Source organism: Meiothermus sp. QL-1 (genome assembly GCF_003351145.1).
Classification (GTDB): Bacteria; Deinococcota; Deinococci; order Deinococcales; family Thermaceae; genus Meiothermus.
The window spans coordinates 1-52568 of the sequence record NZ_QQSV01000002.1; the positions used below are offsets into that span (position 1 = coordinate 1).

The window sequence follows — 52568 nt, forward strand, 5'->3', positions numbered from 1 at the left end:
GGGGGACAACGTCACCTTCACCGTCGAGCTCATCAAGCCCATCGCCCTGGAAGAAGGCCTCCGCTTCGCCATCCGCGAAGGAGGACGTACCGTCGGCGCCGGTGTGGTGTCCAAAATCATCGAGTGAGGGAGGCCCAGCGTGCCAAAGATCCGCATCAAACTTCGGGGCTTTGACCACAAGAGCCTGGATGCCTCGGCGGCCAAAATCGTGGAGACGGCTCGCCGCAGCGGGGCCAAGGTCTCGGGTCCGGTGCCCCTGCCCACCCGGGTACGCCGCTTTACCGTGCTGCGCAGTCCTTTCAAGCACAAGGACAGCCGGGAGCACTTCGAGCTGCGCACCCACAATCGGTTGGTAGACATCACCGATCCCACCCCCAAGACCATAGAGGGGCTGCGGAACCTGGATCTGCCCACCGGCGTGGAGATTGAACTCAAGATGATAGGAGGCCGCTGATGAAGGGCATCCTTGGAACCAAGGTGGGCATGACCCAGATCTGGAGGGGGGACCGGGTGGTGCCCGTGACCGTTATCCTGGCTGGTCCTTGCCCGGTCGTACAGCGCAAGACGGTGGAAAAGGACGGCTACGAGGCGGTTCAGCTCGGTTTCCTTCCCCAAAAACCCCAGCGGGTGAACAAGCCCCTGAAGGGCCACTTTGCCCGGGCTGGGGTGGAGCCGGTGCGGTATTTGCGGGAGATACGGGGCTTCAGCCCCGAGGGGGATACCGTGACGGTGGAGATTTTCAAACCGGGCGAGGTGGTGGACGTGACCGGTACCTCCAAGGGCCGCGGGTTTACCGGCGTGATGAAGCGCTGGAACTTTGCTGGGGGCTATGACTCCCACGGTGCCCACAAGGTCCACCGTCATCCGGGCTCCATCGGCAACCGCAAGACCCCGGGCCGGGTCTTCAAGGGAAAGAAGATGGCCGGGCGCTGGGGCAACGAGCGGGTGACCATCCAGGGCCTCGAGGTGGTGGATGTGCTCGCCGAGGAGAACCTGCTTTTGGTCAAGGGGTCGGTGCCGGGGGCCAACGGCAGCCTGGTGATCGTGCGGGAGACCAGCAAGGTACCGGAGAAAGCGGGCAAGGGAGGTAAGTGATGTACAGCATTCCGGTGCTCGGCAGCAGCAGGACCGTGGAGGCCCACCTTCCTGCGGAGGTAAGCCCCCACGTGCTCTACGAGGTTGTGCGCTGGCAGATGGCCTCCCGCCGTCGGGGCACGGCGGCCACCAAGACCCGCGGGATGGTCAGCTTCACCAGCAAGAAGATGTACCCCCAGAAGCACACCGGGCGGGCCCGTCACGGCGATTTTGGGGCGCCCATCTTCGTGGGCGGGGGTACGGTGTTTGGGCCCCAGCCGCGCGACTACAGCTACACCCTGCCCAAAAAGGTGCGCAGGCTGGGCCTGGGTATGGCCCTGGCCGATCGGGCGCGGGAGGGGAAGCTGTTTTTGGTGGAGCAGTTTGAAGGGGTGAACGGCAAAACCAAGGAGTTCGTAGCCTGGCTCAAGAGCCACAATCTGGAAGGCCCCTCCATCCTGTTGGTGACCCGCGACGAGAAGGTGGCCCGCTCGGCCCGCAACCTGCCGCAGGTATGGGTGCTGGCCCCGGAGGGGCTGAATGTATACGACATACTGCGGCGGGAGGTGTTGGTGGTGGAGGCGGCGCTTTGGGCGGATGTGCAGGCCCGGTTGGGGGGTGAGGCCCAGTGAAGACGCCCTACGATGTGATTCTGAAGCCGGTTCTTTCTGAGAAGGCCTATGCCCGCTTTGCCAGCGGCGAGTACACCTTTTGGGTGCACCCCGAGGCCACCAAGACCGAGATTGCCAACGCGGTGGAGGCGGCCTTCAAGGTCAAGGTGGTGCGGGTTAACACCCAGAACGTGCGCGGCAAGGAGAAGCGTCTGGGCCGCTTTGTGGGCAAGCGCCCCGATCGCAAGAAGGCCATTGTGAAGGTAGCGGAGGGGCAAAAGATCGAGGCCCTGGAAGGGTTGATCTGAAGGCCGAGGATACAACGTCACTTGGCAGCAGCATGACCCGGCCCATGCGTATCAGGTGAGAGGAAGCAAAGATGGCAGTCAAGAAGTTCAAACCCTACACCCCCTCGCGCCGCTTCATGACCGTGGCGGACTTCTCCCTTCTGACCAAGAAGCGCCCGGAGAAGAGCCTCACGGTTCCTCTGAAGAAGACTGGTGGGCGCAACAACCAGGGGCGCATCACCGCGCGTTTTCGTGGGGGCGGCCACAAGCGGCTTTACCGCATCATTGACTTTCACCGCCGCGACAAGGCAGGCATCCCGGCTAAAGTAGCAGCTTTGGAGTACGACCCCAACCGCACCGCCCGTATCGCCCTCCTGCACTACCGAGATGGCGAGAAGCGCTATATTCTAGCGCCCGATGCTTTGGCGGTGGGGGCCACGGTGTTGAGCGGCCCGGAGGCCCCTATCTCGGTGGGGAATGCCCTCCCCCTGCGCTTCATCCCGGTGGGTACGGTTATCCACGCGGTGGAGCTGGAGCCGGGCAAGGGCGCCAAGATGGCCCGCAGTGCAGGCACCAGCGTTCAGGTGCAGGGCCGCGAGGGCGACTATGTGGTGCTGCGCCTGCCCTCGGGGGAACTCAGGAGGGTGCACGGGGAGTGCTACGCCACCGTGGGCGTGGTTTCCAACGCCGACCACAAGAACATCGTGCTGGGCAAGGCTGGCCGCACCCGCTACCTGGGTCGTAAGGGCCACGTGCGCGGTTCGGTGATGAACCCGGTGGACCACCCCCACGGCGGTGGGGAGGGGCGCGCTCCTCGCGGCCGTCCCCCGGTCTCGCCCTGGGGCCAGCAGGCCAAGGGCCTCAAGACTCGCAAGCGGAAGAAGCCCTCGAGCGCCTTCATCGTCGCGCGCCGCAAGTGAGGGAGGTGAACCATGCCGCGTAGCTTGAAAAAAGGAGTCTTCGTGGACAGCCACCTGCTTGAGAAAATCGAGGCGCTAAACGCCAAGGGCGAGAAGCGGGTGATCAAGACCTGGAGCCGCCGCAGCACCATTGTGCCCGAGATGGTGGGGCACACCCTGGCGGTCTACAACGGCAAGCAGCACGTGCCGGTTTACATCACCGAGCAGATGGTGGGGCACAAGCTGGGAGAGTTCTCGCCCACCCGTACCTACCGGGGCCACGGTAAAGAGGCCAAGACCGCTAAGAAGTGAGGTCCAAGGTGGAGAGGAAGCGACTGAAGAAAGGGGAGCGCAGCGACATACGCAAGGACCTGCGCGATGTGCACTACCCCGGTTCGGCGGGGCTCATGCGCTACGCCCGGATGCCCCTGCGGGAGCGGGGCGAGGCCTTGAAGAACGAGACCCCGCACACCTATGCCTTGGCTCGAGCCCGCTATGTGCGCATGTCGCCCCGCAAGGTGCGGCGGGTGGTGGACCTCATCCGGGGTAAGAGCCTGGAGGAGGCCCGGGCCATCCTCAGGTACACCCCGCACCGGGCCGCTCGGGTGGTGGCCAAGGTGCTCGAGTCGGCGGCCGCCAACGGTATCAACGACGACCGCAAGAACATGCTAGAGGACCGGATGTACGTCAAGGCGGCCTTCGTGGACGAGGGGCCGGCCCTCAAGCGGGCGCTGCCCAGGGCTCGTGGGAGCGCCCACATGATCAAGAAGCGTACCAGCCACATCACCATCGTCGTGGGGGAGAAGAATGGGTAACAAGATTCATCCCATAGGTCTGCGCCTGGGCATTACCCGCGACTTCGAGTCGCGCTGGTACGCGGGCAAGAAAACCTACGCCAAGGTCCTGGCGGAAGACCGCATGATCCGCGAGCTCATCGAAAAGGAGCTGCAGCCAGCGGGCCTGGCCCGAATCGACATCGAGCGCGCCGCTGACAACGTGGCGATCACGGTGCACGCCGCCCGACCCGGGGTGGTCATTGGGCGAGGGGGCGAGACCATCAAGCGCTTGCGGGAGCTTTTGCAAAGCAAGTTTCCCGGGCGCACCGTGGCCCTCAACGTGCAGGAGGTGCCCAACCCCAACCTCTCCGCACCCCTGGTGGCCCAGCGGGTGGCCGAGCAGATTGAACGTCGCTTCGCTGTGCGCCGCAGCATCAAGCAGGCGGTGCAGCGCGTCATGGAGGCCGGGGCTAAGGGGGCTAAGGTGATCGTCTCTGGCCGCATTGGAGGAGCTGAGCAGGCCCGGGTGGAGTGGGCGGCGGAGGGCCGCGTGCCCTTGCACACCCTGCGGGCCAACATCGACTACGGTACGGCTCGAGCCGAGACCACCTACGGCTCCTTGGGGGTCAAGGCCTACATCTTCCTGGGCGAGATTATCGGCAGCAAAAAGACAGGTACGGTGGCCGTGGCCCGCCCGGCTGCGTCCAAGCGGGAGGAGGGCAAGCCCCGTCGCCGCTCGGCGGTGCGCAAGGCCGGTGCCGCTAAGGAAGGGGGGGAGTAGCGCATGTTGATGCCCAAGCGCATGAAGTACCGCAAGGCCCACCGGGGCCGGTTGAAGGGCACCACCAAGGGGGGCGACTACGTGGCCTTCGGGGAGTGGGGCCTGGTGGCTATGGAGCCGAGCTGGATCACCAGCCAGCAGATTGAGGCGGCCCGTGTGGCCATGGTGCGTCACTTCCGCCGCGGGGGCAAGATTTTCATCCGCATCTTCCCCGATAAGCCCTACACCAAGAAGCCCCTCGAGGTGCGGATGGGTAAGGGTAAGGGCAACGTGGAGGGGTACGTGGCTGTGGTGAGGCCGGGCCGGGTGATGTTTGAGGTCTCCGGGGTGAGCGAGGAGCAAGCCCGGGAGGCGCTGCGGCTGGCCGGACACAAGCTGCCCATCAAGACCAAGGTGGTGAGACGCGATGCCTACGACGAAGCCCAGTGAGCTGCGCAAGCTCTCTGAAGCTGAGCTGCAGAAGCGGATTCAGGAAAGGAAAAAGGAACTTATGGAGCTGCGCTTTCAGGCCAGTATCGGGCAGCTTGAGAAAAACCACCGGATCCGCGAGGTCCGGCGGGAGATCGCCCGGATGCTCACCATCCTAGGCGAGAAGGCGCGGCAGAAGGGAGCCAGCCATGCCTAAGAAGGTGCTGACCGGCGTGGTGGTGAGCGATAAGGCTCAGAAGACCGTTACGGTCCTGGTGGAGCGCCAGATGCGCCACCCGCTCTATGGCAAGGTGATCAAGCGCTCGAAGAAGTACCTGGCCCACGACGAGAACGAGCAGTACAAGCTGGGCGATGTGGTGCAGATTCGCGAGTCCCGCCCCATTTCCCGCCGCAAAAGGTTTGTGGTGGTGGGGCGGCTCGAGGAGGGCCGGATGGACCTGGTAGAGCGCTACCTTTTGCGTAAGGAGCGTGGTAACGCATGATTCAGCAGGAAACCGTGCTGGAGGTGGCCGACAACACTGGGGCGCGTAAAATCGCCTGCATCCGGGTTTTGGGCGGCCACCATCGCAAGTACGCCAGTGTGGGGGATGTGATTGTGGCCTCGGTCAAGGAGGCCATCCCTCGAGCCATGGTCAAGGAGGGGGACGTGGTCAAGGCGGTGGTGGTGCGCACGGCCAAAGAGGTGCGCCGGCCGGATGGCTCCTCCATTCGCTTCGACACCAATGCCGCGGTCATCATCAACGCCCAGAACGAGCCCCGCGGCACCCGTGTGTTTGGGCCGGTGGCCCGCGAGCTGCGAGAGCGCGGCTTTATGAAGATTGTTTCGCTGGCCCCGGAGGTGCTTTAAAGGGATTGCGGGTGCTTGCCGTAGGCGAGTGCCGATGTGCTGCAGGCCCCGGGTCTGCAGCCCCGCAATCACCCCCAGGACACGCCCTGGGGGCAGGCCAGGGATGCTTTTTGGGGGCGTTTCTGCTAAACTTTTCCTTTGGCGCCTAGAGACCCCCCAGGGGGCAGAATCGGAGGAGAGATGAAGGTGCATGTCAAAAAAGGGGATACCGTGCTGGTTCTCTCCGGTAAGGAGGGGCTGCGCGGCAAGACCGGGAAGATTAAGGCGGTGATGCCCAAGGAGGGGCTGGTGGTGGTGGAGGGGTTGAACCTGGTCAAGAAGGCGGTTCGCCCCAACCCCCGCAACCCCCAGGGGGGCTTCATCGAGGTAGAGGCGCCCATCCACGCCTCTAAGGTGATGCCCATCTGCCCAAGTTGTGAGAAGCCCACCCGGGTGCGCAAGAAGTTCCTGCCCGACGGCACCAAGGTCCGGGCCTGCGCTAAGTGCGACGGCGTGTTGGATACCAAGTAAGGGGGTTGCCGATGCCGCTGGATGTTGCCCTCAAGAAGCGATACCTAGAGGAAGTGCGCCCAGCGCTGATGAAGCGCTTTGGCTACACCAACGTTATGGCGGTGCCGCGCCTGGTTAAGATTGTGATCAACCAGGCCCTGGGCGAGGCCAAGGACGACAGCCGGATTCTGGAGCGGGCGGGCAAGGAACTGGCCTTCATCACCGGCCAGCAGCCGGCCATTACCCGGGCTAAGAAGTCCATCTCCAACTTCAAGCTGCGCCAGGGCATGCCCATCGGTCTGCGGGTTACCCTGCGGGGGGACCGGATGTGGATATTTGCCGAGAAGCTGGTGCACATTGCCCTGCCCCGCATCCGCGATTTTCGCGGGCTCAACCCCAATGCCTTCGATGGGCGGGGGAACTACAACCTGGGCCTGAAGGAACAGTCCATCTTCCCTGAGATTACCTACGATATGGTGGATGCGGTGCGTGGAATGGATATCGCCATCGTTACCACCGCCAGGACCGATGAGGAAGCCCGGGCACTTCTAGAGTACCTTGGCTTTCCCTTCCGCAAGTCGTGAGAAAGGAGGTGAGGATATGGCCAAGAAGTCGCAGGTGGAGAGGATGAAGCGCAAGCTCAAAACCATGGCCAAGTATGCGGCCAAACGGGCGGCCCTGAAGGCGGCCGGGGACTACGCTGCGCTGGCCGAGCTGCCCCGGGATGCCAGCCCTACCCGCCACAAGAACCGCTGTGCGGTGACGGGTCGGGCCCGCGCGTACATCCGGTACTTTGGGCTTTCCCGCTTGCAGTTCCGCGAAATGGCCCACAAGGGCCTGCTGCCTGGGGTTAAGAAGGCGAGCTGGTAGGTTTCAAGCCCTGTGTGGGGAAGTTCTGAGCTGGCAGGTTGGCCTGTTTGGCCAATACCGGGTTCCGCAAACCTCCCCCTTCCAGCACGGTGGCTTGAAAAAGAAGGAGACTCTGCAATGCTCAGCGATCCTATTGCCGATATGCTGACCCGGATCCGCAACGGGGTCATGGTGTACAAGGAGAGTGTGGACGTTCCCGCCTCCAAGTTCAAGGAAGCGATTGCCCGCATCCTGGTGGAGGAGGGTTTCCTCAGGCGCGTGGAGCGCATTGAGGTGGACGGTAAGCCGGTGCTGCGCCTTTTCCTGAAGTACGGCCCTCGCCGGGAAAAGGTTATCCAGCACATCCGGCGCATCAGCCGCCCGGGGCGGCGGGTTTATGTGACGGCGGAAAACCTGCCCCGGGTGCGCCGGGGCCTGGGGCTGGCCATCATCTCCACCTCCAAGGGGCTCATGCCCGACCGCGAGGCGCGCAAGCTCGGGGTAGGGGGAGAGGTCATCTGCGAGGTCTGGTAGGAGGGGGCAAGATGTCGCGAATTGGTAAGCAACCCATTCCCCTGCCCAAAGGGGTGACCGTGGAGGTGGGCGCGGGGGTGGTCAGGGTCAAAGGGGTCAAAGGGGAGCTCGCGGTGCCTGTGCACCCCGACCTAATCGTGAAGAACGAAAACGGGGTGCTAACCGTAAGCCGCCCTTCGGACAGCCGCACCCACAAAAGCCTTCACGGTCTCACCCGTACCCTGCTCGCCAATGCGGTGCAGGGGGTTTCGGTAGGGTATGTGAAGGAGCTGGTCATCAGCGGTACCGGTTACCGGGCTGCCTTGCAGGGCAAGAACCTCGAGCTCACCGTGGGCCACAGCCACAAGGACATTGTGGCCCCACCTCCAGGGATTGCCTTCGAGGTGCCCGAGCCCACCCGGATTCGGGTGGTGGGGATTGACAAGCAGCTTGTGGGCCAGGTGGCGGCCAACGTGCGGGCTGTGCGTCCGCCCGATGCCTACCATGCCAAAGGCATTCGTTACGCCAACGAGGTGGTCAGGACCAAGCCCGGCAAGGCTGCTGGTAAGTGATGAGGAGGAGTTGTGGCACGTCTTTCCACCGAAGAGCGTCGGAAATTCCGGGTGCGCAACGCTGTCAAGGCCTCGGGACGCCTGCGCCTTTCCGTCTACCGCAGCCTGCAGCACATTTACGCCCAGATCATCGATGACAGCCAGGGGCGCACCCTGGCGGCAGCCTCGAGCCTGGCCCTCAAACTCACCGGCAACAAGACCGAGGTAGCCCGGAAGGTGGGGCTGGCCATCGCCGAGGCCGCCAAGGCCAAGGGCATCACCAAGGTGGTCTTCGACCGGGGGGCCTACAAGTACCACGGGCGGGTCAAGGCCCTGGCCGAGGGGGCCCGCGAAGGAGGACTGGAGTTCTGAGCCGAGGGGCTCTGGTTGGATTCCCTCGGCCTTGCGAGGTTGGATATGCCGGAAACCGACTTTGAAGAGAAGATGATCTTCGTGCGCCGCACCTCCAAAACCTACCAAGGAGGCCGCCGCTTTCGTTTTGGCGCTTTGGTGGCGGTGGGGGACCGCCAGGGCCGGGTGGGTCTGGGCCTGGGTAAGGCCAAGGAGGTGCCTTTGGCGGTGCAGAAGGCCAACCACTACGCTAAACGGGATATGATCGAGGTGCCCATCCAAAACGGCACCATTCCCCACGAGGTGAGCGTGACCTGGGGTTCCTCCACCATCCTGCTGCGCCCAGCGGCCCCGGGCACAGGGGTCATTGCCGGCCAGGTGCCCCGGGCCATTTTAGAGCTGGCGGGCATCACCGATATCCTGACCAAGGAACTGGGCTCGCGCAACCCCATCAACATCGCCTACGCCACCATGGAAGCCTTGCGCCAGCTCCAGACCTGGGAGGATGTCAAGCGCTTGCGCAAGACGCCGGAGCCCGAGGAGGTGTCCTGATGGGAACCCTCAAGGTCCGGCTGGTCAAGAGCCCGATCGGCTACCCCAAGGACCAGAAATCGGCCCTGAAGGTTTTGGGGCTTACCAAGATGCACCGTGTGCGGGAGCTACCGGATACCCCGGCGGTGCGGGGGCAGATTCGCAAGGTGGCCCACCTGGTGGAGGTGCTGGAATGAAGCTGACCGATATTCGCCCCAACGAGGGCGCCAACAAGCGGCGCAAACGGGTTGGCCGGGGGCCAGGCTCCGGCCACGGAAAGACGGCAGGGCGGGGTCACAAAGGGCAGAAGTCGCGCTCGGGGGGGGTGAAGAACCCGGCCCGTTTTGAGGGGGGGCGCTCCACCCTGATCATGCGTCTGCCTAAGCGGGGCATGAAGAACTACTCCACCGGGGAGCTCAAGCGGGTGGAGTACCAGGTGGTGAACCTGGGGGCCATCGCCAAGCGCTTCACCTCGGGAGAGGTCAACCCTGAGGCCCTGGTCCAGGCCGGTCTGGTGCGCCCTGGCTACCCGGTCAAGGTGCTGGCCCACGGGGAGGCCAGCGCGGTGCGGGTGCACGCCCATAAGTTTTCCCAGGCAGCCATCGAGAAGCTGAAAGCAGCGGGCGGCGAGGCGGTTGTGCTCGAGGGGGCCTAGGATGCTCGCGGCCTTCCGCTCCGCCATTGTTATTCCCGAGCTGCGTAAACGCATCCTGTTTACGCTGCTGGTGCTGGCGCTGTACCGGTTGGGCACCTTCATTCCTACCCCCGGGGTGGACATCAGCAAGATCCGCGAGTTCCTCGGGACCCAGGCGGGCAGCGCCCTGGGCTTGATAAACCTATTCTCAGGCGGAAACTTCGAGCAGTTCTCCATCTTCGCCCTGGGCATTATGCCCTACATCACCGCGGCCATCATCATGCAACTCCTGGTCACGGTGGTCCCGGCGCTGGAGAAGCTGCAGAAGGAGGGGGAGGAGGGCCGCCGCATCATCACCCAGTACACCCGTATTGGGGGGATTGCCCTAGGAGCGGTGCAAGGCCTTTTTCTGGCCACGGCCTTCTTGGGGGCCAACAACGGGGCCTTCCTTCTGCCTGGATGGGAGCCGGGCTTCTTCTTCTACTTCGTGGTGGTGGTTACCCAGGTGGCGGGCATAGCCCTGTTGCTTTGGATGGCCGAGCGCATCACCGAATACGGCATCGGCAACGGCACCAGCATGGTGATCTTTGCTGGGATTGTGGCTTCCTGGGGACCGCAGCTGGTCCGCACCTTTGGCCTGGTGCGCACCGGGGAGGTCAACCTGATTGCCCTCCTCTTCTTCCTGGCCTTCGTCGTGCTGGCCTTTGCGGCCATGGCTGCGGTGCAGCAAGCCGAGCGGCGCATTCCGGTCCAGTACGCCCGCAAGCAGGTGGGGCGCAGGATGTTTGGGGGGCAGGCCACTTATATCCCCATCAAACTCAATGCCGCCGGGGTGATCCCCATCATCTTTGCAGCGGCCCTGCTGCAGCTTCCGCTTTTTCTTACCGGGGTCTTCCCGGACTCCTCGGTGGCCCAGGCGGTGGCCAACTTTTTCACCCCCAACCGCTTCCCAGGGCTCCTGATCGAGGTGCTCCTCATCATCGGCTTCACCTATGTCTACACCGCGGTGCAGTTTGACCCCCGGCGTATCTCGGAGAACCTGCGGGAGTACGGCGGCTTTATCCCGGGTATTCGACCGGGCGAGCCTACGGTGAAGTTTTTGGAGCACATCGTCTCTCGTCTTACCCTCTGGGGGGCCATCTTTTTGGGGTTGGTGGCGGCCCTGCCCACCATCATGCAGAACCTGACCGGGGTGACCACCCTGGCCTTCCACTTTTCCGGTATCAGCCTCCTGATCGTGGTGGGGGTAGCCCTTGACACCCTGCGCCAGATCGAGGCCCAGCTCCAGATGCGCAACTACGAGGGCTTCCTTTCGCGTGGTCGTCTGCGGGGGCGCACCCGCTAGAAGAGGAGAGCGTTGCGATGGCAGAGGCGGTGATTTTTCTAGGCCCCCCCGGAGCGGGCAAGGGCACCCAGGCCAAACGGTTGGCGGCTGACCTGGGCTTCAGGCAGCTCTCCACCGGGGAGATTCTCCGCAGCCATGTGGCCCGCGGCACCGAGCTGGGCAGGCTGGCCAAGCCCCTCATGGACGCGGGCAAGCTGGTTCCAGACGAAATTATTCTGGGTATCATCGGCGAGGAACTGGCCGCGATGCCCAACCCCCGGGTCATCTTCGACGGTTTTCCCCGGACCCTGGCCCAGGCCGAGGCTTTGGACAGGTTGCTGGCTGAGCGGCAGATTCGTCTGCTGGGGGTTTTGCTGGTAACGGCCCCTGAGGAGGAGCTGATCCGACGCCTTTTAGGCCGGGCCCAGCAGGAGGGGCGCTCGGACGACAACGAGGAGACCATCCGGGCCCGTATGGTGGAGTACCGCCAGAAGACCCAGCCTTTGGTGGACTACTACGCCCGCACCGGGAGCCTGAAGGAAATCAACGGTCTGGGTCAGGTGGAAGAGGTCTATCAGGCTATCCAGGCAGCGCTGGGGCTTCGGGCTTAGCCATGGCCATCTACATCAAGTCACCCTGGGAGATTGAGAAGATGACCAAAACCGGTCAGCTCCACACCGCCATTTTTGCCGAGGTGGAGCCCCATATCCGTCCCGGGGTGAGCACCTACGAGCTGGACCAGCTCATCCTGCAGGCCATTGAGCGGGTGGGGGGCAAGGCCCCGCAGATCGGCTACCGGGCAGGGGGCACGGTACCCTATCCCAGCGCGACCTGCATGTCGGTGGACGATGTGGTGGTGCATGGCCTTCCCTCCAAGCGGCCCTTGCGGGAGGGGGAGCTTCTTAAAATCGACTTCCTCTTCACCTACGATGGCTATACCACCGACATGGCCCGGACCTATGCCATTGGCAGGGTTTCTCCGGAGGCTGAGCGGCTCATGCGGGTCACCGAGGAGGCCTTCTGGGTAGGATTTGAGCTTCTGCGTCCGGGAAAACGAATTGGGGATGTGGGTGCAGCGGTACAGGACTTTGTGGAGCGTCAGCACGGTCTGTGGTGCATTCGCGAGATGGTGGGGCACGGGGTGGGCCGTGAACTTCACGAAGATCCCCAGGTGCCCAACTACGGTGAGCCGGGCAAGGGGCCCAAGCTGCGCCCGGGCATGACCCTGGCCTTTGAGCCTATGGTTGCTTTATACCCGGCCAAGATGGTAATATTGCAGGATGGTTGGACGGCCACGGTTGGAAAAGGCAACCTGGCGGCCCACTACGAAAACACGGTCCTCATAACCGAGTCTGGCCCTCGCCTCCTGACGGGGAGCCAGAAGTCTATGCCGGTAGGCCGGTAGTGCGAGGAGGAGCGCTTGCCCAAGGAGAAGGACACCATTCGTGCAGAGGGTGTGGTCAGTGAGGCCCTGCCCAACACCACCTTCCGGGTGCAGCTTGACAACGGTCCGGAGATACTTTGCTACATCTCCGGCAAGATGCGGATGAACTACATCCGAATTCTGCCGGGCGACCGGGTGGTGGTGGAGATCACCCCCTACGACCCCACCCGCGGGCGGATTGTGTACCGGCGATAGCGAGGGAGCCAAGATGAAAGTGCGTACTTCGGTCAAGAGAATGTGCGACAAGTGCAAGGTAATTCGCCGTCGTGGGCGTGTCTACGTGATCTGCGAAGACCCCACCCACAAGCAGCGGCAGGGCTAGGAGGTAAGGGATGGCGCGTATCGCAGGTGTGGAGATCCCCCGCAACAAGCGCGTGGATGTGGCCCTGACCTACATCTACGGAATCGGCCCGGCCCGGGCCAAGGAGGCCCTGGAAGCGACCCAAGTGAACCCTGCCACCCGGGTAAAGGACCTGACCGAGGCCGAGGTGGCCCGCTTGCGCGAGTTTGTGGAGGGTAAGTACAAGCTCGAGGGCGAGCTGCGGGCTGAGGTGGCCGCCAACATCAAGCGGCTGATGGATATCGGTTGCTACCGGGGTCTGCGTCACCGCCGGGGGATGCCGGTGCGGGGACAGCGCACCCGCACCAATGCCCGTACCCGCAAAGGGCCCCGCAAAACGGTGGCAGGGAAGAAGAAAGCGCCCCGCAAGTAACAAAGCGCCAGCGGAGACTCCAGGTGCCCTGCGCCTTTGCGCGGGCTAGAACGAGGAGAGTATGGCCGAGAAGAAAACTACAGGTCGGAAGAAAAAGGTCAAGCGTCAGGTGCCCTCTGGGAAGGCCTTTATCCACGCTTCGTACAACAACACCATCGTCACCATAACCGACCCCGAGGGTAACCCGGTCACCTGGTCCTCGGGTGGGGTGATTGGCTACAAGGGCAGCCGCAAGGGCACCCCATACGCCGCCCAGCTTGCCGCTATGGATGCGGCCAAGAAGGCCCAGGGCTTTGGCATGACCAGCGTGGAGGTGGTGGTGCGGGGTACCGGGGCGGGCCGTGAGCAGGCCATACGGGCCTTGCAGGCCAGCGGGTTGCAGGTGCGCTCAATTGTGGATGACACGCCGGTGCCCCACAACGGCTGCCGCCCGCGCAAGAAGTTTCGCAAAGCGGTCTAGAGGCTTTTTCGCAGGGGTGAAACTTTGGTTCCCTGTTTCACCCCGTCTTCCTGGGAACCCGGAAGCTTTAGCTGCCGCATGAGGAGAGAGAATGGGTCGCTATAGAGGACCAATCGTAAAAGTGGCGCGTCACCTTGGGGTGAACATCGCCGAGACCGAGAAGGTACAGAAGTATCTTGACCGCCGCCCGTACGCTCCTGGCCAGCATGGGCAGAAGCGCAAGGGACGCCCTTCCGACTACGCGGTGCGCCTGCGTGAAAAGCAGAAGCTGCGCTTCATCTACAACCTGTCGGAGACCCAGTTCCGCAACCTCTTTGAGGAGGCCAGCCGCAAGAAGGGGGTGACGGGCACCGTCTTCCTGCAGCTCCTGGAGAGCCGGCTGGACAACGTGGTCTTCCGCATGGGGATTGCCTCCACCCGGCGCCAAGCCCGGCAGTTTGTGCGCCACGGGCACATCCTGGTCAACGGGCGCCGGGTAACCCTCCCGGGCTACCGGCTTAGGCCGGGGGATGAGGTGAGGGTTTCGGAGCGGGCCAAGAAGATGGAGTTCATCATTCAAAACGTCGAGCGCTTCAAGAACCGCAAGGCCTTCCCCTGGCTCGAGTTCAACCCCGAGACCATGACCGGCAAATTCCTGCGCCTACCTGAGCGGGAGATGCTCTCGTTGCCGGTCAACGAGCAGCTCGTGATCGAGTTCTACTCCCGATAGTCCGCGCCATCGGAGCCGACCGCGCCTCCGGAGGAGGTCAATTTGGAAACCACCAAGACCAAAGCCCCTGTCTTCAATGCCCGTATTGACGGCAACTACGGCGAATTCGTGCTCGAGCCCCTCGAGCGGGGCTTCGGCGTGACTTTGGGGAACCCTCTGCGTCGCATTCTCCTCTCCTCAATTCCGGGCACCGCTGTCACCAGCGTGTACATCGAGGATGTGCTGCATGAATTCTCCCCAATCCCTGGGGTCAAGGAGGACGCCATGCAGCTCATCCTGAACCTCAAGGAGCTGGTGGTGCGCTTCGCACAGCCGGGCAGCGGGCCCAAGATCCTGACCCTGCGGGCCACCGGGCCCAGGGTGATTTACGCCCGCGACCTCGAGTGCCCCCCCGATGCCGAGGTTGTCAACCCCGACCTCTACCTCGCTACGCTAGAAGAGAAGGGCAAGCTGGTGATGGAGATTCGGGTAGACGAGGGGGTGGGGTATGTGCCGGCCGAGAAGCATGGGATCAAGGACCGCATCTCCTCGATTCCTGTGGACGCTCTTTACTCCCCGGTGCGCCGGGTGGCCTACCAGGTGGAGGATACCCGGCTGGGCCAGCGCACCGACCTGGACAAGCTGACCCTGCGGGTCTGGACCAACGGGGCCATCTCGCCCATGGACGCTCTTCAGCGGGCGGTGACCATTTTGCGTGAGCAGCTCAGCTTCTTCGACCAGTCGCCGGTCATGCGCCTGGAGTCCAAGCCCGCCGCTGCGGCCCCTGCCCAACCCTCCCAACCGGCTCCGCCGCCCCCCTCCAGGGCGGTGGGGTTGACCCTGGAGGACCTGGGTCTGACCACGCGGGTGCTCCATAACCTCAAGGAAGAGGGGATTGAGAGCGTGGAGAGCCTATTGGCGCTCTCCGAAAAGGAGCTCAAAAAGGTACCGGGGATTGGCGATCGCAGCCTGCAGGAGATCAAGGACTGCCTGGCCCAGCACGGGCTGAGCATAAGGGAGTAGGTATCTATGCGTCACCGCAAAGCTGGTAGAAAACTGAACCGCCACTCGGCGCACCGGGTGGCCCTGTTCCGCAACCTGGCCAAGAGCCTGTTGCTCTCGCCGGAGGGGCGGATTGTCACCACCATTCCCAAGGCCAAGGAGCTGGTGGGCTTTGTGGACCACCTGATTACCACCGCGAAGAAAGCCCCCACCCTCAAGGTGCCGGAGGGGGTTCGCTTTACCAAGCGCCGCGATAAGGATGGGCGCGAGCTGCCCCTGAAGGAGGGCGAGCGCCTGGCCACTCCGGAGGAGCTGGCTGCCTATGCCCGACGCAACCACCTGCGCCGCCAGCTCCTGCGCGACCTGCACGACCCCAAGCTGGTCAAACGTCTTTTGGAAGAGATCGCCCCCCGCTACGCCGACCGCCCAGGGGGCTACACCCGGGTGTTGAAGCTGGCCCTGCGCCGCCGGGGCGATGGCACCCAGCTCGCCCTGGTGGAGCTGGTGAGCTGAGCGTTTACCTTTCTCTTCCCGCCCGATGGGCGGGTTTTTTAGCGATTGCCCGCCCGAATTCCCAGCGCCTCCAGGGCCTTCTCGAAGGGAAGGTCGCGCCCGGTGTTGGCCAGCTGCTCTATGGAGCTCTGTACCACGATGTCGGGAAGAGCCCGCTCGGGATATGGGGTGCCGTCGGCAAAGTAGGCCCGGTTGTAGGAAATGCTTAGGGCCCCGCCGTTGATCAGGTTGAAGGGGCGGGTGGTGGTGTTGCCAATACCCAGGGTGGGCACCCCGATCAGGGGGGCGACCCGGGCTTTTTGGATGGCTGCGGCCAGGTACTCCCCGCCCGAGGCGGTGTTCTCGTCGATAAGCACGGCCAGGGGTCCCCGCCAGCGGGCTAGGAAAGGTAGGTTGGCGCTTTCGGTCTGGCCGTTGCGGGTGATGGTCAGGCGCCCATCGCGGATACGGAACTCGGTGCGCTCGGTCTGATAGCGGTCGGAGAGGGCCACGTAGGCCTCGTCCAGGAAGGCCGCGGCGGCTAGAATCATCTCGTTGAGAAGACCGCCGGAGTTGCCCCGCAGCTCCAGAATCATGGCCCGGGCTCCCTTCTGCTGGGCCTCGCGCACCAGCTCGTGCACCCTTCGGCCCACCTGGCCCTGGGCGTCGAAGTCGGGGATACGGAGAACGGCCACCCCGTCGGGCCGGAGCTTGAGCGAGGGGAAGCGGGCCAGGTTGATCTCCCGCCCGGTGAGGGTGATCTCCAGCCGCTGCCGTTCGGGGCCCCGAAGGATGGTGAGGACCACAGGTCGTCCGCTCTGCACGGCCTGCACCAGGAACTGGGCGGCCTGGTTTTCGTCGGGAAGCTCATTTAGGGGGCGACCGTTGACGGCGATGATGCGGTCGCCGTACTGGAGGCCGGCCTCATCGGCAGGGCCTCCCTCCACCACGTCCACGATCAGCCGGTCGCGGGAGCCTGGGATGGGCACGTGGGTGATGCCGATGCGCAGGGTGCGGGAGGGGGCGTTGCCCTGGCGGCTTTCGCGCGCGCTGCGCAGGGCCTCGGGGCTCAGGTAGTAGGTGTGGTTGTCCCTGAGCTCCTCGATCATGCGCTGGATAACCGGCACAGCCTGGTCATAGGGGCAGCTCTCCCTCCTTGGGGCGCAGACCCGCTCCAGCTCCCCTTGGTAGCGGGCGGTGAGCTCCTTGAGGCTGAGGGTGGAGGGTCCGTTGTAGTAGAACTCCAGGTAGAAGCTGGCCTGGTCAAAGAGGTCCTGGGCGGGCGAGGCCAGAACCGGGGCCAGCAGAAGCGCCAGGGTGGCCAGAACTTTCCGCATAGCTTCACCTGCCGAGAAGTTGCAGGGCGCGCTCCAAAATCACGTCGCGTCCAGCGATAAGGGCTTCTAGGTCGTCTTCCATTGCGACGTCTGGGGTAACCCGCAGGGGGAAAAGGGAGCCGTCCAGGTGGCGCATGCGCAGCGAGGAGACCGCGATGAACTCCCCGTTGATGAGGGGGCCTTCAGCGCTGCCCGACATGCCCAGGGCCCCGGCGGTGGGCTCGCCCACCACCCGGGCCCGCCCGGCTTTTTGCAGGAAGTAGGCCAGCATCTCGGTGGAGTTGAAGGTGTGGCGGTTGACCAGCACCACCACCGGCAGGTGGGCCAGGTAAGGCGCTTTGAGGGCGCTGAGCTCCTCCTCGTCGCCGTTTTCGTACTTGACCTTTAAGCGGCCGTTTTCCACGGTATGGGTCTCGTCCTGGCCCTGGAAGCGGCGGTCGTAGATGAAGCCCCCACCCCCAGTGAAGGCCGCGGCGGCCAGCAGGGCCTCGGAGTCGTAGCCGGTCAGGGCGTCGCGCAGGTCGATGACCATGCCCCGGGCCCCGGCCTGCTCGGCCTGGCGGGCCGCGTCGTGGATGCGCTGGGCGGGGGAGAACTCATCGGAGCTGTAGAGGTGGTAGACCCGGAGGTAGGCGATGTTGCCGCGCAGCTCGAGCCTGGGTTGCATGCTGGCCTGGGCGACCCTGGGGGTCAGGGTGAGGCTGCGGGGGCTGCCCTGGCGGCTGTAGCTGAGGCTGATGGGGCGTTGGGCGCTCTCGGCGGCCTTGAGCCGGGCCAGGGTGGCGGGCTGGCCGGCAATCTGCACGATGAGGTCGCCCCGCCGGAGGCCCGCTTCGTGGGCAGGCTCGCCGGGGAAGGCCTCGGTCACCACCAAGCCCCTCGGGGTCTCGCGTACCCAGACCCCAATGCGGGGGGCTGCGGGCCCTAGGCCGGCGCCGTAGCGCTGGTCGTCGATCAGTTCCTCGCGGGTGATAAGGGTGGTGAAGGGGTCGCCGATATCCTTCACGATGCGCTCGATGACCTGCCGGGCCTTATCGTAGCCGCAGCGCTCGCGCTCAGCGGCGCAGAGCCGGTCCAGCTCGGGCTGGTACTGCCGCCTTAGTTCGCGGAAGGGAGGGACCTTGGCCGGGCCGTTGTAGTAGAAGCCGATGAGGAAGGTGGCCTGGTCGAAGAGACTCTGGGCGGGCGAGGCCAGCGCCGGTGCAAGGCCAAGCAGCAAGCCTAGGAGGGCCGTTCGCAGGGTCATGCTTCAATATAAGCAGGAAAATGTGAGGGCGATGGTAAACGGGCGCAAATTGTCTAAAAGCCAGGAGGGGCGGGCTCAAGGGCGAGCCACCCGGTCCGCACCCCTTCCACCACCTCGAAGCTGCTCAGGAAGGTTCCTGGGTAGTAGTAGCCCAGGATCTGGCGAAAGTCCCAGCCCAGAAGGGCCAGCCCCCGGGCCCCCCACTGGCTCAGGCCTACCCCATGGCCGCTGCCCTGGCCGTAGACCCAGAACCCTTCGAAGCGCACCCGGGTGGAGGGCAGCCCCAGCCCGCGCAGCAGCCGGGTGGCCTGCACTGCGTCCAGCTCGAGCGCCCCCTGGCTTCCAACCACCCTAAGCCGCAAAGGCCGGCCGCTTTCGCTGTAGAGGATTGGGGCAACAGTCTGCACGCTGCCCACTGAAAGGCCGAGCCCTGCCAGCCCCCGGGCCACCGCCTCGGGGGTAAGGGAGCGGCTCCAGGTGCTGTGGGGGCTTTGGGCGTAGGGGTCGGGGCGGGCTTGCAGGTAGGGGAGGCTATTTCCCCAAACCTCGCTTGCCGAGGCGGTGTAGCCCCCTGAGTCGGCGTGGTAGACCGCGGTGATGGGCCTTTGGTTGTGGCTTACGATGAGCCCGCGGGTGGCCAGCACGGCCTGGGTGTGCCTGGGGCTCTCGGCGGCACGGCCCAGATAGACCTGGCAGCGCTCGGAGGCGCAGAGGTCGTAGAGCCCCTGGGGGTTGAGGCGATAGAGGGCGAAGGTGCGGGCCAGGATGGCCTGGGCCTGGAGGACAGCCTCGGGGAAGGAGGCCGGCACCTCGGCAGGCACCACGCCCAGCAGGTAGTCCTCGAGCCAGACCCGGTTGATGAAGAGCAGCCGGCCCTCCTGGGCCACCACCAGCAGGTGGCCGCGGTAGCTGCGACCGTTCAGGCTGAAGCCCTCTGGGGCAGCGAACTCCACCCAGGGCCCCACCTCCTGGCCCTCCACCACCACCCCGCCGCTGCCAGCCCAGACCCGGAAAGCCCCGCCCCCCTGGGCCAGGCTGCCCCCAGCCCCCACCCGTTGGTGCGGGCCTATCAGCACCTGGGCTGAGGCCGCCTCCAGCAGCAGCGCCCGCAAAAGCAGGTCCTGTTGGCCCAGGGCTACCCCCAGCAGCGCAAAGCAGAGGGCAAGAGGACGCACCATGGGCCCAGTATAGCCCTGGGGCCCCGTCGGGGCGGTTCATCTCAGCCCAGCGGAATGAGGTGCCGGCCGGTGGGGGGAAGGGCCTGCAGCCGGTGCAGAACCTCCTCCCCCTGTTTGAGCAGGTACATGGGGAAGGGGTAGGTCCTCTCCTGCGGACCGGCGGGGGCCAGGTGGCGTTGCAGGCGGGCAAACTGGGCACCGGTGGTGTTTTCCTGGCGCAGGGCCCCCTCCAGCACCTTGCGCTCCAGGCGCTCGATTTCGTGGGCAATGCGCACCTGGGCCCGGTGGAGGGGACGGGCCAGGGTGGGGTCGGGCAGCAGGGTCCGGACTTTCTCCAGTTCAGCGCGCACGCGCTCTAGGTGGGTTCGTAGGGCCTGTACACGTTCGTCCTGCTGGGCCAGCACGGCCTTGAAGCTCCCCTCGGGGTCTTCCTGGAAGGCCCAGGGGTCGAGCCTGTACTTCTGCAGGATGCGGATTATGGGGGGCTCGAGCACCGTTGCCTGTAGACGGGGGATGATTGCAGGCATGCGCAGGCCGTGCAGGGCGTAGACCCCCCCCAGCTCGGCCACGTAGCGGATCTCGCCCGGCCCCACCACCAGCCCGGCGGTGGGCAGCACGCTGTCCTGCAGCACCGGCCGCAGGCCCGCGGCAGGGGTGAGGCGGGCGGGGTCCTGGGCCAGGATGTCCTCGAGCTGGGCTGGCGTGTAGCTCCTGGTTCCGTCCTCAAAGCGGCCGCTGCGGTAGCGCAGCAGGCGGCGCCGGCCATCCTCCCCCTCCAAAAACAGGTTGGTGGCGGCCTCGCCGCGGCCCAGGGTGGGCTCGAGGCCTGCTTGCCGCATGGCCCGGGCGGTCTGGTTGATGGCCTCGGCGGAGGCCAGAGGGTCTTCGAGCTCGCGCTTCAGCCCCGGGATGAAGAGGGGGGCCAGCTCGGGGGCCATGGGGTCGAAGACCACCAGGCCCAAAGGCCCCAGGAACTCCAGCAGCATTCGGGCGAAGACCTCGCCGAACCGCCACTCCCCCAGCATGGCTTGGCACAGCCGGGCCCGCACCGAGGCATCCCCCCCAAACTCGCTCAGGAGCTGGCAGACCGCGCCGGTATGGGGGCCAAAGGGAATTCGCCCTGCGGGGTGAGCAGAGGGCAGGTCAAGCGCCAGGCGGTAGATGCGCTCCTCGAAGCCCAGCAGCTCTACCTGCCGGATTTCGTCGGTGTCGTGGTCCTGCGAGGCCACCCAGAAGACCGCCACCACCGGCCGGTGGGGCTGGGTGTGCTGGGCAGCCAGCTTCAAGGCGGTGTGGGCCTTGTAGAAGGTGTAGGCCGGGCCGGTGAGCAGCCCAGCTTGCTGCCCTGCGACGATGGCCCGGCTCTCGGGGTGGGCGAGTTGCTGGGCGGCCCGAAGGCTCTCCTCCGGCGCCCCAAGCCGCCTCAAGTAGGCCAGAAGCCCCCGGCCCAGAGCCTCGCGCGGGGCCTCCCGGGGAGTGGAGAGCACCTTCGGCAGGTCTTCTGGGCCGAAGGGCAGAAAGAGGCGCAGGGCGTCCGGCATAACCAGGGGATTCTAACGCCTTTCCTGGAACAAGATGCTGCGGCTTGTCACAGCGCCACCTGCCGCAGGGCCTCGGGGTCCAGAATCAGGATGCGCCGATAGCCCAGCTCGATGGCATCGCTCATGGCCAGCTCGCCCAGCACCTTGGTGATGGTCTCGCGCGTGGAACCTGCCAGGTGGGCCAGGTCTTGGTGGGAAAGGGTCACCTCCAGTCCGCCCTCGCCCTTGCGCATGGCCGTGAGCAGGGCCTTGGCCAGCCGGGGCAGCACCTCTTTGAAGCGGAGGTCGCGCAGGCGCTCCTCGGCCTTGCGCAGCCGGTGGGAGAGCAGCTTTACGAAGGCCATCTGGACCTCGGGAAAGCGGCTGGTGAGGCGCTGCAGGTCCTCACGGCTGGCCGAGAGCAGCTCTGAGTCCACCAGGGCCTCGGCGAAAACCCCGTAGCGCCCCTCGGGCAGAAGGGCCCCCTCGCCGAAGATCTCCCCCGCCCCCACCACGGTGAGGGTCACCTCTTCCTCGCGCTTCCCTAGCTGGAAAAGCCGCACCCAGCCGTCCACCACGTAGTAGAGGGTTTTGGCCTCGTCCTGGGGATAGCAGATGTAGCTGCCCCGCCGGGCGGTGAAGCTGTGGAAGACCCGCTCGGCCTCGGCGCGGGCCTCCAGGGACAGGGCGGCGATGGCCTCCGGTATCATGCTTACCAAAATTTATTGCTTGGGCTGTGGCCGCATCTCAAGCGCAGCATACAAATTGTGTGCAGCCTACATTAGGGAAAGAGGGGCTGGCTCGAGGGGGGCAGCAGCCCGGCCGCCTGGCCCCGGCGGAAGAGCTCGGCCACCGCCGCCTCGCCCTCGGGGCCCACATCGAGCGAGAACTCGTTGACGTAGGTCCGGATGTGGGCCCATACCACCTCGTCCTCCAGCTCCTGGGCGTGGGCCTTGATGTAGGCCACGGTTTCCTCGGGGTGGGCCTGGGCGTACTCGAGGCTGGCGCGCACCGCGGCGTCCAGGGTCCGGATGGTCGCCTCGCCCAGGTCGCGCCGGGCCAGGATGGCCCCCAAGGGCAGCGGCAGGCCGGTCTCCTCTTCCCACCACTCCCCCAGGTCCAGCAGCCTCACCAGGCCGTAGCGCGGGTAGGTGAAGCGCGACTCGTGGATGATGAGCCCGGCCTCGGCCTCGCCCCGCGCCACGGCGGGCATGATCTGGTCGTAGCGCATCTCTACCGGGATGAAGCCCGGGCTGTGCAAGGAGAGCAGAAGAAAGGCCGTGGTGTAGCGCCCCGGGATGGCCACCCGCCGCTCCTCTAGCCCTCCTATAGGGGCCCGGGCCACCAGCAACGGCCCCACCCCACGCCCCAAGGCCCCGCCCGAGCGCAGCGCCACGTACTGCTCGCGCAGGTGCCCGTAGGCCGCGTAGCTTATCTTAGTGAGCGGCAGCCGGCCCTCCAGGGCCCAGCGGTTCAGGGTCTCCACGTCTTCCAGCTCCTCTTCTATGGGGAAGGGAAGGGGAATTTTGCCGTGGGCCAGGGCGTAGAAGATAAAGGTGTCGTTGGGGCAGAAGGAATAGCCGAGTCGCACGGCCCCAGGCTAGCGCGGAGGCCGGGGGGGGTGTGTGCCTCGGCTGACAGCCCGCTGACCGCGGTGGGCCACAATGTAAAGTGTGAAGCAACAAAAACTGCTGCGCGATCTCCTCATTGGCGCGATAGGGGTGGCCTTTGGCTACTGGGCCGCCGGCATCCACAGCTAGGAGGGCTGGGCAGGGCTGCTGCGCGAGGGCTGGGTGGGGTTGTTGGTGGCCCTGGGCGCTGTGGGGCTGATTTACCTGGCCTTCCGCCGGGTGCGCTAGCGCTCCAGCAGGCTTTCCAGGAAGCCCGGGCGGAACTGCGCCGCCACCAGGTCGGCCATGGCCTCGAAGCGGGCCTCGAGGCCCCCGCCTTCCTGACCAAAAAGCCGCCCCAGAACCTCTGGATTCTCGAAGAGCCCGTGCAGGTAGAGCCCCAGGACGCTGCCCTGCTGGAAGTAAAGCCCCCCGCTCTCGCCGTGGCGAATCTCGTAGCCCGCTACCTCCAGCCCCTCCAGCGCCCGCCAGAAGCCGGTGAGCCCCTCCAGACGAAGCCGGGTGTGGCGCTGGATTTTTTCCGCTTTGAATACGGTCTCCAGCGGCAGCAGCCCGAGCCCCGTGTGGCTGCCGGGGCTTTCGATGCCCGAAGGGTCGTGGAGGGCCCGGCCTAGCATCTGCAGCCCCCCGCAGATGCCCAGGAGGGGTCTTCCAGCCTGGGCGTGGGCGCGCAGGGCCTCGGCCAGGCCCCGGGCCTGAAGCCAGGCCAGGTCGCTGGCGGTGTGTTTAGAGCCCGGCAGCACCACCAGCCCAGCCCCTTCCAGCACCTCGGGCTGCCGGGCCCAGACCAGCCGCACCCCCGGCAGGTGCTTGAGGGGCTCGAGCTCGTCCAGGTTGGAGGCCCGGGGGTAGGCCACCACCGCCACCGTGAAGCCCTGGCCCACCGGGCGGGCGTCGAAGACCCCGTCCTCCTCGGGCAGGCCGTGGTCCGGCCAGTAGGGCAGCACCGCCACCGTGGGCACGCCGGTGAGGGCCTCCAGCCGCTCGGGGGCGGGGGAGAGGAGGCTGGGGTCCCCCCGGAACTTGTTGAGCACGAAGCCCCGGATCAGCGCCCGCTCCTCTGGCTCCAGCAGGGCGTAGGTGCCATACAGGTGGGCGAAGGCCCCACCCCGGTCGATATCGGCCACCAGGAGCACCCGGGCCCGGGCTTCCAGGGCGACGCGCATGTTCACGATGTCGCTGTGCTTCAAGTTGATTTCCGCCGGGCTGCCCGCCCCCTCGAGGATGACGAGCTCATAGGCCTCCATCAGCTCGAGCAAAGCCCGCCTGACCACCGGCCAGAGCCGGGCCTTGCGCGCGTGCCAGGGCAGGCGCGAGAGGGCCGGGTCGGGCCGCCCCAGCACCACCACCTGGCTTTTCTGGTCGCCCTCGGGCTTGAGAAGCACCGGGTTCATCCGCACCTCGGGTACGGCGCGGGCGGCCAAGGCCTGGAAGTACTGCGCGCTGCCCATCTCGCCCCCCGCTACCACCCTTGCGTTGTTGCTCATGTTCTGGGCCTTGAAGGGGGCCACCCGCAGCCCCAGCCGGGCGTAGTAGCGGCAGAGGGCCGTGGCCAGAAAGCTCTTGCCGGCCCCGCTGCTGGTGCCCTGGACCATGATGGCCCTGCCGTTCATACCCCCAGCCTGAGCAAAAGGGCGTGGTCGTTCAGGTCCTCGAGCCGGGCGTAGACAGCCCCCATGGCCTCGGCCAGTTGGCGGGCCCGGCCCAGCGGGCTGGGGCCGGCCTCCGCGTCCAGCACCGCCGCCCGGCCCCGGATGCGTCGGGCCAGGGCCAGGGCCTCGGCCCAGGGGTCGCCCCCCTGGTGGGGCACGTTGGCCCGCCCGTCGGTGACCAGCACCAGCCGGGTGCGCTCGTCCAGGTGCTCCAGGGCCAGCGCCAGGGCGGCGGCCAGAGGGGTGCGGCCCCCGGCGGGGAGGTGCTCAAGGGTTCGCCGGGCCGCCTCCAAATCGCGGGTAAAGGGGAGGACCAGCCGGGCCCCGCTGCCGCGGAAGGTGATGAGGCCCACCTCCACGGGGGTCTCCTCCAGCAGGCGCAGCAGGGCCCCCTTGGCCCAGGCCATGCGGGCCTGGGCGGCCAAGGAGCCGCTGGCGTCCACCACCAATAGCAGGCGTGGGCTGGCGCGGCCTTCCTCGAGGCAGGTGTGCAGGTCCTGCCGCTCCAGCCGCTCGCCTTTGCGCAGGGCCAGGTGGAGCAGGGAGGCCCGAAGCGCCAGGCGTTCGGGCTCGGGCTCGAGCACCGCCCGCGCCGAGGGGCCCTGGGGGGCCTCGAGGCGCAGGGGGTGGGGGGGAAGCCGGGGGGCAAAAGTTCGCTCGAAGGCGGGGGCCTCCTTGGGGGTGGGCGCGGGAGGGGGGGGTGGGGGCGGGGAGGGTTGCTCGGGCAGCACCAGGGGCCAGACCGCCTCCACCAAGGCCCAGTCCACCTCCTTTCCCTCCCAGGCGGCCAGGGCCCGGGCGGCCCTGGCCAGGGCCAGGTCGGGCCGCAGGCTGCCAATGCCCAAGGCGGCCACCCGGCGGCTGATCTCCTGCAAAAGCTCGGGCGTCAGGGCCACCCCAGGGAGCCTGGCCCGGGCGGCCTGTAGCCGCTCCCGCAGGGCCTGCTGGGCCTCGTGGAAGCGGGCGCGGAAGCCCTCGGGGTTCTGCTCGAAGGCCAGGCGGCGCTCTACCGCCAGGGCCCGCTCCTCGGGGTCGGAGAGGCCCGCGACCTCCACCTTGAGGGCGAAGCGGTCGAAGAGCTGGGGGCGCAGCCGCCCCTCCTCGGGGTTCATGCTGGCCAAAAGCACGAAGCGGGCGGGGTAGGTGAGGCTGAAGCCCTCCCGCTCAAGCCGCCCCACCCCGCTTACCACCACGTCCAGCAGGGCGTCGGTCAGGTGGGGGGCCAGCAGGTTGACCTCGTCGATGTAAAGCACCCCCCCGTGGGCCTGGCTCAAGAGGCCCGGCTTGAGGGCCGGCTGGCCCGAGAGGGCCTTGTCCAGGTCGAGCCCGCCCAGCAGCCGCTCCTCCCCGGTGCCGATGGGCAGGTTCACAAAGGGGGCCCCTTCCGGCAGCAGCTCGGCCAGGGCCCGGGCCGCGGTGGTCTTGGCGCTGCCCTTTTCCCCCTGCAGAAGCACCGAGAGCGCCGGGTCGGTGGCGGCGAGCAGCAGGGCCTGCCGCATCCGCTCCTGGCCCACGATGGCGGCAAAAGGGTAGTTCATGGCGCCTCCCCCAGGCCTTCTAGCGCGGCCTCGCTTTCCAAAATTACCTCCCTCAGGCGGGCCAAAGTGTCCTCCCGGGCCTGCCAGAGCCCCCGCGCGCTGGCCTCCAGCAGCCGTTCGGCGATGGCCTGGAGGGCCCAGGGGTTGGCCGCCTTGAGGAAGGCCTGGATGCCCGGGTCCAGGGCGTAGGCCTCGGCCACCCCCTCGAAGACGAAGTCCGGCACCACCCCGGCGGTGGCGCTGTAGCCGAAGAGGTAGTCCACCGTGGCGGCGAGCTCGAGCCCCCCCTTGTAGCCGTGGCGCTGGACGGCCTGAAGCCACTTGGGGTTCACCACCCGGCTGCGGTAGACCCTGAGGATTTCCTCCCTCAGGTCGCGCACCCGGGGGCGCTCGGGGTCGGCGGAGTCGCCGAAGTAGGCCCGGGGGGCCTCGCCCCGCAGCGCGCGCACCGCAGCGATAAGCCCCCCGTGGTACTGGAAGTAGTCGTCGGCGTCCAGGATGTCGTGTTCGCGGTTGTCCTGGTTGTGCAGGGCCAGCTCCACCTGCCTCAGGCGCTCGGCGAAGGTGGCCTGGGCCTCTACCCCTTCCGCATCCCGCCCGTAGGCGTACCCCCCCCAGCTAAGGTAGACCTGGGCCAGGTCGGCCGGGCCCTCCCAGTGGCCGGTCTCAATCAGGTGCAGCAGCCCTGCCCCGTAGCTCCCCGGCTTGGCCCCGAAGATGCGCCAGCGGGCCCGGGCCTCCAGGGTTTCCAGGGGTTCTTGGCTTTCCTTTTGCAGCTCGGCCAGGTAGTGCTTGCGGGGGTAGTTTTGCTCAGGCGGCTCGGGAAGCTGCATCACCAGCTCGAAGGCTTCGTCCAGAAGGGCGATGAGGTGGGGGAAGGCGTCGCGAAAGAAGCCCGAGATGCGCAGCACCACGTCGATGCGGGGACGGCCCAGCTCGCCTAGGGGGATGGCTTCCAGCCCCTCGATACGCCGGCTCACCGGATGCCAGCGGGGGCGCACCCCCAAAAAGGCCAGCACCTGGGCCACATCGTCGCCCTGGGTGCGCATCTGGGCGGTGCCCCAGGCCGAGAGGGCCACCGTCTCAGGGTAGCGGCCCGTCTCCTTGAGGTAGCGCTCCAGGGTTTCCCGAGCCAGCCGCTCTCCTACCCGCCAGGCCCCGGGGGAGGGCAGGGCGCGGGGGTCCACCGCGTAGAAGTTGCGCCCGCTGGGCAGCGCGTGGGCCTGGCCGCGGCTGGGGGCCCCGGCCGGGCCCGGGGGGATGTACCCCCCTTCCAGGCCCCGCAGGAGGTTCTCAATTTCGTCGTCGGTGCGCTCCAAGGCCGGTACCAGCCGGGTGGCGGCATAGACCAGGGTCTGCCTCAGCTCCTCTAGCGCTTCCGGGTGTGCCAGGGGCGGGGGCAGGCTGCGCAGGGCGGCCTCCGGGTCGAGGTCCTCCTCCAGGGCCTGGTAGAGCTCCAGGGCCAGGCGCTCCAGGCTTTCGAGCACCTGGGCGTGGCTCTGGCCCAGGGGGTGGGGGGGGTCCAGGCGGCGGCCCTTGTGCTCTAGAAGGGCCTCGAGGTCGAACCCGTAGGCCCGCGCCAGGCTGGCCAGCCAGCCCGGCACAGGTCCGTTGGGCAGCCGGGTGAGGGCCCGGAGGGTCTCGGCCAGGGGGGGGAGCTGGCCTAGGATGTGGAGCCCATCGCGAATCTGGGCCAGCCCCAGCTCGCAGAGGTAGCCCTCGAGGTCTTCCAAAAGGTGGGCCACCTGGCGGCCCTCCATCTCAGCCAGGCTGGCGGGGATGCCTTCCGGGGTGAGGGTCTCGTCCCACTCGTGCTTGTGGTCGCCGTGGTCGGCGGAGAGCAGGCTTTTTAGCTCGAGGTCGGTCTTGAGCTGGGTCTCCTCTAAAATTTGCCAGATTTCCTGTTGCAGAAGGGGCAGCTTGCTGGGGTCGAGCTTTTCCAGAGCGTAGTACTCGTTCACCAGCTCGCTGAGGCGGGCCAGGGGGCCATAGGTCTCGGCCAGGGTGAGCGGTGGGGGCAGGTGGTCCACGATGGCGGCGTGGGCCCGCCGTTTGGCCTGGGTGCCCTCCCCGGGGTCGTTCAGGATGAAGGGGTAGAAAAGCGGCAGCTCGCCCAGCAAGGCGTCCGGGGCGCAGGCCGCCGAAAGGCCCACCCCCTTGCCAGGAAGCCACTCCAGGGTGCCGTGCTTGCCCATGTGCACGATGGCGTCGGCCCCGAACCCCACCTCAAGCCAGCGGTAGAAAGCGGCGTAGTGGTGGGTGGGGGGTAGGTCGGGGGTGTGGTAGATGGCATCAGGGTCGAGGCCGTAGCCCCGGGGGGGCTGGAGGGCGATGAGCACGTTCCCCAGTTCCAGGGCCGCCACCCAGTAGCTCTCCTCGTCGCTGTAGGGCTCTTCCTGCAGGTTGAGCTGGGCCAGGGCCCCAAGCCCTTTGGAGAGGATCTTCTTATCGGTCCTGAGCCGGCCCTCCCGCAGGGTGTAGCCCCGCTCGCGGGGGGTGCCCCAGAAGTCCTCCATGCGCAGGCGCAGGGCCTCGGGAAAGTCCCGGAACCAGCGCAGGTAGGCGGCGCGGGGGATGCGGACCACCCGGGAGGGGTCCAGCGGGTGGCGGGGATCGTAGCTGCCGGCGCTGAGGAGCAGGGCCATCAGGGCCTCGGGGGTCTCGGGCAGCTCGGGGAGGGTGTAGCCCCTGGCCCGCATGGCCCGCAGGAGCCGGAGGAGCGAGGCGGGGGTATCGAGCCCCACCGCTCCCCCCACAGCCTGGGCCTTGGCCGAGGCGTGGGTGAGCACCAGCGCCACCCGCTTCTCCGCGTTGGGCTTTCGCCTCAGGCTGGCAAGCCGCCAGGCCAGGCCCGCCACCCGCTCCATCCGCTCGGGCTCGGGGGCGTACAGCGGGGCCTGGTCCTTGAAGCTGATGGGCACCCCAATAAGCCGCCCGTCAAACTCTGGCAGGGCCACGTGCATGGCGGTCTCGAGGGGGTTCAGCCCCCGGCTGCTCACCTCCCAGGCTCCTTTGGGCATCCCAGCGGCGATGGCCTGCACCACCGGCACCCCCATCCGCTCAAAGGCCCCCTGACCTTCCCCCTGGGCGCCTAGGGCGAAGGCCAGGGTGGAGATCAGCACGTCTACCCGCCCCTCCAAAAGCCTCAAGGCCGCCGGGAAGCCCTCCTCCATGGACCGCAGCGAGGAGGTGAAGACGGGAAGAGCGTTCATGCCCCGGGCCTCCAGGGCCTCCACCAGCCCGTCTATGAACGCGAGGTTGCCTGAAAGGAAGTGAGCCCGGTAGAAGAGGATGCCGGCGGTGGGCCTCGAGGGGTCGCAGAGCCGCTGCCAGTCCTCCAGGCTGGCCCCCTGGGGCAGGCGGGGGTGGTAGAGGCCGTGCTCGGGCTGGGGCACGGGTGGGCTGTAGCCCAGGCGGCTTCCCAGTAGGGCGTCTGAAAGGTACTTGCAGAGCTCCACCAGGTTGTCCACCCCGCCGGCCATCAGGTAGGCGGTGGCCTTGCGCAGGACCTCCGGGCCCACGCTGGACCGCCGAGCTAGCTCTGGGGGAAACTCGCCCAGGCCGCTCACCAGGAGGAGGTGCTGGCCGTGGGCCCGGGCATGCTCCAAGAGGGCCGCTATGCCCGGCACCCCCTCCAGCGAGCCGTGCAGCCGCAGCAGCACCACCCGGGCCTCGCCCAGGGGGCCCTGGAGCCAAAGCGCCATCTGTTCGGGGGTCTTGAGCCGGTTGAGGCTCAGCCCCAGCACGGGGGGAAAGCCAGGGGGCAGGAGGGTCTTGGCCGCCTCCAGGGCCAGGAGGTCGGTGTCGGCGTGGGTCAGAAGGGCCAGGCCCGATAGCCCCCCAGGGGCTGGCTTCAGGGGGGCTGGGGGGGTCTGGTTGATTCCCCGGGCCTCCCAGTCGTAGAAGTTGAAGACGTACTCGGCCAGCTCGGGCGGAGGGGGCAGGAAGCGGTCGGCGGCCAGCATGGCCTCGATGTAGTCGAAGATGAGCCGCACCTGCCAGGGGGTATTCACCGAGTGGAACCAGACCGAGCGCCCGTCGAAGACCAGCGCGGCCACGTTGGCCAGCGCGCACGGGCCCAGGCAGCCCCCCCGGGTCAGGTGCACCACGTTGCGCAACCTGCGCCTGAGCCACTCCTCCTTGTAGACCTCGGCGGGCACCCTCGCGTAGCCCCGCTCGGTGTGGCCGCAGCAACACCCGGTGTAGCAGTAGCTCAGGTGGCCCCGCTTCTGCACGATGTGCACCGGGCGGCCATCCGGGCGCAGGACTTTCTGGCGGTAGGTCATGGCCTAGTGCTCAATGCCCCGCTGGGCCGGCACCCCGGCGTCGAAGGCGTGCTTCACCTTGCGCACCTCGCTCACGGTGTCGGCCAGCTCGAGAATCTCCTCAGGCATCCCCCGTCCGGTAAGCACCACGTGCACCCCCTTGGGGCGTTCGCGCAGGGTTCTCAGCACCTCCTCTAGCGGCACCCAGCCGTAGCGCAGGGGGTAGCTGATCTCGTCCAGCACCACCAGGAAGTACTCGCCCGATAGAATTAGCGCCCGGGCCTTCTGCCAGCCCGCATAGGCCAGGGCCGCCGAGCGGGCCAGGTCCTTGGATTTCCAGCTAAACCCGTCCCCCAGCCCCTCGATCTCCACCCCGAGCTGGGCCAAGGCGCGGTGCTCGCCGAAGGCGGCGCCCTCGTGCTTCATAAACTGCAGGATGCGGGCCCTGTACCCCCGCCCCACCGCCCTCAGCACCAGGCCCAAAGCGGCGGTGGTCTTGCCCTTGCCCTCACCGGTGTAGACCAGCACCAGCCCGCGCCGCTCGCCGGTGGGCTTCTGGTAGGGTTTTTCCCGTTTAGGCTCCTCCATGCTCACCCCCAGCGGAGCTCCCGTCGGGCCCGCCACAGCAGGTAGAGGAAGAAAGGCCCGCCCAGCAGGGTGGTGATCACCCCTACCGGCAGCTCAGCCGGTCGCACCACCGCCCGGGCGGCCCAGTCGGCCAGGGCCAGCAGAAGGGCCCCGCCCAGGGCCGAGGCTGGGAGCAGGTAGCGGTAGTCGCCCCCCACGAGCTGGCGCAGGGCATGGGGGGCCACGAAGCCCACGAAGCCGATGATGCCGGCCTGTACCACCGAGAGGGCGGTGAGCAGCGTGGAGAGGGCCACCAGCAAAAGCCGAAGGGCCGGGAGCGGCAGCCCCAGGCTGCGCGCGGTCTCCTCCCCCAGGGCCAGGGCGTTCAGGGTCCTGGAAAGCCCCCACAAAAGGGGCAGCGCCAGCAAAAGCCCCAGGGCCAGCATCCCCACCCCCCGCCAGCCCATGAAGCTGAGGCTGCCCAGGGTGTAGCTGAAGACCTCGCGGATGCGGTCGGTGTCCAAGAGCAGCAGCAGGGTGGAAAGGCCGGTGAGCACGCTGCCCACCACCACCCCGGCCAGGATCAGGTGCTGGCCGCTCTGGGCCCCTCCGGCCAGACTCAGGGTTAGCACCACCGCCAGCAGCGCCCCCAGGAAGGCCCCCAGAGCCGCGGTGGTGGGCAGGCTGGCGAAGAAGAGGCCGGCTCCGAAGCCTCCCAGGACCCCGCTCAGGCTCAGGGTGAGGGTGAAGCCGAAGGAGGCCCCTGCGGCCACCCCCATCAAGTAGGGGTCGGCCAGGGGGTTGCGGAAGAGGCCCTGGTAGGCAGCGCCAGCCAGACCCAAAGCAGCCCCCACCAGCATGGCCCCTAGCACCCGGGGCAGGCGCAGTTCGGTGACGATGGGGTTCTCGTGCTGGCCGAGCAGGGCCGCCACCACCTCGGCCGGGGGGATGTGGACCGCCCCCTGTCCTACCCCCAGGACCAGCGCTACGGCCAGGAAAAAGAGCAGAGCGGTGAAGACCAGGCCCCGCCGGGCTGCCAGGCCGACCCCTCCCCAGCCTAAATGCCCCTGCATGGCCTACCTGAGCTCAGGGTGGAAGCAGCCGATGAGGAGCCTGAGCCCCTGGGCCACGCGGGGGCCCGGGCGGGAGAGCAGGTCGGTGGCCTCGCCGCTGAAGGCGCAGATGCGGTTTTGCTGCACCGCGGGGAGGGCAGCCCAGCCGGGCCGGTTCTTGATGGCCGCCACCTCGGGATGGGTGACCACGATGACCTGGGGCCTCCGCTGCAGCACCAGCTCGGGGCTGATCTTGGGGAAGTTGCCCAGCTCAGCGGGGATGATGTTCTGCCCTCGAGCCTTTTCAATCAGGGTGCCGATGAAGGAGCTGGGCCCCGCGGTGTAAGGGGTGGGGTCAATCTCGTAGTAGACGGTGGGGCGCTCCTTGGCCTTGGCGGCCTGGCTTTCCAGGGCGAAGACCTCGGCCTGGATGCGGGCCACCAGCCGCTCGGCCTCGGCCCGCATCCCAAGCATCTGGCCGTAGACCCTGGCGGTGCGGAAGATGTCGGCGTAGGTCTGGGGCCGGGTGATGTAGACGGTGAGGCCGGCCCGCTCGAGGGTGTCCACGATGCGGGGCGAGTTCACAATTACCAGGTCGGGCTTGAGGGCCACGATGAGTTCGGGGTTGGGGTTGATGAGCCCCCCGGCCTTGGGCAGGTTGCGCACCATCTCCGGCCAGTTGGAGAACTGGTCGGTGGCCACGATGCGCCGGCAGGCTGCCTCGGACAGGCTGCAGATGGTCTCGGTGGCCGAGGGCAGCATGGTCACGATGCGCTGGGGTGGCTTTTGTAGGGTGATGGTGCGGCCCTGGTCGTCGGTGAGGGTGAGGGGAAACTGGGCTAGAGCAAGACCGAGGAGGAGTGTCAGCAGGACAAAGAGGGTTCGTTTCATTGTGGCTCCCTAAAGCTCGAGCTTGGATTTCGCCATGAGACCGGGAACCCCGTTCTCTCCCGTTGTGCGCGGGAGTCCTCAGTTGCGGCTCCTGAGGACTTCTCGGCAGGTATTCGGGCTTAGGGCCTTGGGCCCCTTACCGCTGCGCAACAGCGCCGGACTTTCACCGGACTTCCCCACTTTAAGGCTGGACTACGCGCCCAGCCACCGAGAGCGGCTCGAGCTTTGCTAAACCCTAGCGGGTCGCACGTTACAATTTAGCCTGGGCCAGGGGCTTTGGACAAGCCGGGCAACCGGGTAGCCTGGAAGGGTGCGCTATCTGAGGGTGCTCTGGCGTTTTTGGACCACGGCGCTGGCCGCAGAGCTCGAGTACCGTGGCAACTTCTTTCTGGCCGCTCTTTCGGCTTTGGGAGGGGCAGCCGGGAGCCTTTTTGGTATCTCGCTCCTCTACCAAGGCGGCTACCAGCCAGGGGGGTGGCGCTTTGAGGAGGCGCTGCTGGTGCTGGCGGCTTTTTTGATGCTGGATGGCTTTTCTCTGGTGCTTTTGTACCCCAACCTGGGCCGCATCGTGGAGCACGTGCAGAAGGGCACTTTAGACTTCGTGCTGCTCAAACCCATCGACAGCCAGTTCTGGCTTTCCTTCCGCAGCCTCTCGCCCTGGGGCCTGAGCGATGGGCTGATTGGCCTGGGGCTTTGGTTCTATGCGGCCGGGCAGCTAGGGCTGGGATGGATGGACCACCTGCGGGGTATTTTCCTTTTGGCTTCGGCCATGCTGATGCTTTATAGCCTTTGGTTCGTTATCGGCGCCACCAGCATCTACTTCGTCAAGGTGGCCAACGCGGTGGAGGTGTTGCGGGCTTTGCTGGAGGCTGGACGCTTCCCGGTGCAGGCCTTCCCCCCTGCCTACCGATTTGTCTTTACCTTCCTGGTGCCGGTGGCCTTCCTCACCACGGTGCCCGCCGAGGCGGTGCTCGGCCGGCTGGGCCCGGCCAGCTTTGGGCTGGCCGTGGGCCTGGCCCTGGCGCTCCTGCTGGGGGCCCGGCTTTTCTGGCGTCTGGCCTTGAGGAGCTACACCTCGGCCTCGAGCTGACCTAGGCGGGCTTGGTTTCGGCCTCTTTCCACACCGCCCGCAGCTTGCGCCAGACGGTGAAGCCCAGAAGCAGGGCGATGCCCAGGGCGGTCACCCCGATGACCCGGGGGCTCATCCCCTGCACCTGCAGGGCGATTAGATTGAAGACCAGGGTAATCGCCCAAAGGGTGAGGGTGGTGCGGCGCTGGGAGAAACCCCAGGCCAAAAGGCGGTGGTGGAGGTGGTCCTTGCCCGGGGTGGCCATGGGGTTCTGGCCCCGCAGAAGCCGCCTTATGAAGACCTGGGTGGTGTCCAGAATGGGCAGGAGCAAAAAGAGGGCGGTGGGCACCAGCGAAAAAACCGTGGTCACCTTGAGGCTGCCCAGAAGCGCGGTGGCGGCCAGCACGTAGCCGAAGAAATAGGCCCCCGCGTCGCCCATGATGATCTTGGAAGGGTAGAAGTTGTGGCGCAAAAAGCCCAGCGCAGCCCCGGCTAAAGCGGCCAGCACCAAGGTGGCCGCGGCCCACTGGGGATTTTGCGCCGAGACCGCCAGCAGGCTCATGGCGGTGATGAAGGCCACCCCGCCGGCCAGGCCGTCCACCCCGTCCATCAGGTTGATGGCGTTGGTGATGCCTACCACCCAGACGATGGTGAGGAGGATGCCCCAAAGAGGGTCCAAAGCGGTGCCAAAAGCGGCGTGGAAGCGGATGTCCACCGCAACCAGAAGAAGCGCGGCCAGAAGCTGTACCAGCAAGCGGAACAAGGGCGGCAGGCCGAACTGGTCGTCCACGAAGCCCACCAGCACCAGAATAGACCCCCCCAGCAGGATGGCCAGCACCTGTACCTGCACCTCCTGAATCAGGATGGGGCGCAGCGCGGTGGCGAAGACCAGGGCGGCCACCACCCCGGCGAAGATGGCCAGCCCCCCGGCGTTGGGCAGGGGTTCCCGGTTCAGCCGGCGGGCGTTGGGCTGGTCGGCCCAGCCCACCTGCAGGGCGAACTGCCGCACCCAGGGCATGAAGCGCCAGGTCACCGCCCAGGCCACGGCGAAGGTGAAGACCACCACCAGCCAACCGCTGCCGGTAGGGTTGGCGATGCCGATAGACTTGAGGAACTCTATCATTTGGTACCGTAGATGCGGTCCCCCGCATCGCCCAGACCTGGCACGATGTAGCCGTGGTCGTTCAGGTGGCTATCCACCGCGGCCACCACGATCTCCACCTCGGGGTGAGCTGCCTGGACCCGCGCGATGCCCTCAGGGGCTGCGATGATGCCCATGAGCTTGATCTGCTGAGCGCCCCGGTCTTTGAGCAGCGAGATGGCGTGAACCGCGCTTCCGGCCGTGGCCAGCATGGGGTCTACTAGAAAAACCCGCCGCTCGGCGATATCGGAGGGGAGTTTGCAGTAGTACTCCACCGGCTTCAGGGTTTCGGGGTCGCGGTAAAGCCCGATGTGGCCCACCCGGGCGGCCGGCACCAGCCGCAGGATGCCGTCCACCATCACCAGCCCGGCCCGTAGGATGGCCACTACTGCCAGTTTCTTGCCCGAGAGCATGTAGGCCGTGGTAGGGGTGAGGGGGGTCTCGATGGCTACGGGCTCGAGCTCCAGGTCGCGCATGGCCTCGTAGGCCAAAAGCAGGGTAACCTCCTCCATCAGCTCGCGGAACTCCTTGTTGCCGGTGTGTTTGTCCCGCAGAATGGCCAGCTTGTGCTGGACGAGGGGATGGTCCACTACGGTGAGCTTCATGCTGGCTGAATCGTAACACCGCCCCCAAAGCTAGGGCAACGCAAGGGGCTAGGCCCGCTCCTGGATGGCCTGGGCGGCCTCGAGCAGGGTGGAAAGGTCGGGGTGGCGCAGGATGTAGCCGTAGTTGCCGATAGCCCCCGCGAAGATGCCGCTGATGGGCTCGTGGTGCGCGATGAGATGGCCAAACTCAGCCAGCACCTGCTCGTGGCTGCGCTTGTAGGGGATGTGGTCCTTGCGGCCCACGTAGGCGGCGAAGTAGGGGTAGGTGGGCTTTTCCCTCACCCGGCCGTAGGTGAGGAGATGGGCCCACTCGCGGAAGATGTCCATGTCGTTGGCGTAGTTGAACATGTCCACCGTAAGCCCCCCTGGGGGGCGCAGGTTGACCTCCAGCGCCACCAGCGAGCCGTCCTCCAGGCGGAAAAACTCGAAGTGGAAGAAGCGCTCCCGCACCCCAAAGGCCTCCACCACCCTTCGCCCCGCCTCGCGCAGGTCTTCGGGAATCTGCCGCACCATGTAGTAGTAGAGGTCGGTGTCCTGGTTGACCGCTTCCATCACCCCTTTGGAGTACTCGAGCGAGCTGTCCAGCACAACGTTTCCATCCCGGTCGGTCAGGCCGTCGTAGGTGACGATGCGCCCCGGTACGAAGGCCTCTACGATGTAGTCCACCGGGGGCTTGCTGGCGATGTAGGCCTTGAGCTCCTCATCGTTGGTAATCTTGTAGGTTTTGGCTGCCCCCACCCCCACATCGGGCTTGGCTACCACGGGATAGCCCACCTCGTCCACAAAATCCTGCAGCTCAGCAGCGCTGCGGCAGATCCTCCCCGGGGCCACCCGCAGCCCGGCCTTCTGGAAGAGAGCCTTCATCACCGATTTGCGTTTTACCCGGTCCATGTCGGCTGGACGCAGGCCGGAGATGTTGAAGTCCTCGCGCAGCCGGGCCTCGGTCTCCAGCCAGTACTCGTTCAGCGAGTCGAGCCGGTCCAGCTTGCCGTAGCGGTGGGTGAAGTAGCCCAGCGCCCGCAAAAGCTCGTCGTAGTGGTGCAGGTCGGAGACCCGGTAGTACTCGGTAAGGGCCTGCCGCAGCTCGGGGCGCAGGTGCTCGTAAGGGGCGTCGGCCAGCCCCAGCACGTTGTGACCGAACTCGCGCAGCCGCGCGCAGAAGGGCCAGTAGTTGGGGGGAAAGTGGGGGGAAAGGAAGACCACGTTCACCGTCGTACCTCCAGGTCCTTGAATTGCCCCTAAGTATCCCCAAAGCCCTGTGCAAAGCGCAAGGTCCGCTTCCTTGCCAAAGGGCTGTGGGTTGGGTAGGGTATGGGGCATGAACCGATGGGCGAGGGCCGTGGGGGTGGCCCTGGTGCTCCTGGCCGAGGCGGTGGCCAGCGGGGTGGATATCGGTTTTTCGGTAAGCGGCGGGGGTGGTTTCATGGGGCATCTGGGGTTTTACCTGGAGGCTCGTCCGGTGGACCTCCGCAGCCAGTTGGTGGTAGGCGCACCGGGGGGGCTTTACTTGAGCGGGGAGGTGGTCTACCCCCTGCCCCTCTACCTTTGGTTGCGGCCCTACCTAGCCGGCGGGGTGGCGGTGGGCCTTGCCGCCTACACCGCTCCCGGCGAGCTACGCCTGCGTTTGGGCGAGCGGTGGTATGCCATGTTTTCGCTAGGGGTGCAGTTCCCCGAGCGGGGCTACCGACCCTACCTCGAGGTGAGCCAGGTGGTGGGCTCGGAGGGCTTTCAGCGTGTCACCGTGGGATTCATAGCCGAGCTGAGGTAGGGCATGCCGGGCTATGCCCCTCCCCGTCCCCTGGTGGTGCTGCACCGGGGGCAAAGCCGCTGGTATTCGCCCCTCCTAGCGGCCAGCCTCAACCACCATCTTCCCCTTTTCCTCTACACCGCCGAAGTCGGGTCTGGCCTCGAGGCCGCCCTGGGGGGCCTGGGGCCGCTGGGCCTGGCCGGGGCGGTGATCGAACCCCCCACCCTGCAGGCCGAGGCTGCGGGCCTGCTGGCCCATCTCGAGCCCGAGGCCGCCCAGGCCCGCAGGGTGGACCTGGTCCTTCCTGAGCGTACCGGCTGCCGGGGATTTTACCAGGAGCCGCTGGCCCTGGCCCGGCTGGTGCGGCGGTATGCCTTGGGGGAAAAGGCCCTCTGGCTGGGGCCTTTTCGGCCCGAGCTGGCCCTAGGCCTCAGGGGGCTCGGCCAGGTCTCCTTGCTCTGCGAGAGCTTCGCCCAGGGGGAGGCCTTTTTGAGGCAGCTTCCAGCGCCCCAGCGGGGGGTGGCGGTGGTGGGCGGGGCCCAGGCCGAGGCCGCCGCCCGCCACGCCGACCTGCTCATCTACGCAGGGGGCCCCCTGCCCCTGTTCCTGCTCCAGCCCTACCACCGCCTGCTGGCCCTTCAGGCCGCCCCAGCCGAGGCTTTGCGCCATATAGGTGAGTATCTGCCCCCGGAGGAGTGGCACCGCTTCTATCTTTCGGCTCTGCTCGAGCCCCTGGGCCACGCCCTGCCCCCCGAGGCCTTCTTGCTATAGGGCTAGTCGGCGGCCTGGGTCTTAGGTCTCTGGCGCGGTTCTTTCTTCAGGAAGAAGAGGAGGCCCAGCGCGAAGGGGATGAGGGGCATCCACAGGCTCGGGTAGGGGTAGAAGAGGGCCAGCGACAACACCCCCATCGCCCAGCTTTCCCAACGGCGCAGGGTGCGGCGGGTGTAGCCCACCGTGGCCGCGGCCAGGAAGACGATGGCTGCTGCGGTGAAGAAGAAGCGCTCGAGGATGATGAGCCAGCCCTCCAATCCCGGCACATTCTGCAAGACCGGCAGGACCAAAAGACCCGTCCCGGTGAAGGAGAGCAGGAAAAAGAAGCCGATGATGTACTTGGCCAGGGCCACCCGCGCGGCGTAGACCCCAGTCAGGATGGGGTTGGTCTTGAAGACCGAGGCGGCGGCGTAGCCCGAAAGGGCCACCGGAGGGGTCACGTCGGCCAGCACCGCGTAGTAGAAGAGGAACATGTGGGTGGCCAGGGTGGCGGCCAGGACGGCCTGCTGCTGTTCTAGCCCATACCCCTGGAAGTTGGCCGCGGCGATCTTGATGATCGCAGGGGCGGTAAGCGAGGCGGTGAGTACGTAGGTGGCGGTGGGCGGCACCCCCATCCCCAGGATTAGGCTGAAGACGGCGGTGACCAGCGTGGCCAGGAGCAGGCTTTCCCCCGAGACCTGCCCCAGGAAGATGGAGAACTTGGCGGGCAGGCCGGTGATCACCATCATGCCGAAGATCAGGTTGGCCGCTACGATCGCTGTGCCGATGGGGATGAGCTGGCGGAAACCATCAACCAAGCCTTGCGCGATTGGCCTCAGCGCTTCCCGGAGCTGGCCGCTGGCAGCAGCGGGGTAAAAGAAGGTCCCCACCAGGAGGCCCAGCACCGCCAGGGTTGCCGGCAGCACCGGCACATTGCCCAGGTTCCAGCCCAAAAGCAAAGGCAGCAGCGCCCCTCCAGCCGCCAGCCCAATCCCCAGGGGCAGCCCCAGGCGGTAGGCCGGGCTTCGCATGGCCTCGCTCAGGGCCGGTGGGCGCAGGGTGGGGTCGATGTAGCAGAGGACTACGAAGGCCAGCGAGGCCAGGTAGACCGCGGTGGAGACCTCGCTGCCCAAGAAGAGCATGGCCACAATCAGGAGAATGGGTATGAAGATGGTGCTGTAGCGCAGGGCATAGCGCCGGCCCAGGCCGATGTCGGCCCCCACGGGGGGCAGCTTGGCCTTGCGGGTGTAGAACTCGTTGAAGGTGAGGATACCCAGAAGGTACAGGAGCATGGGCCCCAGGGCCATCACCACCACCCACAGGTAGCTGATTTGCAGGATCTCCACCATCACGAAGGCGATGCTGCCCAGGACCGGGGGGGTGATGAGCGCGATGGTGCCCGCGGTGGCCACCAGGCCCGCGGCGGTCATCCGCTCGTAGCCCGCTTTTTCATAGAGGGGCTTGGTCAGGGTAGCCACGAACTGGGTGTCCGCGGCCCCCGAGCCGCTGAACATGCCCATGAAGACCGAGGCGATTCCGGTCACCCGGCCTGGGGTTTGGGGGGTGCGGCCCACCAGCGAGAGGGCGATGTTGGCCACCACCTTGCCCAGTCCCAGTGCCCCGATCAGCCCTGAGAGGATGGTGAAGTAGACGATGTATTTGGCCGAAACCCCGGTGATAAGGCCGTATATACCGGCCTCGGTTTCGTTGTAGGCCTTGCCCAGGATTAGGTCGATGCCGTTCCTGGCTCCCTGGAAGGTGCCGGGCACGTAGTGGCCGTACATGTTGTAGGTGAGGAAAATGAGCACCAAAGAGGGCATCACCGGACCCAAGAGCCGGGCCACCAGCCCCAGCACCAGGACGATTACGGTGAAGGACATGGTGATGTCCCAGGGGGCCGGAATCACCGCCCGATAGACCAGCTCCTCGTAGTAGCGCACCTGGTAGGCCCAGGGGGCAATGGCCAGGAGGGCCGCGGCCACGTCGGCCCTGCGGCGCAGGCTGGGCAGCAGGACCGGCAGCACCGCCAGAGCCCAGGCCAGGGTGGCCACCAGCTTGTTGACGAGGGGAATGCTCACCCCTGGGGCATTGGGTACCCAGAAGGTATAGAGAAAGGGCAGGGTGAGGAGGGCAAAGACCCAGCTACCTGGGGTGCGCCGGCCGGCGGGCAGGCGGGAGGTGATAAGGTAGCCCGCCACCAATAGCAAGAGCACGTGGGTGGCCCGGCGTAGCTGCACCTGGTCCAGGACATCTATGTTGAACCGGCTCAGCGGGGTGAAGGGATGAAGCACCAGGTATAGGCTGAAGAGCGAGCCCAGAAGCAGGATAAACCAGATAACCCGGTCCATCCGGGTGCGGCCCGCGGAGTCTTGGGGTAGTTCCATACAGCCTCCTTCGATTTGCGCGATTATACTTTTTGAGCGGCTATAGCTTCAAAAAAGCTCCCCCACCGGGTGGGGGAGCGGCTTGGGGGGTCAGGTTACCGGATGGCCCCCACCTCGCGCAGGTAGCGCACAGCTCCGGGGTGGAAGGGGATGATCATCCGCTGGTTGTAGAGGTCCACCGTGTTTTTGAGGGTGGTATCCCGGGCCGCGGGGGTGGCCGTTACCAGGGTCTGCAGGTTGCTGAAGACCGCTTTCATGATGGCCTCGGCCAGTTCCTCGGGCATGGAGGCTGGGCAGAGGAAGACGTTGCCGGTGAAGAGGGCGAAGACGTCTTTCTTGGTGCCGTAGACCGATTTGGGGAGCACCCCGGTGGTGATCACGCCGGGGAACTCCTTGAGCAGAAGCTGGGCGGTGGGGCCGCTGCGGGGCGAGTCCACCAGCTTGATCTGGTCGCCCTTGCGGGCCAGGCTCTGGGCCAGCTCGACCACGCTCGAGGTTGGCACCCCACCCACCCAGAAGTAGGCGTCGATGGTGCCCTCGGCCAGGGCCTTGGCCGACTCGGCGGCCGGCAGGCGCTCGCGCTTGGCGAACTCGCGCACGTCCACCCCGGCCCCTCTCAGGACCAAGAGGGCCAGGTTCTCGGTGGAGGAGCCCGGCTGACCGGTGGAGACCCGCTTGCCCCGCAGGTCACCCACAAAGTTGATCCCCGATTTCTCGGTGGTCACGATGTGGATGAGGCTCGGATACATGTAGAACATGATGCGCTGCATGTCGGCCTTGCGCTGGGCAAAGCGAGGCTCCTCGCCGGTGTAGGTGACCAGCGCCGAGTCGGTGGTGGCCAGGGCGCAGTAGTAGGTGTTGCTGCGGGGGTCGGTACGGTCGCGCAGCAGGAGCAGGTTGTCGTACGAACCACCCGTTTGCTGGGCGGTGGCATCGGCTACGCCTGCTTCGCTAAGAATCTTTGCGATAGCCTGGCCGTAAAAGAAGAACACCCCACCCGTGCTCCCGGTGGGGATCACCACCCGGGGGCGCGACTGGGCCACAGCGGCCCCTAGAACCAGCACCAAAGCGAGCACCACAAGTCTCCACAGTTTCATCTGGACAACCTCCCAGCACTGAAAGCCCCCATCGCTGACCTGCTGCGATGCGGGATTATCTTTCGGTCCTAGATAGTCTCAAGAATTCCAGACCTAGTGTCAAGGGGTGGTAAGCCCAGACTGACCGAAGGGTCAGTCTGGGGGTATGATGGAGGGGTGCTGGCGCTCGCCCTTCTGCGCGACCCCCGCTACCGTACCTACTGGCTGGCTTTGTTCCTCTCCCAAATGGGTACCTGGATGCAGGCAGCGACCCAGGGCTGGCTGGTGCTCGAGCTCACCGGGAGCGCCGAGCGGCTCGGGCTGGTGGTGGCCCTGCAGTTTCTGCCCTCGCTTTTGTTCTCGCTGCCGGCAGGGGTGCTTTCCGACCGTTACAGCCGGCGCAACCTGCTCTTGCTGACCCAGGGCGGCATGGCCCTGCTGGCCCTGGGCATGTTTGTCCTGATTGCAACCGGGTGGGTGCGCTACCCCCATGTGCTGGTATTTGCCTTCATGTACGGGCTTTTCAACGCCATGGACCTGCCCGTGCGGCAGGCCTACACAGTCGAGCTGGCCGGGCGCGAGCGCTATCCCGGGGCCATCGCCCTCAACTCCTTCGGCTTCAACGCTTCGCGCCTTCTAGGCCCGGCCCTGGCTGGGCTTTTGATCGCGGGGCTGGGTCTCGCCTGGAGCTATTTGGCCAATGCCCTCTCTTTTCTTCCCCTGCTCTGGGTGCTCTTTGTAAACCCGGCCCGGCCGGTGCGACGCGCCCCTGGGGGGATGGTGGCCGATGCCCTGGAGGGGCTGCGCTTCGTCTGGAAGGAGCCTTTGGTGCGGCAGGTGGTGGTCCTGGTTGGGCTCACCAGCCTTTTGGGCATGAACTTTCAGACCATTGTTCCGGCCTACGCGCGGCTCGAGCTGGGCCTCAATGCCCAGGGCTTCGGTTTCCTGATGTCGGCGGTGGGGCTAGGCTCGATTCTGGCTGCCCTAATCCAGGCCATCACCTCCAGGGCCCGCCCCTTGCGGGCGGTGCTGGGGGGTGCGCTTTTGGGCCTGGCCCTCCTAGCCCTGGGCCTGCCCCTGCCCCCTGGCTGGGCGGCCTTCTTTTTCGGGCTGGCGGGCCTGGGGATGATTACCACCCTCATCAACGCCAACACCACTGTCCAGCTCCTGGCCCCAGACCGCATCCGGGGCCGGGTGATGGCCATTTACTCCATGGTGCTTTTAGGTACCGGGCCGCTGGGCGCCTACTTTTCGGGCCTCCTCATCGATGTCTGGGGGGCCCGGGCCGGGGTGGCGGTGCTGGGGGGGCTGACGCTGGCCGCGGCCCTTTGGATGATTCGCTTTCCCTGGCCGAGGGTGCTCGCTCCTGCTGCTTCCCTTTCCAAGCTCCAGACCGCCTCCGACTAGTGCAGGGCCCATGGGCCCGGTATGCTGACGGGGTGGAGGTTTTGTCGGCCCTCGAGGCCCGCTTTGGCCTGCGCCTCACCCCTTTGGTGGGGGGTGCGGAGGCGCGCACCTTTGCCGGGGATGGGCTGGTCTTCAAAATCTACCCTCCGGAGGCCTCTGCCCAGCCCGGGGGCATCCTGGCTGCGCGACTGGAAGCTTTGAACATGACCAAGGCCGGGTTAGGGGACTGGGTGGTGGAGGCCTTTGCTATGGGGCAGCACGGGGTGCTGGTCACCCGGCGCTACCCCGGGGCCAACTTCACCCCCGAGGCCTGCACCCAGGCGGCCTTGGATGAGCTGGCCAGTTTTTTTGTGCGCCTGCACGCCATTGCCGAGCCGGGGGTGGTGAGCCGGGCCCGCCTGGAGGAGCGGCTTGGGCAGTTCGGCCGCACCCTGCACGACCTGCCCGAGGCCCAGCGGTTGGTGCGCTGGCTTTGGCCGCATATCGAGGAGGTGGCCGGAACCCCCCAGGCCTTCTGCCATCGCGATCCCCATGCGGGCAACATCCTCCTCAGGCACCCCGAAGCCCAGGGGGTGCCGGCGGCTTTATTGGTGGACTGGGTGCGGGCCCAGCCCGACGACCCGGCCCGCGACCTGGCCATCCTGACCACAGGAACCCTGGACCTCCTCGGGGAAGAGAGGGCCCGCGCCGTGCTGCGACAGGTGGTCTGCAGCTACCCCGAGCCGCTTCCCCTGTGGCGCCGCCTGCGCTTCTGGGTGCCCCTCACCTATTTGCACGACATCCACTGGTTTCGCACCAAGAACCCCTCCGGCTTCGCGGCGGCGGTGTCCGAGAAGCTGCCTAGGGCCCTTAGGTTCTACCAGGAGTTCGAGCCCAGGCCCTTCTAGCAAAAAAGCGCCACTGGGGTGGCGCTTTTGGTGGGCGATGTAGGATTTGAACCTACGACCCCACGCGTGTGAAGCGTGTGCTCTCCCGCTGAGCTAATCGCCCGGGGCCTGCTGTAGGCAGAAGTAAGGGTAGCACCCGCTTGGGGCGGTGTCAAGCTATGATGGGCGGCATGCAGGCCTTGCTGGTAAAAATTGGGGGCAGCCTGAGGGAGGCGGGGGCCATACTAGACGAACTTTGCGCCTACCCGGGGCCCTTGGTGTTGGTGCATGGTGGGGGACCCCGGATTGGGGCCTGGCTGGAGCGGCTGGGTTTTGAGAGCCGCTTCCACCAGGGGCTGCGGGTTACCCCCCCTGAGCAGATGGAGGTGGTGGAGATGGTGCTCACCGCCCTGGGCAAGGAGCTGGCCGAAGGGCTTTCGCGCCGGGGTCGGGCTGCGGTGGCCCTCTCGGGCCGGGACGCTTTGCTGCTGCAGGCGCAGGTGCTGGACCCGGCTTTGGGCCGGGTGGGCGAGGTTCGGGCGGTCAACGTGGACCTGCTCGCGCAGATGCTTCGGGCTGGACTCACCCCTTTGGTGGCCCCTATCGGACTGGACGACGCCGGCCCCCTCAACATCAATGCCGACACGGCGGCGGGGGCCATCGCCGGGGCCCTGGGGCTGCCGGCCCTTTTCCTGACCGACGTGGTGGGGGTGCTGCGCGACCCCCAGGACCCCACCAGCCGTCTGGCGCTGCTAAGGCGGGAGGAGGCCGAGGCCCTGATTGGGGCGGGGGTCATCCACGGGGGGATGGTGCCCAAGGTGGGGGCAGCGCTCCACGCGCTGGCCCGGGGGGCTCCCTGGGCCACCATTGCCCGTGGAGAGCCGGGGGTGCTGCGGGGGGTGCTCGAGGGCCACCTGGGCACCCGGTTGGTGGGCTAGCGGCGGGGCTGGCTCAGGAGCTCGCCCATCCGCCGGCGGACGGCCTCGAGCTGCGCCGGGTCCTTGGCCCAGTCGCGCATGCTGCGGGCCATCTCCTCGGCGGCGGTGCCCAGCCGCAGGTGCAGCCCCCGCTCGCGCAGCAGCCGCAGGTACTCGTAGTCCTCCACCCCATCCCGCACCCACTTGGCCCGGATGGAGGGCACCACCCGGTCGGGCCATCCCACGGCCTGGCCGGGGTAGAACCATAGGCCGTCTCCGTTGTAGACCTTTCCGGCGTCGAAGTAGCGCACGTCGGTCCAGGGGTCCTGGCCGCGGTCCAGATCGTAGTAGTCGGCGGCCCAGGCCAGGATGCCGCTAAAGCCTAGGTTGTAGGCCAAAAATCCGCTGGAAATGCGCCAGTTGAGGGGGCTGTAGTCTAAAAGCCACTGGGGGGCGTAGGGGGTCTTGGGGTTGAGCAGGGCGGTGTAGTACCAGAAGCTGCTGCCCCGGCGTCGGGCTTCTTCCCAGAGCCCGCTGCGCCGCGCTTCCTCGTACATCTCGGCGTTGAGGGCAAAGATATCGACCAGAGGCCTTCCGCTTCCGTCGTCCAGAAGCTCGGGCCTGGGGTATAGGGTGCTCAGGTGCAGCACCCCTGCGGCCCGCAGGTTTGCAGCCCAGGAGCGAATCTCGGCGAGGAGGTTTTGGGGGCAGACGTCGAGCTCGTCGAAGGTGAAGTTGTAGATGGGCACGCCAACCTGGCGGGCAGCCTTGGCCCGGGCCAGCTCGCTTACCGAAGGGGGCGGTTTGGCCCGGCAGGTGTGGGCGTTGGCCCCGCTCCAGAAGCCCAGGTCTATGCTGTTTAGGCCGTAGTCGCGCGCCAGCTCGGCCACCTCCTCAGCCTCGAGCCGCCCCGGCATCAACCGGTGCAAAAGGAGCTCCTTTCGGGCAGCCTTGGTTTTGGTATGCCAAAGGGGCACGAAGGAGAGGAGGCTGGGGCGCAGGGGGAGCTCGAAGTTCCACACGGTGAGGGTAAGCTGCCCCTCCAGGCTGCCGTTGCGCGCTATGACGCGGTAAGTACCCCGGTAGACGCCTGGGGCTGCCTCGCGCGGTACCCGGATGTCAACCCAGAAGGACTGGTTGCGCCCAGGGCTCACGTCCACCGGAACAGCCCGGAAGCGCCCCCCCGGGGCCTCGAAGGGGATGAGCGCGTCGGGGTACCAGCCCGGGCCTTGCGAGCGGTTGGTGGGGTCCAGGCTGGGGCTGGGCTCGCGCACCTCGACGTAGTGGGCTCGGTAGAGGCTCAGGTGCTCCTTCCCAATCACCCCTCCGGGGCCCCGCAGCTCGGAGACCTCCAGCCGGGCCTCCTTGATGCCCTTGGGCCCTGTGAGCACCACCTGGAACGACTCCACCTCGCCCCGGGCGGCGAACAGCTCGAGCGGCCGCAGCGGCCTCGGGGGGTCTTCCGGGCGGACGCGCTCCAGGGAACCCGCGGTCCAGATTTGCAAAGGCCCCCCGGGGTCGATTTCCACCACCGGGGCCGGGCAGGCCGCGAGCAGCCCCCCGAGTAGAAAAAGCGCCCATCGCCGCATCCCCCTAAGTTTAGCCAGGCAGGCCCGGAGGAGCGGTCTTTGGGTCGTTTCCGGGACCGTTATGCCCCGCTACGCCTAGCCCCCGATGCCCACCATCACCCGCTCGCGCAAGGTGGGCAGGGTATTGCCGAAGGCCGGTTTGCGGTCGGTGGCGATGAGAATGGCGTCCACCAGGGCCTCGACGGGGTTGGGGGCGGCGAAGGCCCAGGCGATGTCCATCTCCAGCTCGGTCAGGAGGCAGGGGCGGAGCTTTTTGTCGGCGGTGAGGCGGAGGCGGGAGCACTTGGAGCAGAAGGGCTCGCTCACCGGGTTGATGAAGCCCACCCGGCCCACGGCCCCGGGAATGCGGTAGACCCGGGCCGGGGCGGTGGGGTCGTGTTCCACGGGCTCCAGGGGGCCGAAGTGGGCCTCGAGGCGGGCGCGGGTCTCGGCCCCGGGCACAAAGCGGGCGCGGTAGAGCTCGGGGTTGGAGTTGTCCAGGTGCATGTACTCTAGAAAGCGCACCTCGAGGGGGTGGTGGAGCGAGAGGGTGGCCAGGGGGATGACCTCCTCCTCGTTCATGCCGCGGATCATCACCGCGTTGACCTTGACCGGGTGCAGTCCCAGCTCCCAGGCCGTCTCGATGGCCTCCCAGACCCGCTCCACCTGGCCGCCCCGGGTCATGCGCCGGAAGACCTCGGGGGTCACCGCGTCCATCGAGAGGTTGATGCGCCTGAGCCCGGCGGCCACCAGTTCCCTGGCCTTGCGCTTGAAGAGGAGGCCGTTGGTGGTGATGGCGATATCGGGGATGCCCAGCTCGGCCGCCACCGCAATCATCTGGGGAAGCTCCTTGCGCACCAAAGGTTCGCCGCCGGTGAAGCGCACCGACTCCAGCCCCAGCATCTGCATGGCCTGGAGGAAGTGGCGGACGTCCTCCACCCCCAGGCTGCCCGGGGGCTCGGCCTGTTCGTAGCCCAAAGGATGGCAGTAGAGGCAGTGCAGGTTGCAGCGCGGCGTGACCGAGATGCGCAGGTCTTTGATGAGGCGGCCGTAGCGGTCGATGAGTTTCACCCTGACCCCCGTGTTGCACATTCTAGCAACACGGGCCCTTGGGGCCTAGGGGGGCCTTTGGCTTAAGCGAGGGTCAATTGCCTACGTCTCCCCGCTGCTCTTAGCCTGTAAGTATGGGCGAGCAGAGGCGGGTTGGCCTGGCGCTGGGCGGGGGAGGGGCGCGGGGGTACGCCCATATTGGGGTCATGCGGGTGCTGGAGCGGGAGGGCCTTCGCCCTGCTGCCATCGCCGGCACCAGCATGGGGAGCCTGATGGGGGCGGTCTTTGCTGCGGGGCACAGGGCCGATGAGGTGCAGGAGCTTCTTTCCCGCACCTCGTTTTGGCGCTTTTTGGACCTCAACCCCTTTGACGATATGCTCAACTTCAGCGAGCTGGTGCGCTTTCTGGAGCCCCTTATTCCGCGCCGGATCGAGGACTTCCCCATTCCCTTGGGCATCACCGCCACCGACCTCATCACCGGGACCGAGGTGTACTTCTGCCGGGGGGATGTTTTCCAGGCCATCCGGGCCTCCATCGCCTACCCAGGGGCCATCAACCCAATCTGGGTAGACCACCAGCTTCTGGCCGATGGGGGAATCCTGAACCAGATTCCCGTGGACCTGGTGCGCTTCCTGGGGGCTGAGCGGGTGATTGCGGTGGACGTGACCCCGTTGCAGGTTTTGCGCGAGCAGCCGCAGAAGAAGAGCTGGTGGGCGCAGATTTTCCGCCGGGGTATGGAGGCCAATCCGGTGCAGAACGTCTACCGGGCGGTGGAGATCATGCAGATCCGCCTGGCCGAGGTAAAGCTGGCGGTGGCCCGGCCCGACCTGGTTCTGCGCCCCAAGCTCGAGGGCATCGGGCTTTTCAGCTTCCAGCAGCTCGAGCAGGCCATCAAGGACGGCGAGGCTGCGGCCGAGGCGGCGCTGGAGGCCATCCGCGAGCTGATTCAGGCCGAGGAGCCCTGAACCAACGGACGACTCAGGCCGAAGCGCTCCAGGGTACGGAACAGGAGGGCGCGGGCCTCCTCGTCGTCGGCGTAATTCACGCTATCGCTCGAGATGACCAGCACCGGTGAGAGGTCGTAGGTCGCTATCCAGGCCTCATAGAGCTGGTTCAAGGAGGCCAGGTAGGCCTCTGGGATGGCCTGCTCAAAGGCCCGTCCCCGCCGGGCGATGTGGGCCTTTAGGGTCTCGGTCGAGGCCCGCAGATAGATGAGCAGGTCGGGCTTGCGCAGGGCCGGGGCAATCCCCTCGAAAAGAGCCCGGTAGGTCTGCCAGTCGCGCTCGGAGAGGTGGCCCTGGAGCCGGAGGTTTTGCGCGAAGATGAAGGCATCCTCGTAGATGGTGCGGTCCTGCACCACGTGCTGGGCCGGGTTGATCTGTTCCAGGTGTTGCCTGAGCCGCTGGGCCAGGAAGAAGACCTGGGAGTGGAAGGCGAAGCGCCCCATATCGGCGTAGAAGTCGGCCAGGTAAGGGTTCTCGTCCACCGCCTCGTAGACCGGCAAGAGCCCGTAGTGTTCGGCCAGAAGCCGGGTCAGGGTGGACTTCCCAGCGCCGATGTTGCCTGCGATGGCGATGTACATAAGACCGCCCAACTGCGCTGCTTTCAGCTTTACCCGTTCCCAACCCTTTGGCAACCCAGCCGCCGGCGGACCTCCTCCACGATCCAGTCTTGAGCGGCCTTGTCCTCAGCGAAGTTGAGCTCCTGGGTCTCCAGCACCCAAAGGGGGTGGGGGTAGGTGGCGAAGTGCTGCTCGTAGAAGGTCTGCAAGCGCTCGAGGTAGGCAGCCTCGAGCCGCCGCTCAAAGACCCGGCCCCGCTGGCGGATGCGCGCCAGAAGGGTGGGCAGCGGGGCCTTGAGGTAGAGGGTCAGGTCGGGCACGGGAAGCTTGGGGGAGAGGCTTCGGTAGAGCTCCTGGTAAAGCGCCCACTCCTCCCCAGAGAGGTTCATAGCAGCGAAGATGGCGTCTTTGTCGAAGAGGTAGTCGGCCACCACCCCGTGGCTGAAGAGGCCTGGCTGGGCCAGGGGGAGGAGCTGTTTGTAGCGCGATAGCAGGAAGAAGACCTGCGCCTTGAAGGCGTAGCGCGGGGGGTCCTGGTAGAAGAGGGGTAAAAAGGGGTTTTCCTCCACCACCTCGAGCAGGCAGTCGGCTGCCAGCCGCTCGGCCAGCAAGCGGGCCAGGGTGGTCTTGCCCACCCCAATCACGCCCTCGATGGCGATGTACACAGAGCCTCCGGCTGGGCCGCTAACGGCGGGCGATCATGGTCACCGTAACCTCCATGCGCCGCCCGTTGCGCCATATGGTGAGATTGACCCGGTCGCCAGGGCGGAAGCGGGCGATGATCTGGGTGACCTCGCTGGCGTTGCGCACGGTGCGTCCCCCCACCGCCAGGATGATGTCCCCCAGGCTCACCAGCTTGCCGCGCGGGTCGCGCTGGGCGGGCCGCAGGCCGGCCCGGGCCGCGGGGCCGCCGGGCTGCACCTTCTCGATCATGGCCCCGCGGGTGGAGAGCAGCCCCACCCGGCCCAGCAGGAGGGGGTCCAGCTCGTCCAGGTCCAGAAGGGTGGCCCCCAGGTTGCCGCGTTGGGGCACCCCAAAGCGCTCGAGGTCGCTCACGCTCTGGCGCACCAGGTCAACCGGGATGGCCACCCCCACCCCCCCCACCCCGCTCAGGTCGCCCAAAGTGGCGTTGGCCACCCCCACCACCCGCCCCTGCAGGTCCAGCACCGGACCGCCGGAGTTGCCCTGCACGATGCGGGCGTCGGTGAAGAGCAAATCGCCTATTTCCGAGCCCACCTCGGGGTCGAGGTCGTTTTTTTCCGCTGCGGTGGGCCCGATGCCGGCCAGGATGCCATAGGAGGCCAGGTTGCGCTGGCCGAATGGGCTGCCGATGACTATGAGCCCCATGCCCACTTGCAGGTTTTGCGAGCTGCCAAAGGAGAGCAGGGCTGGCGCGGTGACCCCCTGCACGCTCAGGATGGCGATATCGATGCCCTTGTCCACCGCGAAAACCTGGGCGGGAAAGGTGCGCCCATCGAAGAGTTCAACGGTAATGTCCCGCAGATCCTGGATGACGTGGTAGTTGGTAACGATTCGGCTAGGGGCATAAAAAAAGCCGGAGCCGTTGGTGGGGCCCTCGCTGCCGGTCTGGGGGTCGCGCAGGATGCCGGTCACCTTGACCACGGCGGGCAGGGCCCGGCGGATCACCTCCGCCCGGGCCACCTCCTCAGGGGTAGTCAGGCGGGGGGCCTGGGCCAGGGCCAAGGCAAGAGCCCAAACGAGTAGAACGAGCGAGCGCATATCGGCAAACCGCACCCATTCTCATATGGGCCGGATGAGTAATCAATAGTGGGCTGTGTTTAGGTAAGGCCCCTGCCTTCCGCTTCCAGCCGGGCCAGTAGCCCCTGGCAGAGCCTTCGGGGGAGCAGAGGACCTTGGTAGACAAAGCCGGTGTAGATCTGCACCAGGCAGGCCCCCTGTTCCAGGCGTTCCCAGACGTCTTCGGGGCTGAAGATGCCTCCCACCGAGACGATGGGCAGCCGGCCCTGGAGCCGCTTGTGCAGGTAGCGCAGCACCTCGAGGGCGCGCCGGGCCAGAGGCCGGCCCGAGAGCCCCCCTTCCTCGGCCAGGGGAAGCCCCTCGCGCTGCACGGTGGTGTTGGTGGCGATGAGGCCGGCAAGACCGTAGCGCTCGCTTAGCTCGAGGATGTCGTCCAGCTCGGCCCAGGTGAGGTCGGGGGCCAGTTTGAGCAAAAGGGGCTTGCGCCCTTGCAAATACCCTGTGAGGGCCTGAAGTAGGGCCTCGAGCCGCTCTTTTTCCTGCAGGGCCCTCAGGCCTGGGGTGTTGGGGGAGCTGACGTTGAGGACGAAGTAGTCGCCATAGGGCAGCAAAAGGGAGAGGCTTTTCAGGTAGTCCTCGGCGGCTTTTTCTAAGGGTGTGGCCCGGGACTTCCCCAGGTTAATGCCAAGGGGCACAGGAAGGGGGCCGTGGGCCTGCCAGGCGGCGAGCCGTCTGGCCACCGCCTCGGCCCCCTCGTTGTTGAAGCCCATGCGGTTGATGAGGGCCTCGGCCTCGGGCAGCCGGAACAGGCGGGGCTTGGGGTTGCCCGGCTGGGGAAGGGCGGTGATGGAGCCGATCTCCACGAAGCCAAACCCCAAAGCCGGCCAGGCCCGCAGGGCCAGGGCGTTTTTGTCGAAGCCGGCGGCCAGCCCGATGGGGTTGGGAAAGCGCAGGCCGAAGGCCCTCACCTCGAGCCGTGGGTCATCTAGCCGGAGCAAGCGCTGGAGCAGCCCCAAAAGAGGCCCCCGCCGCGCCAGCCAGGCCAGCCCCCCCATCGCCCGGTCGTGGATGGTCTCGGGGTCTTGGCGGAAGAGCCAGGGCTTGAGGCGCTCGTACACGAGGCCTCAGCATAGCACCCGCTAGCGGTAGCGGGCCAGCAGGTTTTTGGCGATGATGAGCTTGAGCACCTCGCTGGTGCCCTCCCCAATCCGGGTCAGGCGGGCGTCGCGCCAGTAGCGCTCCACCGGGTAGTCCTTGGTGTAGCCGTAGCCGCCCAGGATCTGGATGGCCTCGTCGCAGGCCCGCACGGCCACCTCCGAGGCGAAGAGCTTGGCCTGGGCCGCGGCGTGGCCGTAGGGCCGGCCCGCATCGCGCAGCTCGGCGGCCCGGAGGTAGAGCAGCCGGGCTGCCTCGAGCTCGGTCTCCATCTCCGCCAGCTTGTGGGAGACCGCCTGAAACTCGGCGATGGGCCGGCCGAACTGCCTGCGTTCTAGCGCATAGCGAGCGGCAAAATCCAGCGCGGCCCGTCCAAGCCCCACGGCCATGGCGGCAATCCCAATTCGCCCCCCCTCCAGCACCCGCATCACATCGTAGAAGGCCTTGCCCCGTTCGCCCAGCAAGGCCTCCTTGGGCAGCCGCAGGTCCTCGAAGATGAGCTGGGCTGTGTCCGAGGCGTTGAGACCCAGCTTCTTCTCCTTGCGCCCCACCCGCAGGCCCTCGCGGGGGGCGGAAAAGGCGAAGGCCGAGAGCCCCAGGTGCTTTTTCTCGGGGCTGGGGGCCGGGTCGGTGCGGGCGTTGATCACGTACACCCCGGCCACCGAGCCCTGGGTGATGAACTGCTTGCTGCCGTTGAGCACGAAGCCCTCCGGCGTCTCCTCGGCGCGGGTGCGCAAGGAGGCCGCATCCGAGCCGCTTTCAGGCTCGGTCAGGCCCCAGGCCCCCAGCACCTCCCCTGCAGCCAGCCTGGGCAGGAGGCTCTCTTTTTGCTGCTCGTTGCCCGCCAGCAGTATATGGCCCACGCACAGGCTGTTGTGCGAGGCCACTGTGAGGGCCAGCGAACCGTCTACGGCAGCGATTTCCTCCACCA

The 52568-nt window shown here is 66.7% G+C and carries 62 protein-coding genes, 1 tRNA gene, 1 pseudogene and 1 riboswitch (1 of these 65 running past the window's edge); of the genes and pseudogenes, 39 read left to right on the plus strand and 25 right to left on the minus strand.

What is annotated here, in order from left to right; genetic code table 11:
• From tuf to DV704_RS02800, 32 genes and pseudogenes are all read left to right on the plus strand, one after another.
• Window positions 1-127, plus strand: a pseudogene (gene tuf / locus DV704_RS02645) (elongation factor Tu); the annotation flags it as partial.
• Window positions 128-139: 12 nt separating this feature from the next.
• Window positions 140-454, plus strand: coding sequence for a 30S ribosomal protein S10 (gene rpsJ / locus DV704_RS02650; RefSeq protein ID WP_114798026.1), 315 nt, complete (start codon window positions 140-142; stop codon window positions 452-454).
• Window positions 454-1095 (plus strand): 50S ribosomal protein L3, encoded by a 642-nt coding sequence (gene rplC, locus DV704_RS02655; RefSeq protein WP_114798027.1) that lies wholly within the window; start codon window positions 454-456, stop codon window positions 1093-1095. Before rpsJ ends, rplC begins: the two co-directional genes overlap by 1 nt.
• Window positions 1095-1706 carry a 50S ribosomal protein L4 gene (gene rplD / locus DV704_RS02660; RefSeq protein WP_114798028.1) on the plus strand — a complete coding sequence of 204 codons (612 nt, stop codon included), beginning with the start codon at window positions 1095-1097 and terminating at the stop codon, window positions 1704-1706. Before rplC ends, rplD begins: the two co-directional genes overlap by 1 nt.
• Window positions 1703-1993 (plus strand): 50S ribosomal protein L23, encoded by a 291-nt coding sequence (locus DV704_RS02665; protein ID WP_114798029.1) that lies wholly within the window; start codon window positions 1703-1705, stop codon window positions 1991-1993. The genes rplD and DV704_RS02665 overlap by 4 nt, the downstream gene beginning before the upstream one ends.
• A 71-nt stretch (window positions 1994-2064) precedes the next feature.
• Entirely contained in the window at window positions 2065-2892 is an 828-nt protein-coding gene (gene rplB, locus DV704_RS02670) for a 50S ribosomal protein L2 (RefSeq protein WP_114798030.1), read from the plus strand.
• A gap of 12 nt (window positions 2893-2904) precedes the next feature.
• Window positions 2905-3183 carry a 30S ribosomal protein S19 gene (gene rpsS, locus DV704_RS02675; protein ID WP_114798031.1) on the plus strand — a complete coding sequence of 93 codons (279 nt, stop codon included), beginning with the start codon at window positions 2905-2907 and terminating at the stop codon, window positions 3181-3183.
• Window positions 3184-3293: 110 nt separating this feature from the next.
• The gene (gene rplV, locus DV704_RS02680; protein ID WP_114798411.1) at window positions 3294-3686 is read left to right on the plus strand and encodes a 50S ribosomal protein L22; all 393 of its coding nucleotides are present in this window, start codon (window positions 3294-3296) and stop codon (window positions 3684-3686) included.
• Complete coding sequence (rpsC, locus tag DV704_RS02685; RefSeq protein ID WP_114798032.1) at window positions 3679-4428, plus strand: 30S ribosomal protein S3; 750 nt, start codon at window positions 3679-3681, stop codon at window positions 4426-4428. The genes rplV and rpsC overlap by 8 nt, the downstream gene beginning before the upstream one ends.
• Window positions 4429-4431: 3 nt before the next feature.
• Window positions 4432-4857 (plus strand): 50S ribosomal protein L16, encoded by a 426-nt coding sequence (gene rplP / locus DV704_RS02690; RefSeq protein ID WP_114798033.1) that lies wholly within the window; start codon window positions 4432-4434, stop codon window positions 4855-4857.
• On the plus strand, window positions 4835-5053 hold the full coding sequence (gene rpmC, locus DV704_RS02695; protein WP_114798034.1) for a 50S ribosomal protein L29: 219 nt from the start codon (window positions 4835-4837) through the stop codon (window positions 5051-5053). Before rplP ends, rpmC begins: the two co-directional genes overlap by 23 nt.
• Window positions 5046-5339 carry a 30S ribosomal protein S17 gene (gene rpsQ / locus DV704_RS02700; protein ID WP_114798035.1) on the plus strand — a complete coding sequence of 98 codons (294 nt, stop codon included), beginning with the start codon at window positions 5046-5048 and terminating at the stop codon, window positions 5337-5339. Before rpmC ends, rpsQ begins: the two co-directional genes overlap by 8 nt.
• Window positions 5336-5704 carry a 50S ribosomal protein L14 gene (gene rplN / locus DV704_RS02705; RefSeq protein ID WP_114798036.1) on the plus strand — a complete coding sequence of 123 codons (369 nt, stop codon included), beginning with the start codon at window positions 5336-5338 and terminating at the stop codon, window positions 5702-5704. Before rpsQ ends, rplN begins: the two co-directional genes overlap by 4 nt.
• Window positions 5705-5884: 180 nt before the next feature.
• A complete protein-coding gene (gene rplX, locus DV704_RS02710; RefSeq protein ID WP_114798037.1) occupies window positions 5885-6214 on the plus strand; it encodes a 50S ribosomal protein L24 in 330 nt (109 codons plus the stop codon).
• 11 nt (window positions 6215-6225) lie between these two features.
• The gene (gene rplE, locus DV704_RS02715; RefSeq protein WP_114798038.1) at window positions 6226-6777 is read left to right on the plus strand and encodes a 50S ribosomal protein L5; all 552 of its coding nucleotides are present in this window, start codon (window positions 6226-6228) and stop codon (window positions 6775-6777) included.
• Between the two features lie 16 nt (window positions 6778-6793).
• Complete coding sequence (rpsN, locus tag DV704_RS02720) at window positions 6794-7063, plus strand: 30S ribosomal protein S14 (protein ID WP_114798039.1); 270 nt, start codon at window positions 6794-6796, stop codon at window positions 7061-7063.
• Between the two features lie 117 nt (window positions 7064-7180).
• Window positions 7181-7576, plus strand: coding sequence for a 30S ribosomal protein S8 (gene rpsH, locus DV704_RS02725; protein WP_114798040.1), 396 nt, complete (start codon window positions 7181-7183; stop codon window positions 7574-7576).
• A gap of 11 nt (window positions 7577-7587) precedes the next feature.
• Window positions 7588-8127, plus strand: a complete 540-nt coding sequence (gene rplF, locus DV704_RS02730) for a 50S ribosomal protein L6 (protein WP_114798041.1) — start codon at window positions 7588-7590, stop codon at window positions 8125-8127.
• Window positions 8128-8139: 12 nt separating this feature from the next.
• Window positions 8140-8478 carry a 50S ribosomal protein L18 gene (rplR, locus tag DV704_RS02735; protein WP_114798042.1) on the plus strand — a complete coding sequence of 113 codons (339 nt, stop codon included), beginning with the start codon at window positions 8140-8142 and terminating at the stop codon, window positions 8476-8478.
• Window positions 8479-8523: 45 nt separating this feature from the next.
• Complete coding sequence (gene rpsE, locus DV704_RS02740; protein WP_114798043.1) at window positions 8524-9009, plus strand: 30S ribosomal protein S5; 486 nt, start codon at window positions 8524-8526, stop codon at window positions 9007-9009.
• Window positions 9009-9185 carry a 50S ribosomal protein L30 gene (rpmD, locus tag DV704_RS02745; RefSeq protein WP_114798044.1) on the plus strand — a complete coding sequence of 59 codons (177 nt, stop codon included), beginning with the start codon at window positions 9009-9011 and terminating at the stop codon, window positions 9183-9185. The genes rpsE and rpmD overlap by 1 nt, the downstream gene beginning before the upstream one ends.
• A complete protein-coding gene (gene rplO, locus DV704_RS02750; protein WP_114798045.1) occupies window positions 9182-9643 on the plus strand; it encodes a 50S ribosomal protein L15 in 462 nt (153 codons plus the stop codon). Before rpmD ends, rplO begins: the two co-directional genes overlap by 4 nt.
• Before the next feature lies 1 nt (window position 9644).
• Window positions 9645-10967 (plus strand): preprotein translocase subunit SecY, encoded by a 1323-nt coding sequence (secY, locus tag DV704_RS02755; protein ID WP_114798046.1) that lies wholly within the window; start codon window positions 9645-9647, stop codon window positions 10965-10967.
• A 17-nt stretch (window positions 10968-10984) separates the two neighbouring features.
• Window positions 10985-11557, plus strand: a complete 573-nt coding sequence (locus DV704_RS02760; RefSeq protein ID WP_114798047.1) for an adenylate kinase — start codon at window positions 10985-10987, stop codon at window positions 11555-11557.
• A 2-nt stretch (window positions 11558-11559) separates the two neighbouring features.
• Window positions 11560-12351, plus strand: a complete 792-nt coding sequence (gene map, locus DV704_RS02765; RefSeq protein WP_114798048.1) for a type I methionyl aminopeptidase — start codon at window positions 11560-11562, stop codon at window positions 12349-12351.
• 15 nt (window positions 12352-12366) lie between these two features.
• Window positions 12367-12585 (plus strand): translation initiation factor IF-1, encoded by a 219-nt coding sequence (gene infA, locus DV704_RS02770; RefSeq protein ID WP_114798049.1) that lies wholly within the window; start codon window positions 12367-12369, stop codon window positions 12583-12585.
• A gap of 13 nt (window positions 12586-12598) precedes the next feature.
• A complete protein-coding gene (rpmJ, locus tag DV704_RS02775; protein WP_114798050.1) occupies window positions 12599-12712 on the plus strand; it encodes a 50S ribosomal protein L36 in 114 nt (37 codons plus the stop codon).
• Between the two features lie 10 nt (window positions 12713-12722).
• Window positions 12723-13103: a 30S ribosomal protein S13 gene (gene rpsM, locus DV704_RS02780; RefSeq protein WP_114798051.1), complete on the plus strand. Its 381-nt coding sequence runs from the start codon at window positions 12723-12725 to the stop codon at window positions 13101-13103.
• Window positions 13104-13164: 61 nt separating this feature from the next.
• A complete protein-coding gene (rpsK, locus tag DV704_RS02785) occupies window positions 13165-13563 on the plus strand; it encodes a 30S ribosomal protein S11 (RefSeq protein ID WP_114798052.1) in 399 nt (132 codons plus the stop codon).
• 91 nt (window positions 13564-13654) lie between these two features.
• Window positions 13655-14272, plus strand: coding sequence for a 30S ribosomal protein S4 (gene rpsD / locus DV704_RS02790; protein ID WP_114798053.1), 618 nt, complete (start codon window positions 13655-13657; stop codon window positions 14270-14272).
• Between the two features lie 42 nt (window positions 14273-14314).
• Complete coding sequence (locus DV704_RS02795; RefSeq protein WP_114798054.1) at window positions 14315-15274, plus strand: DNA-directed RNA polymerase subunit alpha; 960 nt, start codon at window positions 14315-14317, stop codon at window positions 15272-15274.
• A gap of 6 nt (window positions 15275-15280) precedes the next feature.
• On the plus strand, window positions 15281-15766 hold the full coding sequence (locus tag DV704_RS02800; protein ID WP_114798055.1) for a bL17 family ribosomal protein: 486 nt from the start codon (window positions 15281-15283) through the stop codon (window positions 15764-15766).
• A 38-nt stretch (window positions 15767-15804) separates the two neighbouring features.
• Here the strand turns inward: DV704_RS02800 and DV704_RS02805 are convergent, their stop codons facing one another.
• The 12 genes from DV704_RS02805 to DV704_RS02860 all read right to left on the minus strand — a co-directional run bounded on the left by DV704_RS02805 (window position 15805) and on the right by DV704_RS02860 (window position 32622).
• Entirely contained in the window at window positions 15805-17082 is a 1278-nt protein-coding gene (locus DV704_RS02805) for a S41 family peptidase (protein ID WP_114798056.1), read from the minus strand.
• A gap of 4 nt (window positions 17083-17086) precedes the next feature.
• The gene (locus DV704_RS02810) at window positions 17087-18328 is read right to left on the minus strand and encodes a S41 family peptidase (protein ID WP_114798057.1); all 1242 of its coding nucleotides are present in this window, start codon (window positions 18326-18328) and stop codon (window positions 17087-17089) included.
• Between the two features lie 53 nt (window positions 18329-18381).
• On the minus strand, window positions 18382-19506 hold the full coding sequence (locus tag DV704_RS02815) for a SpoIID/LytB domain-containing protein (protein WP_114798058.1): 1125 nt from the start codon (window positions 19504-19506) through the stop codon (window positions 18382-18384).
• Window positions 19507-19547: 41 nt separating this feature from the next.
• Window positions 19548-21047: a bacillithiol biosynthesis cysteine-adding enzyme BshC gene (bshC, locus tag DV704_RS02820; RefSeq protein WP_114798059.1), complete on the minus strand. Its 1500-nt coding sequence runs from the start codon at window positions 21045-21047 to the stop codon at window positions 19548-19550.
• A 47-nt stretch (window positions 21048-21094) separates the two neighbouring features.
• Complete coding sequence (locus tag DV704_RS02825; protein WP_114798060.1) at window positions 21095-21736, minus strand: Crp/Fnr family transcriptional regulator; 642 nt, start codon at window positions 21734-21736, stop codon at window positions 21095-21097.
• A 71-nt stretch (window positions 21737-21807) separates the two neighbouring features.
• On the minus strand, window positions 21808-22617 hold the full coding sequence (locus DV704_RS02830) for a menaquinone biosynthesis family protein (protein ID WP_114798061.1): 810 nt from the start codon (window positions 22615-22617) through the stop codon (window positions 21808-21810).
• Between the two features lie 264 nt (window positions 22618-22881).
• A complete protein-coding gene (locus DV704_RS02835) occupies window positions 22882-24270 on the minus strand; it encodes a cobyric acid synthase (RefSeq protein ID WP_114798062.1) in 1389 nt (462 codons plus the stop codon).
• The gene (locus DV704_RS02840; protein ID WP_114798063.1) at window positions 24267-25847 is read right to left on the minus strand and encodes an ATP-binding protein; all 1581 of its coding nucleotides are present in this window, start codon (window positions 25845-25847) and stop codon (window positions 24267-24269) included. Before DV704_RS02840 ends, DV704_RS02835 begins: the two co-directional genes overlap by 4 nt.
• Complete coding sequence (locus DV704_RS02845; RefSeq protein WP_114798064.1) at window positions 25844-30133, minus strand: cobaltochelatase subunit CobN; 4290 nt, start codon at window positions 30131-30133, stop codon at window positions 25844-25846. Before DV704_RS02845 ends, DV704_RS02840 begins: the two co-directional genes overlap by 4 nt.
• Before the next feature lie 3 nt (window positions 30134-30136).
• On the minus strand, window positions 30137-30700 hold the full coding sequence (gene cobO / locus DV704_RS02850) for a cob(I)yrinic acid a,c-diamide adenosyltransferase (protein WP_114798412.1): 564 nt from the start codon (window positions 30698-30700) through the stop codon (window positions 30137-30139).
• Between the two features lie 2 nt (window positions 30701-30702).
• Complete coding sequence (locus tag DV704_RS02855; RefSeq protein ID WP_114798065.1) at window positions 30703-31752, minus strand: iron ABC transporter permease; 1050 nt, start codon at window positions 31750-31752, stop codon at window positions 30703-30705.
• A gap of 3 nt (window positions 31753-31755) precedes the next feature.
• Complete coding sequence (locus tag DV704_RS02860) at window positions 31756-32622, minus strand: ABC transporter substrate-binding protein (RefSeq protein WP_114798066.1); 867 nt, start codon at window positions 32620-32622, stop codon at window positions 31756-31758.
• Window positions 32623-32708: 86 nt separating this feature from the next.
• Window positions 32709-32849: riboswitch (cobalamin riboswitch) on the minus strand.
• Window positions 32850-32932: 83 nt separating this feature from the next.
• Between DV704_RS02860 and DV704_RS02865 the strand changes: the two genes are divergently transcribed.
• Complete coding sequence (locus DV704_RS02865) at window positions 32933-33712, plus strand: ABC transporter permease (RefSeq protein WP_114798067.1); 780 nt, start codon at window positions 32933-32935, stop codon at window positions 33710-33712.
• 1 nt (window position 33713) lies between these two features.
• Here DV704_RS02865 and DV704_RS02870 read toward each other — a convergent pair whose 3' ends face one another.
• Genes DV704_RS02870 through DV704_RS02880 form a run of 3 tightly spaced genes read right to left on the minus strand, consistent with a single transcriptional unit; the run spans window position 33714 to window position 36646 of the window.
• On the minus strand, window positions 33714-34814 hold the full coding sequence (locus tag DV704_RS02870; RefSeq protein ID WP_114798068.1) for an MraY family glycosyltransferase: 1101 nt from the start codon (window positions 34812-34814) through the stop codon (window positions 33714-33716).
• Complete coding sequence (gene upp, locus DV704_RS02875) at window positions 34811-35437, minus strand: uracil phosphoribosyltransferase (protein WP_114798069.1); 627 nt, start codon at window positions 35435-35437, stop codon at window positions 34811-34813. The genes DV704_RS02870 and upp overlap by 4 nt, the downstream gene beginning before the upstream one ends.
• 48 nt (window positions 35438-35485) lie before the next feature.
• On the minus strand, window positions 35486-36646 hold the full coding sequence (locus DV704_RS02880) for an acetyl-CoA carboxylase biotin carboxylase subunit family protein (RefSeq protein ID WP_114798070.1): 1161 nt from the start codon (window positions 36644-36646) through the stop codon (window positions 35486-35488).
• A 109-nt stretch (window positions 36647-36755) separates the two neighbouring features.
• On the opposite strand from DV704_RS02880, the gene DV704_RS02885 reads away from it, so the two are divergent.
• Window positions 36756-37205, plus strand: coding sequence for a hypothetical protein (locus tag DV704_RS02885; RefSeq protein WP_114798071.1), 450 nt, complete (start codon window positions 36756-36758; stop codon window positions 37203-37205).
• A 3-nt stretch (window positions 37206-37208) separates the two neighbouring features.
• The gene (locus tag DV704_RS02890) at window positions 37209-37955 is read left to right on the plus strand and encodes a hypothetical protein (protein ID WP_114798072.1); all 747 of its coding nucleotides are present in this window, start codon (window positions 37209-37211) and stop codon (window positions 37953-37955) included.
• A 2-nt stretch (window positions 37956-37957) separates the two neighbouring features.
• Here DV704_RS02890 and DV704_RS02895 read toward each other — a convergent pair whose 3' ends face one another.
• Both DV704_RS02895 and DV704_RS02900 read right to left on the minus strand, forming a co-directional pair.
• On the minus strand, window positions 37958-40318 hold the full coding sequence (locus DV704_RS02895; protein WP_114798073.1) for a TRAP transporter fused permease subunit: 2361 nt from the start codon (window positions 40316-40318) through the stop codon (window positions 37958-37960).
• A 95-nt stretch (window positions 40319-40413) separates the two neighbouring features.
• Window positions 40414-41415: a TAXI family TRAP transporter solute-binding subunit gene (locus tag DV704_RS02900; protein WP_114798074.1), complete on the minus strand. Its 1002-nt coding sequence runs from the start codon at window positions 41413-41415 to the stop codon at window positions 40414-40416.
• A gap of 156 nt (window positions 41416-41571) precedes the next feature.
• On the opposite strand from DV704_RS02900, the gene DV704_RS02905 reads away from it, so the two are divergent.
• Complete coding sequence (locus tag DV704_RS02905) at window positions 41572-42801, plus strand: MFS transporter (protein WP_114798075.1); 1230 nt, start codon at window positions 41572-41574, stop codon at window positions 42799-42801.
• Window positions 42802-42833: 32 nt separating this feature from the next.
• Window positions 42834-43688: a phosphotransferase family protein gene (locus DV704_RS02910; RefSeq protein ID WP_114798076.1), complete on the plus strand. Its 855-nt coding sequence runs from the start codon at window positions 42834-42836 to the stop codon at window positions 43686-43688.
• 28 nt (window positions 43689-43716) lie between these two features.
• Here DV704_RS02910 and DV704_RS02915 read toward each other — a convergent pair.
• Window positions 43717-43791, minus strand: a tRNA-Val gene (locus DV704_RS02915).
• Between the two features lie 67 nt (window positions 43792-43858).
• On the opposite strand from DV704_RS02915, the gene argB reads away from it, so the two are divergent.
• Complete coding sequence (argB, locus tag DV704_RS02920; protein ID WP_233498222.1) at window positions 43859-44605, plus strand: acetylglutamate kinase; 747 nt, start codon at window positions 43859-43861, stop codon at window positions 44603-44605.
• Here argB and DV704_RS02925 read toward each other — a convergent pair.
• The gene (locus tag DV704_RS02925; protein WP_114798078.1) at window positions 44602-46173 is read right to left on the minus strand and encodes a DUF4091 domain-containing protein; all 1572 of its coding nucleotides are present in this window, start codon (window positions 46171-46173) and stop codon (window positions 44602-44604) included. The genes argB and DV704_RS02925 overlap by 4 nt on opposite strands.
• Before the next feature lie 75 nt (window positions 46174-46248).
• Complete coding sequence (gene moaA, locus DV704_RS02930; RefSeq protein ID WP_369910868.1) at window positions 46249-47244, minus strand: GTP 3',8-cyclase MoaA; 996 nt, start codon at window positions 47242-47244, stop codon at window positions 46249-46251.
• 92 nt (window positions 47245-47336) lie between these two features.
• On the opposite strand from moaA, the gene DV704_RS02935 reads away from it, so the two are divergent.
• A complete protein-coding gene (locus DV704_RS02935) occupies window positions 47337-48167 on the plus strand; it encodes a patatin-like phospholipase family protein (protein WP_114798080.1) in 831 nt (276 codons plus the stop codon).
• Here DV704_RS02935 and DV704_RS02940 read toward each other — a convergent pair.
• The 5 genes in view from DV704_RS02940 to DV704_RS02960 are tightly spaced (at most 59 nt apart) and all read right to left on the minus strand, a layout consistent with a single transcriptional unit that may run on beyond the window.
• Window positions 48149-48784: a deoxynucleoside kinase gene (locus tag DV704_RS02940; protein ID WP_114798081.1), complete on the minus strand. Its 636-nt coding sequence runs from the start codon at window positions 48782-48784 to the stop codon at window positions 48149-48151. The two genes, DV704_RS02935 and DV704_RS02940, sit on opposite strands and share 19 nt — an antisense overlap.
• Before the next feature lie 29 nt (window positions 48785-48813).
• Window positions 48814-49428 carry a deoxynucleoside kinase gene (locus tag DV704_RS02945; protein WP_114798082.1) on the minus strand — a complete coding sequence of 205 codons (615 nt, stop codon included), beginning with the start codon at window positions 49426-49428 and terminating at the stop codon, window positions 48814-48816.
• A gap of 19 nt (window positions 49429-49447) precedes the next feature.
• On the minus strand, window positions 49448-50503 hold the full coding sequence (locus DV704_RS02950) for a S1C family serine protease (RefSeq protein WP_114798083.1): 1056 nt from the start codon (window positions 50501-50503) through the stop codon (window positions 49448-49450).
• Window positions 50504-50562: 59 nt separating this feature from the next.
• Window positions 50563-51600 (minus strand): quinone-dependent dihydroorotate dehydrogenase, encoded by a 1038-nt coding sequence (locus tag DV704_RS02955; protein ID WP_114798084.1) that lies wholly within the window; start codon window positions 51598-51600, stop codon window positions 50563-50565.
• 21 nt (window positions 51601-51621) lie between these two features.
• A protein-coding gene (locus DV704_RS02960) for an acyl-CoA dehydrogenase family protein (RefSeq protein ID WP_114798413.1) crosses the window boundary here: on the minus strand, window positions 51622-52568 show its 3' portion. It continues 238 nt past the right edge of the window; only the last 947 of its 1185 coding nucleotides appear in the window; its start codon lies beyond the right edge, outside the window — the gene reads right to left on this strand; it ends in the stop codon at window positions 51622-51624.

Bases quoted from the DNA above. Each gene is read 5' to 3' on its own strand.
- rpsC (WP_114798032.1), top strand. From the start codon at position 3,679: ATGGGTAACAAGATTCATCCCATAGGTCTGCGCCTGGGCATTACCCGC.
- rpsS (WP_114798031.1), top strand. From the start codon at position 2,905: ATGCCGCGTAGCTTGAAAAAAGGAGTCTTCGTGGACAGCCACCTGCTT.
- rpmD (WP_114798044.1), top strand. From the start codon at position 9,009: ATGGGAACCCTCAAGGTCCGGCTGGTCAAGAGCCCGATCGGCTACCCC.
- rplF (WP_114798041.1), top strand. From the start codon at position 7,588: ATGTCGCGAATTGGTAAGCAACCCATTCCCCTGCCCAAAGGGGTGACC.
- rpsD (WP_114798053.1), top strand. From the start codon at position 13,655: ATGGGTCGCTATAGAGGACCAATCGTAAAAGTGGCGCGTCACCTTGGG.
- DV704_RS02950 (WP_114798083.1), bottom strand. From the start codon at position 50,503: ATGCGCTCGCTCGTTCTACTCGTTTGGGCTCTTGCCTTGGCCCTGGCC.
- DV704_RS02760 (WP_114798047.1), top strand. From the start codon at position 10,985: ATGGCAGAGGCGGTGATTTTTCTAGGCCCCCCCGGAGCGGGCAAGGGC.
- DV704_RS02890 (WP_114798072.1), top strand. From the start codon at position 37,209: ATGCCGGGCTATGCCCCTCCCCGTCCCCTGGTGGTGCTGCACCGGGGG.
- rplC (WP_114798027.1), top strand. From the start codon at position 454: ATGAAGGGCATCCTTGGAACCAAGGTGGGCATGACCCAGATCTGGAGG.
- rplP (WP_114798033.1), top strand. From the start codon at position 4,432: ATGTTGATGCCCAAGCGCATGAAGTACCGCAAGGCCCACCGGGGCCGG.
- rplO (WP_114798045.1), top strand. From the start codon at position 9,182: ATGAAGCTGACCGATATTCGCCCCAACGAGGGCGCCAACAAGCGGCGC.
- argB (WP_233498222.1), top strand. From the start codon at position 43,859: ATGCAGGCCTTGCTGGTAAAAATTGGGGGCAGCCTGAGGGAGGCGGGG.
- moaA (WP_369910868.1), bottom strand. From the start codon at position 47,244: ATGTGCAACACGGGGGTCAGGGTGAAACTCATCGACCGCTACGGCCGC.
- DV704_RS02885 (WP_114798071.1), top strand. From the start codon at position 36,756: ATGAACCGATGGGCGAGGGCCGTGGGGGTGGCCCTGGTGCTCCTGGCC.
- DV704_RS02925 (WP_114798078.1), bottom strand. From the start codon at position 46,173: ATGCGGCGATGGGCGCTTTTTCTACTCGGGGGGCTGCTCGCGGCCTGC.
- rpsM (WP_114798051.1), top strand. From the start codon at position 12,723: ATGGCGCGTATCGCAGGTGTGGAGATCCCCCGCAACAAGCGCGTGGAT.
- cobO (WP_114798412.1), bottom strand. From the start codon at position 30,700: ATGGAGGAGCCTAAACGGGAAAAACCCTACCAGAAGCCCACCGGCGAG.
- DV704_RS02825 (WP_114798060.1), bottom strand. From the start codon at position 21,736: ATGATACCGGAGGCCATCGCCGCCCTGTCCCTGGAGGCCCGCGCCGAG.
- rplB (WP_114798030.1), top strand. From the start codon at position 2,065: ATGGCAGTCAAGAAGTTCAAACCCTACACCCCCTCGCGCCGCTTCATG.
- DV704_RS02805 (WP_114798056.1), bottom strand. From the start codon at position 17,082: ATGCGGAAAGTTCTGGCCACCCTGGCGCTTCTGCTGGCCCCGGTTCTG.
- rplN (WP_114798036.1), top strand. From the start codon at position 5,336: ATGATTCAGCAGGAAACCGTGCTGGAGGTGGCCGACAACACTGGGGCG.
- DV704_RS02895 (WP_114798073.1), bottom strand. From the start codon at position 40,318: ATGGAACTACCCCAAGACTCCGCGGGCCGCACCCGGATGGACCGGGTT.
- secY (WP_114798046.1), top strand. From the start codon at position 9,645: ATGCTCGCGGCCTTCCGCTCCGCCATTGTTATTCCCGAGCTGCGTAAA.
- DV704_RS02855 (WP_114798065.1), bottom strand. From the start codon at position 31,752: ATGCAGGGGCATTTAGGCTGGGGAGGGGTCGGCCTGGCAGCCCGGCGG.
- DV704_RS02940 (WP_114798081.1), bottom strand. From the start codon at position 48,784: ATGTACATCGCCATCGCAGGCAACATCGGCGCTGGGAAGTCCACCCTG.
- DV704_RS02800 (WP_114798055.1), top strand. From the start codon at position 15,281: ATGCGTCACCGCAAAGCTGGTAGAAAACTGAACCGCCACTCGGCGCAC.
- DV704_RS02935 (WP_114798080.1), top strand. From the start codon at position 47,337: ATGGGCGAGCAGAGGCGGGTTGGCCTGGCGCTGGGCGGGGGAGGGGCG.
- DV704_RS02845 (WP_114798064.1), bottom strand. From the start codon at position 30,133: ATGACCTACCGCCAGAAAGTCCTGCGCCCGGATGGCCGCCCGGTGCAC.
- DV704_RS02840 (WP_114798063.1), bottom strand. From the start codon at position 25,847: ATGAACTACCCTTTTGCCGCCATCGTGGGCCAGGAGCGGATGCGGCAG.
- rpsK (WP_114798052.1), top strand. From the start codon at position 13,165: ATGGCCGAGAAGAAAACTACAGGTCGGAAGAAAAAGGTCAAGCGTCAG.
- rpsE (WP_114798043.1), top strand. From the start codon at position 8,524: ATGCCGGAAACCGACTTTGAAGAGAAGATGATCTTCGTGCGCCGCACC.
- bshC (WP_114798059.1), bottom strand. From the start codon at position 21,047: ATGCCGGACGCCCTGCGCCTCTTTCTGCCCTTCGGCCCAGAAGACCTG.
- DV704_RS02900 (WP_114798074.1), bottom strand. From the start codon at position 41,415: ATGAAACTGTGGAGACTTGTGGTGCTCGCTTTGGTGCTGGTTCTAGGG.
- rplD (WP_114798028.1), top strand. From the start codon at position 1,095: ATGTACAGCATTCCGGTGCTCGGCAGCAGCAGGACCGTGGAGGCCCAC.
- rpsQ (WP_114798035.1), top strand. From the start codon at position 5,046: ATGCCTAAGAAGGTGCTGACCGGCGTGGTGGTGAGCGATAAGGCTCAG.
- DV704_RS02835 (WP_114798062.1), bottom strand. From the start codon at position 24,270: ATGAACGGCAGGGCCATCATGGTCCAGGGCACCAGCAGCGGGGCCGGC.
- upp (WP_114798069.1), bottom strand. From the start codon at position 35,437: ATGAAGCTCACCGTAGTGGACCATCCCCTCGTCCAGCACAAGCTGGCC.
- rpsH (WP_114798040.1), top strand. From the start codon at position 7,181: ATGCTCAGCGATCCTATTGCCGATATGCTGACCCGGATCCGCAACGGG.
- rplV (WP_114798411.1), top strand. From the start codon at position 3,294: ATGCCCCTGCGGGAGCGGGGCGAGGCCTTGAAGAACGAGACCCCGCAC.
- DV704_RS02870 (WP_114798068.1), bottom strand. From the start codon at position 34,814: ATGATAGAGTTCCTCAAGTCTATCGGCATCGCCAACCCTACCGGCAGC.
- rplX (WP_114798037.1), top strand. From the start codon at position 5,885: ATGAAGGTGCATGTCAAAAAAGGGGATACCGTGCTGGTTCTCTCCGGT.
- map (WP_114798048.1), top strand. From the start codon at position 11,560: ATGGCCATCTACATCAAGTCACCCTGGGAGATTGAGAAGATGACCAAA.
- rplE (WP_114798038.1), top strand. From the start codon at position 6,226: ATGCCGCTGGATGTTGCCCTCAAGAAGCGATACCTAGAGGAAGTGCGC.
- rpsN (WP_114798039.1), top strand. From the start codon at position 6,794: ATGGCCAAGAAGTCGCAGGTGGAGAGGATGAAGCGCAAGCTCAAAACC.
- DV704_RS02860 (WP_114798066.1), bottom strand. From the start codon at position 32,622: ATGAAACGAACCCTCTTTGTCCTGCTGACACTCCTCCTCGGTCTTGCT.
- DV704_RS02810 (WP_114798057.1), bottom strand. From the start codon at position 18,328: ATGACCCTGCGAACGGCCCTCCTAGGCTTGCTGCTTGGCCTTGCACCG.
- rpmC (WP_114798034.1), top strand. From the start codon at position 4,835: ATGCCTACGACGAAGCCCAGTGAGCTGCGCAAGCTCTCTGAAGCTGAG.
- rpmJ (WP_114798050.1), top strand. From the start codon at position 12,599: ATGAAAGTGCGTACTTCGGTCAAGAGAATGTGCGACAAGTGCAAGGTA.
- DV704_RS02815 (WP_114798058.1), bottom strand. From the start codon at position 19,506: ATGGTGCGTCCTCTTGCCCTCTGCTTTGCGCTGCTGGGGGTAGCCCTG.